The 57671-nt window shown below is 48.6% G+C and carries 37 protein-coding genes (2 of these 37 cut by a window edge); 30 read left to right on the top strand and 7 right to left on the bottom strand.

Features of this window, described 5'->3' with window-relative positions:
- Positions 1–836 carry the 3' portion of an AraC family transcriptional regulator gene (locus tag C1N53_RS08590; RefSeq protein ID WP_137758912.1) on the top strand. It extends 61 nt beyond the left edge of the window, so the window shows 836 of its 897 coding nt (coding positions 62–897); its start codon lies beyond the left edge, outside the window; the stop codon is at positions 834–836.
- Positions 837–955: 119 nt separating this feature from the next.
- A complete protein-coding gene (locus C1N53_RS08585; protein ID WP_137758911.1) occupies positions 956–1636 on the top strand; it encodes a site-2 protease family protein in 681 nt (226 codons plus the stop codon).
- A 430-nt stretch (positions 1637–2066) separates the two neighbouring features.
- Here C1N53_RS08585 and C1N53_RS08580 read toward each other — a convergent pair whose 3' ends face one another.
- The 3 genes from C1N53_RS08580 to C1N53_RS08570 are packed head-to-tail and all read right to left on the bottom strand — an operon-like array spanning position 2067 to position 5770.
- Positions 2067–2942, bottom strand: coding sequence for a universal stress protein (locus C1N53_RS08580; RefSeq protein ID WP_137758910.1), 876 nt, complete (start codon positions 2940–2942; stop codon positions 2067–2069).
- A complete protein-coding gene (locus C1N53_RS08575) occupies positions 2939–4603 on the bottom strand; it encodes a BCCT family transporter (protein WP_137758909.1) in 1665 nt (554 codons plus the stop codon). The genes C1N53_RS08580 and C1N53_RS08575 overlap by 4 nt, the downstream gene beginning before the upstream one ends.
- Before the next feature lie 18 nt (positions 4604–4621).
- On the bottom strand, positions 4622–5770 hold the full coding sequence (locus tag C1N53_RS08570) for a hypothetical protein (RefSeq protein WP_137758908.1): 1149 nt from the start codon (positions 5768–5770) through the stop codon (positions 4622–4624).
- 1257 nt (positions 5771–7027) lie between these two features.
- On the opposite strand from C1N53_RS08570, the gene C1N53_RS08565 reads away from it, so the two are divergent.
- The 9 genes from C1N53_RS08565 (at position 7028) to C1N53_RS08525 (ending at position 21973) form a co-directional block, all read left to right on the top strand.
- Complete coding sequence (locus C1N53_RS08565) at positions 7028–10069, top strand: TonB-dependent receptor (RefSeq protein ID WP_137758907.1); 3042 nt, start codon at positions 7028–7030, stop codon at positions 10067–10069.
- A 19-nt stretch (positions 10070–10088) separates the two neighbouring features.
- Entirely contained in the window at positions 10089–11729 is a 1641-nt protein-coding gene (locus C1N53_RS08560) for a RagB/SusD family nutrient uptake outer membrane protein (protein ID WP_137758906.1), read from the top strand.
- Positions 11730–11840: 111 nt separating this feature from the next.
- The gene (locus tag C1N53_RS08555) at positions 11841–13253 is read left to right on the top strand and encodes a DUF1080 domain-containing protein (RefSeq protein ID WP_137758905.1); all 1413 of its coding nucleotides are present in this window, start codon (positions 11841–11843) and stop codon (positions 13251–13253) included.
- Positions 13254–13522: 269 nt separating this feature from the next.
- Positions 13523–14545 (top strand): LacI family DNA-binding transcriptional regulator, encoded by a 1023-nt coding sequence (locus C1N53_RS08550; RefSeq protein ID WP_137761445.1) that lies wholly within the window; start codon positions 13523–13525, stop codon positions 14543–14545.
- Positions 14546–14805: 260 nt separating this feature from the next.
- Positions 14806–15627, top strand: a complete 822-nt coding sequence (locus C1N53_RS08545) for an SDR family oxidoreductase (protein ID WP_137758904.1) — start codon at positions 14806–14808, stop codon at positions 15625–15627.
- A gap of 22 nt (positions 15628–15649) precedes the next feature.
- Complete coding sequence (gene uxuA, locus C1N53_RS08540) at positions 15650–16822, top strand: mannonate dehydratase (RefSeq protein WP_137758903.1); 1173 nt, start codon at positions 15650–15652, stop codon at positions 16820–16822.
- A 119-nt stretch (positions 16823–16941) separates the two neighbouring features.
- Positions 16942–18123 carry a Gfo/Idh/MocA family protein gene (locus tag C1N53_RS08535; RefSeq protein ID WP_137758902.1) on the top strand — a complete coding sequence of 394 codons (1182 nt, stop codon included), beginning with the start codon at positions 16942–16944 and terminating at the stop codon, positions 18121–18123.
- 120 nt (positions 18124–18243) lie between these two features.
- The gene (locus C1N53_RS08530) at positions 18244–19563 is read left to right on the top strand and encodes an MFS transporter (protein WP_137758901.1); all 1320 of its coding nucleotides are present in this window, start codon (positions 18244–18246) and stop codon (positions 19561–19563) included.
- A gap of 88 nt (positions 19564–19651) precedes the next feature.
- Positions 19652–21973: a c-type cytochrome gene (locus C1N53_RS08525; protein WP_137758900.1), complete on the top strand. Its 2322-nt coding sequence runs from the start codon at positions 19652–19654 to the stop codon at positions 21971–21973.
- A 231-nt stretch (positions 21974–22204) separates the two neighbouring features.
- Here the strand turns inward: C1N53_RS08525 and C1N53_RS08520 are convergent, their stop codons facing one another.
- Positions 22205–22636, bottom strand: a complete 432-nt coding sequence (locus tag C1N53_RS08520) for a DoxX family protein (RefSeq protein ID WP_137758899.1) — start codon at positions 22634–22636, stop codon at positions 22205–22207.
- Between the two features lie 253 nt (positions 22637–22889).
- On the opposite strand from C1N53_RS08520, the gene C1N53_RS08515 reads away from it, so the two are divergent.
- The gene (locus C1N53_RS08515) at positions 22890–23867 is read left to right on the top strand and encodes a GlxA family transcriptional regulator (protein WP_137758898.1); all 978 of its coding nucleotides are present in this window, start codon (positions 22890–22892) and stop codon (positions 23865–23867) included.
- Positions 23868–23997: 130 nt separating this feature from the next.
- Here the strand turns inward: C1N53_RS08515 and C1N53_RS08510 are convergent, their stop codons facing one another.
- Positions 23998–24570, bottom strand: coding sequence for a heme NO-binding domain-containing protein (locus C1N53_RS08510; RefSeq protein ID WP_137758897.1), 573 nt, complete (start codon positions 24568–24570; stop codon positions 23998–24000).
- 624 nt (positions 24571–25194) lie between these two features.
- Between C1N53_RS08510 and C1N53_RS08505 the strand changes: the two genes are divergently transcribed.
- From C1N53_RS08505 to C1N53_RS08460, 10 genes are all read left to right on the top strand, one after another.
- Complete coding sequence (locus C1N53_RS08505) at positions 25195–26151, top strand: calcium/sodium antiporter (protein ID WP_137758896.1); 957 nt, start codon at positions 25195–25197, stop codon at positions 26149–26151.
- 119 nt (positions 26152–26270) lie between these two features.
- Positions 26271–27134, top strand: coding sequence for a DUF4184 family protein (locus C1N53_RS08500; protein WP_137758895.1), 864 nt, complete (start codon positions 26271–26273; stop codon positions 27132–27134).
- A gap of 382 nt (positions 27135–27516) precedes the next feature.
- Positions 27517–27876, top strand: a complete 360-nt coding sequence (locus C1N53_RS08495) for a hypothetical protein (protein ID WP_137758894.1) — start codon at positions 27517–27519, stop codon at positions 27874–27876.
- Positions 27877–27982: 106 nt separating this feature from the next.
- Positions 27983–28636 (top strand): DedA family protein, encoded by a 654-nt coding sequence (locus C1N53_RS08490; RefSeq protein ID WP_137758893.1) that lies wholly within the window; start codon positions 27983–27985, stop codon positions 28634–28636.
- Between the two features lie 22 nt (positions 28637–28658).
- Positions 28659–29735, top strand: a complete 1077-nt coding sequence (locus tag C1N53_RS08485; protein ID WP_137758892.1) for a lysylphosphatidylglycerol synthase transmembrane domain-containing protein — start codon at positions 28659–28661, stop codon at positions 29733–29735.
- 32 nt (positions 29736–29767) lie between these two features.
- Positions 29768–31534 carry an amino acid permease gene (locus tag C1N53_RS08480; RefSeq protein WP_137758891.1) on the top strand — a complete coding sequence of 589 codons (1767 nt, stop codon included), beginning with the start codon at positions 29768–29770 and terminating at the stop codon, positions 31532–31534.
- Positions 31535–31549: 15 nt separating this feature from the next.
- On the top strand, positions 31550–31894 hold the full coding sequence (locus tag C1N53_RS08475) for a hypothetical protein (protein ID WP_137758890.1): 345 nt from the start codon (positions 31550–31552) through the stop codon (positions 31892–31894).
- A gap of 232 nt (positions 31895–32126) precedes the next feature.
- The gene (locus tag C1N53_RS08470; protein ID WP_137758889.1) at positions 32127–33614 is read left to right on the top strand and encodes an amino acid permease; all 1488 of its coding nucleotides are present in this window, start codon (positions 32127–32129) and stop codon (positions 33612–33614) included.
- 83 nt (positions 33615–33697) lie between these two features.
- Positions 33698–35167, top strand: coding sequence for an MBOAT family protein (locus tag C1N53_RS08465; RefSeq protein ID WP_137758888.1), 1470 nt, complete (start codon positions 33698–33700; stop codon positions 35165–35167).
- A gap of 32 nt (positions 35168–35199) precedes the next feature.
- Complete coding sequence (locus tag C1N53_RS08460) at positions 35200–37140, top strand: KUP/HAK/KT family potassium transporter (RefSeq protein WP_137758887.1); 1941 nt, start codon at positions 35200–35202, stop codon at positions 37138–37140.
- Between the two features lie 82 nt (positions 37141–37222).
- On the opposite strand, the gene C1N53_RS08455 is transcribed toward C1N53_RS08460, so the two are convergent.
- Together C1N53_RS08455 and C1N53_RS08450 are read right to left on the bottom strand one after the other, a co-directional pair.
- Positions 37223–37951, bottom strand: coding sequence for a LytTR family DNA-binding domain-containing protein (locus C1N53_RS08455; RefSeq protein WP_137758886.1), 729 nt, complete (start codon positions 37949–37951; stop codon positions 37223–37225).
- Positions 37952–37955: 4 nt separating this feature from the next.
- Positions 37956–38960, bottom strand: coding sequence for a sensor histidine kinase (locus C1N53_RS08450; RefSeq protein ID WP_137758885.1), 1005 nt, complete (start codon positions 38958–38960; stop codon positions 37956–37958).
- A 259-nt stretch (positions 38961–39219) separates the two neighbouring features.
- Here C1N53_RS08450 and C1N53_RS08445 point away from each other — a divergent pair, with 259 nt between their 5' ends.
- From C1N53_RS08445 to C1N53_RS08410, 8 genes are all read left to right on the top strand, one after another.
- On the top strand, positions 39220–40146 hold the full coding sequence (locus C1N53_RS08445; protein ID WP_240773434.1) for an ABC transporter ATP-binding protein: 927 nt from the start codon (positions 39220–39222) through the stop codon (positions 40144–40146).
- Positions 40143–43736: a M1 family metallopeptidase gene (locus C1N53_RS08440; RefSeq protein WP_137758884.1), complete on the top strand. Its 3594-nt coding sequence runs from the start codon at positions 40143–40145 to the stop codon at positions 43734–43736. The genes C1N53_RS08445 and C1N53_RS08440 overlap by 4 nt, the downstream gene beginning before the upstream one ends.
- Before the next feature lie 1152 nt (positions 43737–44888).
- Entirely contained in the window at positions 44889–45689 is an 801-nt protein-coding gene (locus C1N53_RS08435) for an alpha/beta fold hydrolase (RefSeq protein ID WP_137758883.1), read from the top strand.
- Between the two features lie 9 nt (positions 45690–45698).
- Positions 45699–46340 (top strand): PAS domain-containing protein, encoded by a 642-nt coding sequence (locus tag C1N53_RS08430; RefSeq protein ID WP_137758882.1) that lies wholly within the window; start codon positions 45699–45701, stop codon positions 46338–46340.
- 541 nt (positions 46341–46881) lie between these two features.
- Positions 46882–50790, top strand: a complete 3909-nt coding sequence (locus C1N53_RS08425; protein WP_137758881.1) for a PAS domain S-box protein — start codon at positions 46882–46884, stop codon at positions 50788–50790.
- A 488-nt stretch (positions 50791–51278) separates the two neighbouring features.
- Positions 51279–54269 carry a PA14 domain-containing protein gene (locus C1N53_RS08420; RefSeq protein ID WP_137758880.1) on the top strand — a complete coding sequence of 997 codons (2991 nt, stop codon included), beginning with the start codon at positions 51279–51281 and terminating at the stop codon, positions 54267–54269.
- A 486-nt stretch (positions 54270–54755) separates the two neighbouring features.
- The gene (locus C1N53_RS08415; RefSeq protein WP_206077632.1) at positions 54756–56645 is read left to right on the top strand and encodes a class I mannose-6-phosphate isomerase; all 1890 of its coding nucleotides are present in this window, start codon (positions 54756–54758) and stop codon (positions 56643–56645) included.
- Positions 56646–56702: 57 nt separating this feature from the next.
- Positions 56703–57671: the 5' portion of a sugar porter family MFS transporter gene (locus tag C1N53_RS08410; protein ID WP_137758879.1), read on the top strand. Its footprint extends 438 nt past the window's final position; 969 of the gene's 1407 nt are visible here — the first part of the coding sequence; the start codon lies at positions 56703–56705; its stop codon lies off the right edge, out of view.

The following is a 57671-nucleotide window of genomic DNA, read 5'->3' as shown; positions in this document are numbered from 1 at the left end:
ATCCGCTGGTGAGTGTCATTAATTTGGCAGAAAGTGTTTTCCTGGAAGACAAGGTTTGGGAAGGTTTCGTTAACCGCTTCTACTGCGTAGCTCTAAAAAGAGAAGCCAAGGGTAAAATAAGGTATGGTCAGCAACACTACGATTACGATAACGGTGTTTTGAGTTTTACGGCACCCAATCAGGTGCAGTATCTGGATCTGCAGCATATGGAATGCGGATCGGGCTATCTGCTCATCTTCCATCCGGATTTTTTGCTTACCCATCCCTTAGCAAGCACTATCAACAACTACGGCTTTTTTTCTTATGCGGTACACGAGGCGCTGCATCTTTCCGCTGAAGAAGAAGAGGATCTTATCACTATACTCCGCAAGATCGACAAAGAATGCCAGCATATTGATAAACACACACAGGAAATCATTCTATCACAAATTGAATTGCTGCTTAACTATTCCAATCGCTTTTACGAGCGGCAGTTCATTACCCGCAAAAACAACAATCATCAACTGCTTACGAAATTTGAACTTCTTGTTGAGGAGTATTTTAATACTGATACTACCATGCAACAGGGACTGTTAACGGTACAACATATTGCGGAACGGATGAATCTATCGCCAAACTATCTCAGCGACTTCTTGCGCCTGCATACCGGGCAAAACACCCAGCAACATATCCACGAGAAGTTGATCGAAAAAGCAAAAGAAAAATTATCCACTACCAACTTATCGGTGAGCGAAATCGCTTATGCCTTAGGCTTTGAATACGCCCAGTCATTTAGTACGCTTTTTAAAAAGAAAACCAAAATGTCACCTCTGGAGTTTCGACAGTCATTTAACTGACAGCTCCAGGCCACCGCGGCAATCCCCATACACCTATAAGTTACGGTACCTTAGCGTGCCCTAAAAAAAACAGAAAAAAAGCACCAAGTTACTCCTTCGTTACCGTAACAGGTAATGTCATGTTTGGAGTAAATGATATACCGAAGTTCTTTCTTGCCTTTTTCCTTGTGCTTCCCATCATTTCGCTTGTGCACGAGGCAGGGCATGTTTTCTTTGCCTGGCTGATGGGGGGGAGGAACATCAAAGTCACCGTCGGCAGCGGTGAGGTGCTGTTCCGTGCCGGCCTGCTGGAGGTGCGCAAATATTATTTCTGGTACGGCCTCTGCTCCTTCGACAACCTGAAGCGCAATCACCGTTTTGCCAATATTCTCATCTTCTCAGGCGGTGCGCTGTTTAACGCTGTAACGACGGTCGTTGTGATTTACCTGATTGAGAATAAGACCCTTGAGCCGACTATGGCGACTTACCAGTTCACCTACTTCTCACTTTACTACATCTTTTTCGCGCTTCTGCCCATGGCCTACCCCGGTGGAAGCTATAGCGACGGCAAGATTATTCTGGACCTGATCCGTCACAGGAAGCAGTTGGGGGAGCGAACATACCGTATACAGTGGAACGAGGAAAAGAGGCAGTGGTGTGTGCTGAACCATGAAGGAGAACTGGTACAATCTTTTGATGAGGAGGATAAGGCACTTGCCAAAGCACATGAAGTGGCACAAAATAACCGTCCCAGCCGCTTAATCAACAGCAAAGACGATAAAGAGGTGGAGGTGCAGAACTACCCGCGGATTCCGCTGTAGCGGTTCACCTGGTAAAAAAGGTCTACGCAGCTGCTTTACTTCAATCTTTTACACTCTTGGCGATAAGAGCTTTGCCTATCCTGTCAAAGCCTGGTCTTCACCGTACAGTCTCACAAAGCAAGGATAGCAAGCCTGTCCTTGCTTTGTGATGGCAGCCGATTTTTGTCTCCTGGTCTAGCGGGATCCTTTTGCGCTTTTCCTGTTCCCCAGGTATGTGATGATCTATAGGCATGTGGTGAACGATCTGTCTGGCAAAGATTTACGGTAGGTGTTAGTGAACAGTCATCATGCGCCTCAACGGCGCCTTTCTTAGAGCTATAGGCGTCGATAGGCTGGTGCCAGAGATCCCACTCCTGGTGTCAGCAGGAGTGGGATAAAATCTCCTTGTTATCTTCTTTTCAAGCATTTCCTGTCACCACCACACTTTAGCCTACTGAATAACATCCTCGGAGTACACCAGCCAAAGCGGCACTTGGATATCGGTGTTATACAGCTCGGTAGGCACGCTGCCCAGACTCAGCGAAGGCAGCGGGTTGTTACCCTTCAGGCCCAGTACCAGCAAGTTGTGACGGCCTTTTTCTAAGTGCAGGGCAATACGCTCTGCGATGCTCTTGTTGGCAGCTCTTACCAAGGCATAAGGAACAGTGCTTATCTCCTGGTGCCGTTTCTGCAGTTGAGCAAATTTTTCTTTGACCGATTCTTCCGCTTTTTTAACGGCTTTCTCTTCTGAGATGAGTGGGAAGAACTGGCTTGGGAGGCGGTATACGTGCATAATTTCCAGCTGAAGACGCAATTGATCAGATAAGTTTTTACTTAGCCTGAGTGCGTGAACAGAGGCATCTGAAAAGTCTATCGGGACCAACACTTTTTGTATGTTAAAAGGAGCCTTTTCGGGGAACACCAGCACGCTGCACGGAAGTATGCGCAACAGCTTTGTACCCAAGGCTCCCGTGCTTTTGTCGCTCGTCTTCTTCCCAAGAACGGTTAGCTTTACCTTGTAGCGCTTTACCAGGTCGGCGAGTATAACCTCTGTGTTCGGCTCCTCGCTGACGAGTATCTCGTAATCAGTAACGTTACCAAACTGCTCGGCCACAATATCCTGCATGTTGCCCTCGATCTCGCGGCCAAGGTCTATATCTCCGAACCATTCTCTAAATTCGTCGCTAAGCTCGTATAGTTTGATGTTATGCACAAAGTATACTTTGCGTACCTCCAGGCGCTCACAGATGGAGCGGGCAAAGGCAACCAGTTTTTCGTCTATGTCGCTTAGGTCGAGGCAGACCATCATGGCGTCAATCGTAATCATAATGCATCAGGATTTGGTGGTGTAGGATGATCTTTTTTGAGTTCCGGAGTTCCAGTACCCAGCTTTTGGGCACGCTTGGCAAGCATTTCGCCGACAAGCTGCTGGTATGCTTTTCGTTGTTGTGCCTTGCCCAGTTTAGTTTCTTCCGCGGCTTCCTCGTCAAGGCCCCGGTAAAGGCTGTAACACATCAGCAAAAGGATAATGGCAAAAGGGAGCCCCGTAATAATAACGGCCGTTTGCAAGGCCTGCAGGCCCCCGCCAAGCAAGAGCACTGCGGCCACAGCGCCACCAGCCAGTGCCCAAAAAACACGCAGTCCCACCGAAGGGTTCGGGTTACCGCCGGATGTAAGGCTTACGACCACTAGCGAACCGGAGTCGGAAGAGGTCACAAAAAAACCTGCCACCAGCAGTACCCCAATCACGGAAAGTACAGTAGAGAAGGGCAGTTGCTCGAAGAATACAAACAGGGCGGTAGACATATCTGCAGCTACAGCATTCGCGATGGTCGCGTCACCGGCCAGCGCTTCGCGTAGCGCCGTGCTGCCGAAGGCGGTCATCCATAGGAAAGAGAGCAGGGTTGGAGCGATCAACACGCCCAGTACAAACTCCTTAATGGTCCTGCCCTTAGACACCCGCGCAATAAAAATACCCACGAACGGTGCCCATGAAATCCACCAGGCCCAGTAGAAAACCGTCCAGGAGCCCTGCCAGTTCCTGGTAGAGTAGGCCTCGTTCCAGAACGAGAGCTGCATGAAGTTACCGATGTAGGAGCCGGTGTTCTGCACATAGGAGCCAAGTATAAAAACGGTTGGCCCCAGCACCAGCACCGCCACCAGTATAAACAGGGCAATGCGTATATTCCACTCGCTCAGGATGCGTACGCCCTTGTCTACACCGGTTACAACAGAAATCGTTGCGATACCAGTGATGACCATGATAAGTATAATTTGAGTAGTGATATTGTTCACAATGGCTGGGAATACATGATTTAGCCCCGCAGCCACCTGTTGCACCCCTAGCCCCAGCGAGGTTGCCAGGCCGAAAAGCGTGGCAATCACAGCCAATGTATCGATGATGTGCCCCACCATGCCATGAATCCGCTCACCTAAAAAAGGATAGAAGGCAGAGCGCACGGTCAGGGGCAGCTGCCGGTTATAGGTAAAGAACGCCAGCGCCAGCGCAACCAGTGCGTAGATGGCCCAGGCGTGCAGTCCCCAATGCAGGAAAGTGAAGTTCATAGCCTGCCTCGCCGCGGCGGGTGTGCCGGGCTCCCCGAGAGGGGGTGTCTGAAAGTGGTTGATGGGCTCGGCTATGCTCCAGAAAAGTAGGCCTATGCCCATACCCGCGCTGAAAAGCATGGCAAACCAGGCCGAGGTGGTGAATTCAGGCTTGGCGTCTTTGCCGCCCAGCCTTATCGCACCAAATCGGCTGAAGGCTACATACAGGCAGAACGCTACAAAGAGATTTACGCTGAGTATAAAGAGCCAGCCCATACTGGAGGTGACGGCCACTTGCACCTCACTGAAAAATGCCTCGGCACTCTCCCGGAAGACAAGCACCAGCGCGATGCTGACTACCAGAAAAGCGATGGACGACCAGAATACCGGACCGTTTACCTCCAGCCCCAAAGACCTGTGTGTGTTACTTTTTACTTTACCCATGCATGTCGTGTTAAAGAATCAGAAATAGTATCCCATATTAATGTTAAAACGCAGGTGCCAATCCGTGTCTGCGGGCGTGCCGGAGGCAAGGGCGTTTACCCACTCCGGTCCAAGCCAGGGCTGGTTGTAGCCAAAGGCCGCATCGGTGTAGATGTACATAGCCCCGGCGGTCCATAAAGCGCCCAGTACGTTCATATGGGTGTCCTCAAAACCACTGAATCGCTTGTTATAGTAGCCGTAGTTGTTGTAGAAGGTGATGCCCTGCAGCAGGCGCCTGTCGATGGGAAGGTGATAGGCCAGGCTGGCGGTATACATCTCCCCCTTGGTGGCCACGTTGTAATTGGCTCCGTAGGCACCCATCTCTACAAAGCCAGTGTCGTCCCCGGATGCGTATTCCGGGTGTAAGCGGTAGAGCATCGCCTGCAGCTTCACGTTCCAGGGACTATAGGCTGCCGCGTACTCGTAGTGTACGGCAGCGGCGTACCTGTTGCCGTTGCGCTCAGTGTCCAGGTTGTAGAGAAGCCCTCCCTGCAGGGAGAAGCCCAGTTCATGGGCAAGACTGTCGCCCAGGCGACGAACCAGCTTAAAGTCCATTTGATTGTTTTCTTTGTTGCGCCCGGTAATGTCGTAGGAGTAGCGGTTGGGGCTGGCCTCTGCCGAGCTGATCACAAACTCCTCGGCGCTTTTATAATAGGCGGCCTGCCATTGCCAAAGGCCGTTGTCGTGTATATACTTTACTCCCATGTCGTGGTCGTCCTCGAAACCAGCGTAATAGGTGATGTTAAAAAACCAGTTGTTGGAGTTATATTGCTGAATGCCAAAAGGCACCTGGTTCAGGCCGACCTGGATTTGAGACTTTTCGGAGAAGTCGTGCTGGAACCAACCCTGCTTCAGGAAAGCGCCGCCAAATGCCTGTGCGTAATGCCTGAACTCTGCGTTTAGTTTAATACCCTTGTACTCAGATTCCACATTAATACGAAACAGATCAAAGCCAAAGTCACCGCCTCGTTTCAGTTGGTCGTCCTTCCAGGTGGAAAGGTTGTAGTTGAAGCGCAAAGCCCCGCCTATCTTCAAGCTGGGTTTCTCCTCTGCTTTCTCTTCCGGATACTGTGCTTGACTAAAGGTACTGATGAGGCAGGTGATAAACAGTAAAAGTGTTCTTCTCATTTAGAATTATGTAGTAAAACATCCTGAACTCCTTTATTAGTGGACGGTTTTAATTCAGAAACGTTGTTCAGATGATGATTTTAGGTGTCACTGACATCTGGTTAAGCAATAAACGGTACGACCGTTTTAGAAAGAGAAAATAAGAAATGATCATAGCTGGCATTATAGGAAAGCATGGCCTCCAGAGCTGAAAGCATATGAAAGCTTAGGGCATAACCAGACGAGGCGGAAGCGAGGGAATGAATGGAGGCTATATGGCCCACATTTTTGAAGCATCAAACATCCGCTGGTAGGGGATGGTGTAAACAGGTTAACAAAATAAAGACATGAAGATAGTATACACCAGGGTGAGTTATGACACCTCCTTCAGACGAATGTACAGCGACTCTCCCATGCAAGCGTGTTGGCTACCCTGCTCTGAACTGTTTCGGCATTGAAAATTCAACAAATTTAAACTTCCTTCTGTTGCAACCATTGTGGTTTAATCTTGAAACTCACTCATGCGGTTGCTGAAATTTTTCCGATTGCTTAACCGGTTTCTAGCTGGTTGCAATTCAAAATAACCTAACATTTTTTTTGAACTGGTTGTACTGCCTCACATGCGGCACAGAAAAGAATTCAGTTTTATGTTATCATCATCACAGACCTACATAACAATTCACAAATCCATTTATTTTTTAAGTAGGGCACGGTTTTAAGTTATGCGGGATTTGCTTTAATAAATTTTTTCAGGAAAAGAACAATTCCTTTTAGGAAAAGTAAAAATGAATAAATACATTTAGAAAATAATGATTGATTAATCACTTTTATAAAGTATGCAATTGGTGAGCGAATGCTTTTTTTTTGATTATGCCTGCAATCGATCTCAGATGCAAGTACTTGTTTAACCAAGATAGTAAGTTGAAAGGGAGTCATTATTGCTCAGTATTAACAATTCCAATGTTTTTTAATTGCTGGGTTGCTTTAGAAGGTGGAAAACTATAAAGGAAGCAAAGCTTATCTATAGTTTTTTATGATGAACGCCTATGCTTTTTTAATCTAAAACAATGCCTGTGCCATCAGGTAAAAGATATACTTATTGAAGTTAGGGTGCAGAAGAAGTAATTCATTTTATTTCATTATCTGCAATCGATTGCGAAAACTTGACACTGCTGTGTTACCATAGAAGTAATCTGCTCTACATGATTTGAGATTTGCCTGTCTGCAAAAGCAGGTATTGAGTTTTAGTATTTTTTATTCCACAAAAAAGCATCACTTATGACGATTTTTACAAAATTTTCATGTGCTGTGCTGCTGGTTTGCCTTACAGGGTTATCTGTAAAAGCACAACTTGTAGCCTCAGCAGAGGGCGTTAGACCGCCACTCAACGTTAATCCTAAAGTGGCGGATGTTGTCATTCAGGGAAGAGTCACGTCAGGGAAAGGTGAACCACTGCCTGGGGTTACGGTTGTCGTAAAAGGAACCTCTACCGGGGCAACTACGGGTGTGGAAGGTACTTATTCGCTGCGCCTTTCAGAAGCATCCGGTACATTGGTGTTTTCTTTTATAGGGTTTATTGCCAAAGAGGTGCCTATAAACGGAAAAACAACCATTAATGTCATTTTACAAGAAGATACCAAAACACTGGAAGAAGTGGTCGTTGTAGGGTATGGTACACAGAAGAAAAGTGATGTAACAGGTGCTGTTAGTTCAGTTAAGGCAGAAGAAATAAAAGAACTGCCCGTAACAAACGCAGCCCAGGCGCTGCAGGGGCGGGTAGCAGGTGTGAATGTGGTCATGTCGGGTACAAAGCCTGGTGCAGGTGTGGAGGTAAGGGTGCGTGGAAACCGTTCTTTCTCAGCTAATAATGACCCTTTATATGTAGTAGACGGTATTCCGATAACTGGCGGAATCAATGATATTGCACCTCAGGATATTGCCTCCTTAGAAGTATTAAAAGACGCCTCGGCAACTGCTATTTATGGGTCTCGGGGTGCCAATGGAGTTGTGCTTGTCACTACCCGGAGAGGAACCGTTGGTAAACCTCAGATAACCTATGATACTTTTGTCGGCTTCTCAAAAGCTTTAGGCAAAGTAGATATGATGAACGGAGCTGAGTTCGCAGAATATAAGCGGGAGTCGAGAAGAGCGAGCGATAATTACGACGATAACGACCCGCAGGCTGCAGATGTGGAATTGTTTGAACCTGTTGAACTGGAGTCTATTCGTTTAGGTCGCTCTACAGATTATCAGGAGCTCATGCTGCGAAGAGGATTGATCCAGAACCACCAGCTCGGTGTAAACGGTGGCACCGAAGACACCCGATACTCGATTTCACTAAACTATTTTGAAGATAACGGCATCATCAAGATTCAGGACATGTCCCGCTTTACCCTGCGCGTTAACCTTGATCAGCAAATAGGAAAACGTATTAAGCTCGGCGTATCTACATTGGCAAGTAAAAGTGTGTTAAATGGACTGGATCTAAATCCATATGATGATGCGCTACTGGAAAATCCACTCGGTGTTCCTTATGATGAAGCCGGCAACATTATCTTTCTACCAACAAACGATGGATTGCGTTCTAACCCGATAAGTGAAATACAAGAGGGCGCTAATATCAATAAAGAAGATCGCTTCCGCCTTTTTAGCAGTCTTTACGGTGAGTTAACACTTGCCGAAGGGCTCACTTACAGGCTTAACTTTGGCCCGGATATTATCCAGAGCCGAAAGGGTAATTTCAGGGGGCGTTTAACAAATGAACGACGTAATAACGATCCTACTGCCAGTACTGATGAAAACCAGGTGTTCAATTACACGCTCGAGAATATCCTGAATTATAACAAAACCTTTGCTGAAAAACATAGCCTGAACTTTACAGGCTTATACAGTGTGCAGCAGCGTAAGCAGGAAGGCTCTAATGTAAATGTACTGGGGGTGCCTGCTGAAGGCATGGAGTACTACAACCTAGGGGCAGCTGCAAAGGTAACGGGTGTCGGATCATTTTACGAAAAATGGAATATTTTATCCTATATGGCGCGCGTAAACTATGGATATGATAGCCGCTATCTATTAACATTAACAGGTCGTGCCGATGGCTCTTCACGATTTGCCAAAGGGCAGAAATGGGGATTCTTTCCTTCTGTTGCACTAGGTTGGAATGTTTCTAATGAAGCATTCATGCAAGGTATCTCATGGTTAACAACTTTACGTCTGCGTGCCAGTTATGGTGAAACAGGAAATACAGGTATAAACCCTTATCAGACACAGGGATCTTTATCCCGTACAACCTACTCCTTTGGCAATACCGGCTTGTTTGGGTTTAGGCCTGGAGCTATCAGGAACGATGCTTTGCAGTGGGAATCAACCAGTTCATACAATATAGGCACTGATTTTGGCTTCTGGAATAACCGTGTTTCAGGTAGTCTGGAATTCTATCGCCAGAGCACCAGGGACTTGCTCTTGCAGCGCCAGCTCCCCCTAACCAGTGGTTTTAGCAATGTGCTGGAGAATATAGGCAGTACCCAGAATACAGGTGTAGAAATGACTTTATCTGCCGTGCTTATTGCTGGCAATGATTTTAACTGGTCGGTAGACTTAAATGCCTTTGCTAACAGAGAAAAAATAATAGAGCTATATGGGGGCAAGGTAGATGATATCGGTAGTCAATGGTTTATAGGTCAACCGATAAACGTGTACTATGACTATGAAAAAATCGGGATCTGGCAAACAGAAGAGGCGGAGCTTGCAAAGGTGTACGGGCAGAAGCCCGGCGAAATAAGAGTTAGAGATGTAAACAATGATAACAAAATTACGGCTGACGACAGGATAATACTAGGAACTCCAAGGCCAACCTGGCAAGGAGGTATGACACACCGTTTTTCTTATAAAAACTTTGACCTTTCGTTTTTTGTATTCGGGCAATTCGGCAACACCATCATCAGTAATCTCCATGAAGGGCAGACAGTTAACTTGTTCGGCCGCTACAACAGCTTAGACGTAGACTACTGGACTCCTGCTAATCCTACCAATGCTTATCCAAGGCCAAATCAGAACCAGGAGAGCCCCATTTATGTGAGTACCCTGCGCTATTTCGATGGATCATTTATCAAGATAAGGAACATCAACTTTGGGTATAACCTGCCCCAGTCGCTTACTGAAAAGATAGGCATTGGCTCAATAAGGGTTTATGCTACGGCACAGCAACCACTCATCTTTTCATCTTATGTAAGAGATCACAAAGGTATAGATCCTGAATTTCCGCGTCAGGATACGCCGTCCTATTCTCAGTACCTGTTAGGGTTAAATGTTAGATTCTAAAAGTTAAAATTTAAGATTTATGAAACGATATATAATTAGCCTTTTAATATTGGGAAGCCTTGCCACATCGTGTAATGGCCTGCTGGATGAGGATCTTCGCTCTGGACTTACCAGTGAATTTATAAGCACCGGCGAGGGGCTGGAGGCTGCAGTAGTAGCTGCGTACCAACCATTGCGACAGTATTATGGAGTGGAAAGAGGCATGACAACTACTGTGTTCGGTACTGATACTTACATGCAGGGGTCTGATGGCGGGTTTAAATACTTCGACGCTTATTCTGCTCAACTAGATGCCCGTAATACTTACTGTAGAGAGATATGGAACAATTTTTATATCGGTATAAATACCACAAATGCCATTATTGAGCGGGCACCGGCAATTTCAAGTATGAACAATGTTACCCGGGATATCAGAATAGGAGAAGCTAAATTCCTGAGGGCGCATCATTATTTTGTACTGGTACAGATGTTTGGGCCGGTACATATCACCCTCAGCGAAACACAAGCTGTTGAGACAGCATCAGCTCGCTCCAGTGTAGCGGATGTTTATGACGTAATTGTAAAAGACCTGGAAGATGCTATTGCAAAACTTCCTTCCACCACAAATGACTGGGGCCGTGCCACCAAGCCTGCCGCTGAACACCTGCTTGCCAGGGTATTGCTGACGAGAGCATCGTCTGTAGCTGCGCAGCAAACAGACTATCAGCGTGCAGCAGACCTTGCAAAGGGAGTGATAAGTAATTACAACTATGTGCTGCTGCCAAATATATCAGATGTATTTGCTCAGGGCAATGAGAACAACTCAGAGACAATTTTTGCAGCGCAGTATATCAACGACCAGATTTATAACGGAGATGGGGCTAACAATGCCAGCCGTTTTGTGTTAATGGAATACGATGTGCAGCCAGGCATGAAGCGGGATCTGCCAAACGGAACACCCTGGAAGAGGTTTCGCCCGACAGACTTCCTTTTAAACAATGTTTATGCTGACAGAACCCATGATGTACGCTATGAAAAGTTTTTCAAAAGTGTCTTCTACGCAAACAATGCAGCCTCAATACCTAAAATTAACGGCGTACCGGCCTACAGTGTAGGAGATACTGCCATTTGGCTTCCAGGCAAAGAGCTTCCTGCCAATGTTATTGCAAGTAAGCCTTATCAGGTGCTTACACCAAGCAAATATACACCAAAGCTTTATCCCTCTTTAACTAAATTTGAGGATGCTCAACGACCTGATAACCAGGCGGCAGGTGTGCGCGATTTTCCAATGATGCGGCTGGCCGAAACGTACCTGATAGCTGCGGAAGCACTTTTGATGAGTGGCAAAGCTGAGGAAGCCGCAGATTATATCAACACCCTTAGGCTCAGGTCTGCCAGAGTAGGAGCTACTCCTGAAGAAACAGCACAGCACCAACAAGCCATGATGGTAACGGCCGGGGATTTGGACATAGATTTTATCCTGGATGAACGCGCACGTGAGCTGATCGGAGAGATGTTCCGCTGGTTTGACCTGGTAAGAACAGGAAAACTTGTTGAGCGCGTAAAAGCCCATAATCCTTATGGGGGGCAAAACATTAGAAGTTTCCATGTCTTGCGTCCCATCCCGCAGGAACAGATTGACCGTACTACCTCTGAATTTGCACAAAACGAAGGTTATTAGTATAATTCTGCTCAGCCTTGTCCAAAGGCTGAGCAGAATGCCTCTTTTAACTAAACGCAGTGGACACCAACTGCAGTACTGGAATATGATTTAATCACATACTTGATAAAAATGAAAAAACATCATTTGCCCCTTTTACTAATGCTGCTTCCCGCCACGTTTAGCCAGTACGGATGCGCTTCAAAAAGTAATGAATCGGTGCAGCTTTCGGAGTCATCACAGGAAAACGGTTGGGTTGAGTTGTTCAATGGAAAAGACCTGACCGGATGGACGCAAATAAACGGCAAGGCCAGCTACAAAGTAGAGGATGGTGCCATTGTGGGCACCACCGTCATGAATTCGCCTAACAGCTTTCTGGCTACAGATAAAGAATATAGCGACTATATCCTTGAGTTTGAAGTTATGCTGGATAACGACATTAACAGTGGTGTGCAGTTTCGCAGTATCTCTGATCCGGCCGTCATGGAAGGACGGGTGCATGGTTACCAGTTTGAAATTGATCCCTCTGATCGGAAGTGGACTGGAGGCATTTACGATGAGGCAAGACGGGGATGGCTTTACCCGCTTTCGCTAAACCCCGATGCCCAATCGGCTTTTAAGAAAGGAGCTTGGAACAAAGCACGAATCGAAGCCATAGGTAACCGTATCACCACCTGGATGAATGATGTGCCAGTTGCTTCGGTGGTAGATGATATGACACCTAAAGGAATTATAGCGCTCCAGGTGCATTCTATTGGCAATGCCGAAGATGCTGGAAAAGAAATCAGGTGGCGGCATATCCGTATCAAGACTACTGATCTGAAACAACGGGAAGGGCATAGTGCCTTTGTTGTAAACCTTGTGCCAAACAATCTGACAGAAGAGGAAAAGGCACAGGGCTGGCGCTTGCTGTGGGATGGCAAAACAACAAAGGGCTGGAGGGGAGCTTATAAAGATGCTTTTCCGGCAGGTGGATGGAAGATTGACGCAGGAGAACTGCAGGTGCTTGAATCCGGAGGAGGCGAATCGGTGAACGGTGGCGATATTGTAACGGAGCAGGAGTTTGATGCATTTGACTTACAGGTTCAGTTTAAACTCACAGCGGGTGCTAACAGTGGTATCAAATATTTTGTTACGGAAAAAGAGAACGTTAAGAATGCTTCTGCTATCGGACTCGAATATCAATTACTGGATGATGCAAGACACCCGGACGCTAAAATGGGACGAGATGGTAACCGTACACTTGCATCGCTGTATGATCTGAAGACATCGGAGAAGAACCAGCGGTTTCTGAAACCAATCGGCGAGTGGAACCAGGCCCGTTTAATTGTTAAACCTGATAACACCGTGGAGCATTGGCTGAATGGTATAAAGGTGCTGGAATATAAAAGAGGATCTGAAGAATTCAAGGAATTAGTAAGTAAAAGCAAATACAAGAACTGGGAAAACTTTGGTGAGGCGGCTAAAGGACATATCTTACTCCAGGACCATGGCAATAGTGTAGCCTTTAGAAGTATTAAAATAAAGGAATTGAAAGCCATTTAAACGATTATCCGGCAAGCTGGTGCGGTCAGTCTGGTTTGCCGGATTTTCCATTGTTTGCGTCTTAGGGGCTCATATTATCCTCATAAGAAAGGCATACTATGACGATTGCTTTAAACAGTTAAACTATAGCTAGGGTGCTGGCGCTGGTTTTCTGCCATTCCTTCAGTTAGTATATATAAATAGCGTCACCAAAGTAACATACCTGCTGAGAAATAAAAATCCATTATATTTAAAAAAATATGTTTCGCACGGAAAGTGACAGCCTACAAATGAGTAAAAAGCCTCAGTATAGATTGAAAGACATTGCTTTTGAGCTAGGTTTGTCTACTTCTACCGTTTCAAGGGCTTTAAGCGATCATCCGCACGTAAGCGAGGATACAAAAGAACGCGTAAAGGAGGCTGTAAACAAGGCAGGGTACCAGTTAAATGCAATGGCATCCAGCCTTCGGAAAAGCAAATCAAATATCATCGGGCTTATCGTTCCGCGTATATCCATGTACTTCCAGTCTTCGGTGATAACAGCTATTCAGAACGTACTGCAAAAGCGCGACTATAACCTGATGATTTTCCAGTCGAATGAATCGCCGGCTCTGGAAAAACAGCTTGTGAATGTGCTGCTTGCCCTGCGGGTGGAGGGACTGATTGTTTCTTCTACCTTGTATACGGAAGACTTTTCCCATTTTGATGCTTTTGCAAAAGCGAATGTACCTCTGGTATTCTATGATAGGGTGCCTAAAGGGTATTCGGCTCATAAAATTCAGGGGGAGGATTACCAGGGAGCCTATAAAACAACACTTCACCTGCTGGAGAAGGGGTGTCGGCGAATTGCACATATCAGTGGCCCGCTAAGTTGTAGTCTTTACAGAGAACGCCTGGCAGGCTACCAGGATGCCCTGAAGAAATTCAATGTTCCTTTCGACGAAAGCATCGTATCTTTTCAGGAGTTAACCTATGAAAATGCCTATAGAACCTGTGAGTCTTTGTTTGCTGCGCTGCCTTATCCTGATGCGGTTTTCACCTGTAACGATACAACAGCCATTGCAGTGCTGGATTACGCCAACACCATAAAACTCCGTATTCCACAGGATTTTAGACTGGCCGGCTATTCCAATGATCCCCGGGTGCAGATCATACGACCCTCCATTACGTCTGTTGAGCAATTTCCTTACGAAATGGGGGAACAGGCAGCAGCATTAATCATGGACTTAATTCATCAGAAAATAGAACCAGGCAGAAGCTTTATTTCACTTACATCGCCGGTAGAACTTATCGTTCGGGAATCTACAAAATGAAAACTAACCTGTTAAAGCTTAAATTTATTTTACTAAAATTATATAGAAATAAAGCCATTCTAATTTGGAATCTGCAATCGATTGCGGTAGATTAGTTGAAATTAAATATAATAGATCATTTAACTTCTTTAGTTACTTGGTTTAATGATAGTATTCGAGGTAAGAGATTACTCGCTTAATGGTTTATTATTTAGAACAGCAGAAGCTATTACTTGTGGCTAATGCCTCAGCGCATTTGCCATTGCATCATAAAACATAACATGAACGGAATAGAACAGTTTTCATTGAAAGGAAAAGTAGTCGTGATGACAGGGGCTACGGGTATATTGGGAGAAGCGATGTCTCTTGCTATAGCAAAGGCTGGTGCAAAGGTGGCTATACTTGGGCGTAATCAGGAACGTGCAGCAGAGAGAGTAGCTGCGATTAAAGCCGCAGGCGGTGAAGCTATAGCCATACTTGGCGATGTGCTGAAGGAAGAGCAAATGCAGGTGGCCAAAGATGAAGTACTGGCGAATTGGGGCACCATTGACGGCCTGGTGAATGCTGCCGGAGGTAATATACCGGGTGCCACTGTTATGCCTGACCAGGATCTGTTCAATATTAAAATAGCGGACACACAGAAAGCAGTGGATCTGAACCTGTTCGGTACCATTATTCCCACCCACGTTTTCGGAAGGGTGATTGCCGAAAAAGGCAAAGGAGCTATAGTTAATATTTCTTCCCTGACGGCGCAACGCCCTCTAACCCGGGTGCTTGGCTACACCATGGCAAAAAAAGCAGTAGAGGCTTATACCCAGTGGATGGCAGTGGAGCTGGCCCTCCGCTATGGAGATGGTGTACGGGTAAATGCTATTGCGCCCGGCGTGTTCTTAACAGAGCAAAATCGCACACTGCTGCTTAACAGCGACGGAAGCTATACAGAAAGAGCACAGAAGTTTATTTCGAACACACCATTCCGGAGACTGGGCAATCCGGAAGAACTGACCGGAACGCTTATCTACCTGTTGAGCGATGCTTCCCGGTTCGTAAGCGGGGAAACGCTGCTGGTGGATGGAGGATTTAATGCCTTCAGTGGTGTCTAATTAAAAAAGCAACAACTTACATATGCCTCTATTACAAAGCTGGAGATGGTACGGGCCTAACGACCCGGTTTCCTTACAAGATATTAAACAAGCCGGTGCAACCGATATTGTAACGGCACTGCACCATATACCTAATGGACAGGTATGGACTGTGGAGGAAATACAGAAGCGAAAAGATGAAATAGAACAGGCCGGGCTGGTATGGAGCGTGGTGGAGAGTGTGCCTGTTCATGAAGCTATTAAAACCCAAAGCCAGGGCTTTGAAACCTACATCGATAACTACAGGCAATCCATCCGGAATCTGGCAGCCTGTGGCATCTATATCGTTACCTATAATTTTATGCCGGTGCTGGACTGGACACGCACTGATCTGAGCTATGAAGTGGAGGATGGTTCGAAGGCACTACGCTTTGAAAGAGCCGCCTTTATAGCTTTTGATGTGTTCATGCTTCAGCGGCAGGGTGCAAAGGGCGACTATACAAAACAGGAGTTGGAAAGGGCACAGCAGCGGTTCAGCAGCATGCAAGCTAACGAGAGGCTCCTGCTGCAGCGAAACATCATCGCTGGTTTGCCTGGCAGTGAAGAGAGCTTTACGCTGGAGCAGTTCCAGGAGGCGCTGGATGCTTATGCAGGCATTGATGCAGAAAAGTTGCAGCGGCACCTGATATACTTTCTGCAGAAAGTGGTACCTGTTGCCGAGGAGGCAGGCGTGAAATTGGCGATCCACCCCGACGATCCACCCTATAGTATTCTGGGGCTGCCGAGGGTGGTAAGTACTGCGGCCGATGTGGAGGCATTGATACAAGCGGTTCCTTCCCCGAGCAACGGCCTATGCTTCTGCACCGGCTCTTTTGGCGTGAGGGAAGACAATAACCTACCCGGTATGGTGCAGCAGTTCGCTGACCGCATTTACTTTGTGCATCTGCGGAGTACACAGCGCGATGCAGAAGGCAACTTTTATGAAGCCAATCATTTAGAGGGCGATGTCGATATGTATGCCGTGATGAAGGAGCTCATCTCAATTAACAGAGAGCGGGAGCAACCTATACCATTCCGGCCAGACCATGGCCATCAGATGCTTGATGACTTGCGCAAGGTCACCAATCCGGGCTATTCTGCTATCGGCAGGCTGCGCGGGCTGGCAGAGCTGCGCGGGCTGGAAATGGGCATTGAAAAAACAGTTTATGCTGATTAAGAAAAGATAAGTTGAATCTGACAGGTAGTTCAGGAAGCAATCAGAAGGGACAAGATATTCTCCTTTCCAGGCTTCGAAGCGGACACTAAAACAGATCAAGAAGATTAAAAGAACAGTGAATGGAAAAGAAAGTTTTACGGGCTGGGATCGTTGGTTCCGGCTTTGCTGCAAAATTTCATTATGAGGCGCTGCAGCGGGTTTTCAGTGCCAAAGTAGACATAGCCGGTGCTTATTCTCCCTCTTCGGAAAACCTGCAGGCTTATACAAGCGAGCGAAGCCTGAAAGCATTTAGCAGTTTGGAGGAGTTACTGCAGAACTCCGATGTAATCCATGTCTGCACGCCACCCGTCACACACGAGCCCATTGTAATAGCCGCGCTCCAACTGAACAAGCACGTGATTGTGGAGAAACCATTCACCGGGTATTTTGGTGATGGCAGCGAAGATTTCAACGGCGATACCTTTTCACGTGAAAAAGGACTGGAAGCTACATTGGAGAGTCTAAAAAGGATGCTTCAGGCCGAGAGAGAAAGTAAAGGACTTATTATGTATGCGGAGAATTGGGTATATGCGCCGGCCATACAGAAAGAGCGCGAAGTACTGGAGAAAACCGGGGCCCAGATTATCTGGATGCATGGTGAGGAGTCCCATTCGGGCTCGCATTCACTGGCCTATGGGCAATGGAAGCTTTCCGGAGGAGGCTCCATGATCGGGAAAGGGTGTCACCCTTTGTCGGCAGCCATCTACCTGAAACATGTGGAGGGCAGAGCCCGCAACGGTAAACCTATTCGTCCTCAAACTATCTCAGCCCGGACCCACGCCATTACACGCATGCCCGGCTTCAGGGATGAAGGGCATTTACGCACAACTTACAAGGACATTGAAGATTTTGCCATGCTGCACGTGGTGTTCGAAGATGGTACTATTGCCGATGTGTTTGCCAGTGAACTGGTGCTGGGAGGAGTGCATAATTGGATTGAAGTAAACACAAATAACCATAGAACGATCTGCAACATACATCCTAACAATGCCATGCAAGCCTATACTCCAGCCGAGCGTTATTTCAAAGACGTGTATGTAGTGGAGAAAACAGAGACGAAGCAGGGCTGGTCTTCCATGTCACCTGATGAAGCATGGTTTGCCGGGTACCAGCATGAAATGGATGCCTTTTACAGGTCGGCTGCCTTAGGAGAACCGGTGGAAAGCAACAGTAGCCTGGCGGCGGATGTGATTTCTACCATTTATGCCGGGTATGTTTCCTCTGAAAGGAAGGGAGCTGAAACACCGATCACCATTTTGTGATCTTCCCATCAGGAGAATTATCTGAAGGAATGTATAAAAATTAAGTGTTGTATAGCAAAAGAGAAGGCAGGTATCCATGAAGATGTAGTGCCTTAACCAGTAATCAGAGTTAAATCAATTATGGGAAATACTAAAATAAGCGAAAGAGGCACTGTAGAAAGAGCCAAAACAGGTAATTATCGCTGGATCGTCTGTATCTTACTTTTCTTTGCAACAACCATTAACTACATCGACAGACAGGTTATTGGCTTGTTGAAGCCCACGCTCGAGAATGAGTTTAACTGGACGGAGCTTGACTATGGGTACATCATCATGTTCTTCTCTGCCTCATATGCTCTGGGATATGTCATTTTTGGCAGCATCATCGACAGGGTAGGCTCTAAACTAGGTTACTCCATATCGGTAGCCGTCTGGAGTATTGCTGCTATGCTGCATGCAGCAGTAAGAACAACGCTTGGCTTTGGACTTGTAAGAGGTTTATTGGGTTTGTCGGAAGCGGGTAATTTTCCTGCAGCGGTTAAAGCGGTGGCAGAATGGTTCCCGAAAAGAGAACGTGCCCTGGCAACTGGTATCTTTAACTCCGGGACCAGCATTGGGGCCGTGGCTGCACCTCTCCTGGTTCCGTGGATATTAGGTGCTTACGGCTGGCAGGAAGCCTTTCTGATAACGGGTGCTTTAGGCTTTGTATGGCTGGTTCTTTGGTGGTTCTTCTATGAGGTGCCTTCCCGGCAGAAGCGACTATCTGCTGCTGAATATGAATTCATACACAGCGACAATGAAGCTGCCTCGGAGGAAAATAAAAGCGCTATAAAGTGGAGCCGCCTGTTAGGCATCAGGCAGACGTGGGTCTTTATTATCGGGAAAGTTTTAACCGATCCTATTTGGTGGTTCTTCCTGTTCTGGCTTCCTTCTTATTTTGCTACCACCTTTAAATTAGACTTGACTAAACCAAGCCTGCCTTTAGCTGTTGTTTATACAGCCACAACGTTCGGCAGTATTGGCGGAGGCTACCTGTCATCTTATCTGATAAAGCGGGGCTGGCCAGTGCTTAAAGCTAGAAAGACGACTTTACTGATCGTAGCTTTTGTGGTGCTGCCTATTCTGCTGGCAAGGTACGCAACCGACATATGGGTGGCAGTGGGGATTATCAGTTTAGCAGCTGCTGCACACCAAGCCTGGAGCACGAATATCTTCACGATTGTCTCGGATATAGTACCTAAAAGAGCCGTAAGTTCTGTTGTGGGGATTGGTGGTATGTCGGGTTCTATTGCTTCAACTGTTTTCCCTTTGTTTGTAGGTTCGCTGTTGCAGCACTACGAGAACTTAGGAAATACCAGCGCTGGCTACAATGTATTGTTCATCATCTGTGGCCTTGCTTATCTGACTGCCTGGCTCATCATACATTGGCTTACCAGGCGCATGAAACCAGTAGATTTATAATATCTGAATGTTAGCATCAGTAAACATGATCAAGCCAAATATTTTATACCCTAAGGGAATGGCTGGCGTCTTTAAATTAAATTTAAATATGAAAAAATGCCTTTATCAACTCTGTATACTCGTAACTGCAGGTGCCTTGTGCTGCTGTCAGCACAGTGGCTCCAAAGATGCACAACGAGCTTCGGGTACACCCGGAGAAGTAACACAGGCCGAAGCTGCAAGAGTTAGCCTGGAGTCGTCTCCTGTTGTAGCTCCTGAGAAATCAATAGACCTGATGCAGGTGGCAGAGGGGTTTGAGGTAAAACTGGTTGCGGCAGAGCCACTGGTGAGTACACCTGTTGCTTTAACGTTCGATCATAACGGGCGCATGTGGGTGGTGGAAATGGAAGGCTATATGCCAGATACTGTTGGCACCGGTGAAGAGGTGCCAACTGGAAAAGTGGTGATACTGGAAGACAGTAACCAGGACGGCGTGGCAGATAAACGGAAGGTCTTCCTGGATTCGCTGGTGTTGCCCCGGGCTATATGCCTGATTGAGCAGGGTATTTTGGTTGCAGAACCGCCCAGCTTGTGGTACTATGAAATAATGAATGATAAGCCAGGGAAAAAGACGTTGGTTGATGCCGCTTATGCAGAGGGTGGTAATGTAGAGCATCAGCCTAACGGCCTGCTCCGCGCGATGGATAACTGGATATATAACGCCAAATCCGATAAAAGATACAGAAAGGTAGGAGACAAGTGGGTGATTGAGAAGACACACTTTCGGGGGCAGTGGGGTATAGCACAGGATAACTATGGGAGGCTGTACTATAACAACAACTCCGAAAATGTATTGGGAGACTACTTCGCACCCGGCTTAGGGGCCACCAATAAAAACCAGCGGGGCGTAGCCGGTTATAATGAAAAGGTAATTGCCGATAAGCGGGTCTATCCCATCAGACCCACACCTGGTGTAAACAGGGGGTATATGGAAGATATTTTAGATGATAGTCTGCGCTTGATAAACTTCACTGCCGCCAGCAGCCCGCTCGTTTACAGGGGGGACTTGTTTGGCAAAGCGTATGCGTCGAACGTTTTTGTGGCTGAGCCGGCGGCAAACCTCATTAAACGGAACATACTTGATGAGAAAGGGTATGTCATCAATGGAAAGCAGGCTTATGAGGGCAAGGAGTTCCTGGCAAGTATCGACGAACGTTTTCGTCCTGTAAGCCTTTACAATGCACCGGACGGTTCACTTTATGTTGTGGATATGTACCGTGGAATAATTCAGCATAAAACCTACTTGACCACCTATCTTAAAAAGGAGATTGGGCGCCGCGATCTGACGCAGCCGTTGAGCTATGGCCGTATTTACAGAATAGCTCCTAAAAAGAAAGAGGCAGAGCCGGTGAAGCTCAGTGAGAAGCCGGCAGAACTGGTGAAGCACTTAGCACATACAAATGGCTGGGTACGGGATAAGGCCCAGCAAATGCTCGTTGATGGCCATTATACCCAAGCTATACCAGCCTTGCGCGAGGTTATAGCAAAGCAAGGCAATTCTTTACAGGCTATGCACGCACTTTGGACTTTGGAAGGGTTGGGGGCATTACAGCCGGAAGAGGTGGTTGCCTTGCTGAAACAGCCAAACTGGCCAATCCGTATGCAGGCCCTCAGTGTTTTACCTTCTGTTCTCACCAAGAGTTCTGCTCCATATTATGTGCCCGTATTAGAGCAAATGGTGGCTGGTAACGATACACTGGCAGCACCTTATGTTGCTTTCCTGGCAAACCACATACAGCGCTTTAACCAGGTAGCAGCTCGTGGCTTGTTACAGCAGCTTGTTAAAAAGTATCCTGAAAATGTTTATGTGGCAGATGCGGTAATTAGCAACCAGCAAGGCCGTGAAAAGGCATTTCAGACAGAGGTGCTGGCTTTTGCTCCGGATACTGCGCTTGCCGTTAACAAGCGTTTGCAACGTGTACTAGCTAATATTGATCGCTCAAGAGAAAAAAATGATGCACAAGCGCTCGTAAAAGAATTTCCGAAAGGAGCCGCTTTATTTGCGGCCTCCTGCCAGACATGCCACGGAGCCGATGGTAACGGTGTCAAGTCGTTGGCACCACCGCTTAATCAGTCGGAGTGGGTAACGGGTAAAAGAGAGCAACTTATATCTATTGTTTTGTTTGGGCTAACGGGGCCGGTGCGGGTGAACGGGCATTTATACCGGGCCCCAGAAATTAACGGAGATATGCCTGGTATTGGTTACGATAAGGATCTGTCGAATGAAGATGTGGCGCAACTGCTCAGCTTTATCCGCAAGTCGTGGCGCAATGATGCTGATAAAATTATTCCCGAAGAAGTAGGAGAGGTGCGGCAAAAACTGAAGGACAGGCAAAAGGCCTTCACTGTAGAAGAGCTAGAAAAAATGTAACTGCCTTCATGCCCAGAATTGTCTCCTCCTGCAGCGCAGAAGCCTTGTGGTGAAAGGGTTACAGAAGTTTCTCTGGCTATAAGAGGAGCGAGAGGGGGGGACGAGCTATCTGATAACTAATCACCCTGCGTAACAGTGCTCGAAAAGCGTGAAGCATAGTAACTAATTACTATGCTTCACGCTTTTTCTCTTGGCTACCTTTCTACCTGCAGTTATCTGCCGATGCGCTACTTAACCTTTCACCATTTGATGCTTCGCTGCAGGCATGCGATGGTGCGATAGTTCACCTGAGCCCTTCTGCTGAATCTTATTGTTTGCCATATAGGAAACGGCAAGAATGCCCAGTACCACGAGTGGCATCAGCATAAACCCGATGTTCCTATCTACACAGGCATGGCTGATGAAGGCGAAGATCAAATTAAACGTGAGCCCTGCGTATGCCCATTCCTTTAGCCTGGCGGGTGTTTTAGGGTAAGAAATGGCTAACACTCCGAGTACTTTACAGATGATGAGCGTATAGGCAAAGTAATCGGGGTAGCCCAAAGGCTTTGTTCCTGCATTTACATACTCCGGTGCAAATAGTATGGTGCTTAGCGGCATTACACCTTCCCATAGCACTAGTATGCCCGTTGCCACCCAAAAGATTATTCTCTGCTTTTTCATATGCATTGATTGTTAAGTTGTTTCTTCATTTATTTAATACTTCCGACAGAGTTGTTTAAGACGTTTATTTAGGGTGACCCTACCGAAAGTATTCCTGCTTGTGCCATATGGTTGCTCGTCCTGACGGTTGTGAAATTACTACATTCAAAAGTACAACAGACATGGAAATGAGACCCGGTGCGAAAACGACAACTTTGGGGGCTAATTATGACAAAACTATGTTTATCTTTATTACACTTAATGTGTGTTGATTATGCAAATTTCAGTTTTTGTGCCGCAGCATGGGGTAATAGAAGCAATTACGCCACCTTACAGAGCCTTTCATACTGCCAATGAGTTTTTAAGAGCATTTGGGGAAGAGCCCGTTTTCGAAGTAGAGTATGTGGGCTTACACGAGTATGTGCCTGCCAGCAACGGCGAGTATACCATAAGAACAAACAGGCTGCTCCAGGAGGTGGCTCAGACTGACTTACTTTTTATACCGCCTGCCTTTGGCGATACTGACAAGGGCATACAGGCCAATGCGGAAGCAATCCCTTATTTTAAAAAGCTACATAAGGAAGGAGCAAGTCTTGCCAGCTTGTGTGTCGGTGCCTTTCTTTTAGCTGAAACAGGCTTGCTCAATGGCAGAAAGTGCTCTACCCACTGGGCCCATGTAAATGAGTTTAAAAAAAGGTATCCCGACGTAGAAGTAGAAGACGGAGCCATTATTACGGAACACGACAATATATACAGCAGTGGTGGGGCAAACAGTTTGTGGAATTTAATTCTGTACCTGATCGAAAAATTTGCCGATAGACGAACAGCTGTCATGTTAGCAAAATATTTCGCCTTGGATATCGGCAGAGACAGTCAATCTCAGTTTACTATCTTCAGAGGTCAAAGAAATCACGGTGACGGAGGCATTCAGAAAGTTCAGGACTATATTGAAAAGCACTATGAAGATAAAATAACGATAGAAACGCTGGCAAATTTAATCAACACCGGTCGCAGGACTTTTGAAAGAAGGTTTAAAGAGGCTACCAGCAACACACCTATGGAGTACATGCAGCGAGTAAGAATAGAGGCCGCCAAAATCTCTTTCGAAGCATCCATTAAGAATGTGACGGAGATCATGTTTGAAGTTGGCTATACTGATACCAAAGCCTTCAGAGATATTTTTAAGAAGCTGACGGGACTTACTCCGATCGAATACAGGAATAAGTTTGCAAGGGTGGCGCATGAGGTGTAGCAGGAGCTTTGGTTACATTGTTTAAAATGTTGGGTACTCCTGCTGGCGAAGGGAAGCCCGTTTCATTTCCTTCTAACAAAAATACGGGGTCCTGTTGATTGCCTCAGCAGGACCCGCTTTCCCGGCTGCTCTACAGGAACTCCACCCGTATTTGCACCCGCTCGGCATGGGGCTCTGTGGTAGGTTGCACCCGAACCAGGTCCCCCTCCTGAAAATACACGGCGAGGCCCCTGATGATGCCGATGGCAAAGCCAGCCATCCTGCGCTTGGAGTGATAGTCGATGATCAGGAGCTTCTGGCCGACAGCCGTTACGTGCAGCGGGGGTGGGTTGGTTTTATCGTTCTCTCGCTTGATTCCCCCGTGCATGTGGGAGCCGATGTTCAGAAGCGTGTCGTAGGTTTTCCAGGAAGGATTTACGAAACGCTTGAAGACCAGCAGCAGGTCAGGCACCAGAAATTCTCCGAAATCTGTTAGGAACTTGTCGTAGGCAGCGCCCTGATGGCGGGCTGCAGCTGTAATGATGGCAAACAATTCGCTGATCGGGTACACCTGGTTCATCTGGTAGGGTTCGTCTGCTCTCTGAGACAGCCCCTCGCTGTGCAGTATGTTAAGCCAGGCACTGAAGTCCATACTGCTCTCTACGTACCGTTTCAGGAACAAGAAGATGGACCCGTGCATGCTGTCGTTGGTAAGCGTATGCATCTTAGTCTAAAAGTAAATAGCGAGTCACTAAGTAATCTCGAAGATAAGAAAAAAGATCCTTGTTGCAAGCAATGCTGTGACATTGCCCGCTGACTGTTTTAATTAAACATAATAGTTGGCTACAAGTAAAGAACCTCCATACCGAAGTACCACCCTTTGCTGGTAAGTCAAAAACTTGTTTAGCTTTTTACCGGGCGTTTATACGAATGGAGCAACGGGACAGTTTCTTGTGAAAGGCCATGGTGTTCTGGCCATAGTGGCCGTCGATGCGGGTACATGTAGGGAACTGAAGTACTGGTAAAGGCCTGTAATAGCCTTATAATTAACCCATAAAGCTGAAATAGCACAAAACGGAGCACCCATAGCTTATTACACCTGCTTTACAGCGATTCTCTGTTCGGGGAGGTCACCTGTCATGGGTACTTGTTTTATCTTTCACGTACTCTACAGCAAGCTTTTGCAGCCAAAGGAGCTGCAAGCGGTTGCGGCGTCAGCCTGGTAATTCACCGGTAGTGCCTCTTTCTTCCGATTATCCGCGAAAGAAGTATATTTGCAAATTCATGCCTGATACTGCTCCATGATCATTCACCACTGGTTTTACAACTGGACAAGACAACAGAAGAAATGTTAGACATAGCAATCCTTGCGGCAGGGTTTATCTGCCTTATACTTGGTGCAGACAAGCTTGTCGATGCCTCCTCCAGCCTGGCCGCCAGGCTGGGTATTCCCAACATTGTTATAGGGCTAACGATCGTTGCCTTCGGCACATCGGCCCCCGAGCTGGTGGTAAACCTCTTCGCAGCCGTTGAGAACAATACCGAGATGGTGCTGGGCAATGTTTTGGGGAGCAATATCTTCAATGTGCTGGCCATCCTGGGAATATCTTCCCTCATATACCCGCTAACGGTGAAAACCAATACAACCTGGCTGGAGATCCCGCTGAGCCTGCTTGCTGCTGTCGCCGTGCTGGTTACAGCAGGTGATGTGTATTTGGACAGTTCGGAGGCAGGCTACATCTCCAGGGCAGAGGGACTGCTGTTGCTGCTGTTCTTCGCCATTTTCCTCGTGTACAACCTGAAGATAGCCCAGGGCAACCCAACCGACGAGGGGACGGATACGAAGGACTATACCTACCTGCAGGCCGCGTTGTACATTGGGCTCGGGCTGGCGGGACTGGTACTGGGCGGCAGGCTGATCGTGACAAGCGCCGTAGGCATTGCCCAGGCTTTCGGACTCTCGGAGAGGGTCATCGGGCTGACCGTGGTATCCATTGGAACCTCTTTGCCCGAGCTGGCTACCTCCGTAGTTGCGGTTAGGAAAAGGAAAGTGGACATCGCCATCGGCAATGTGGTGGGCTCCAACATCTTCAATATTTTCCTGATTCTGGGTGTCTCGACCGTGGTCACACCCTTGCAGGTCAACTCCGGCTCATTCGTGGACATCGTCGTGAACATCGCCGCCAGTCTGTTGCTGTTTGCCTTTGTCTTCACGGGTAAAGGAAGGCAGCTGGCCAGGTGGGAAGGTGCGGTGCTGCTGGCGCTCTATCTCACTTACCTGGCGCTGCTGATCACCCAAGGCTAGGGCAGCGCATTGTGCGGGACAGTTTTATTCCATTCCCGCCGTATATTGGGGGCTTGAACGATCTGTAATCTATTATAAGGTTCGGAGTCGAAGCCGGAAACTTAAACTTGCTCCTGTTAATGGCTGTTGCTGGTAATTTTTTGCAGCCATTGGAACGATCTTGCTTTAGCTCGCAATCCTGCCGGGCGACTAATCCGGCAGGGCAAATACTAACCTCAAACTCAAACGAAATGCCGTTCACCTTCGCTCACCCCGCCGCTATCTTACCTTTCAAGGTCTTCCCGGCAAGGTGGCGGTCTATGACTGGACTGGTTATAGGAAGCATAGCTCCCGACTTTGAAAAGTTCCTTTGGCTACGGTCTTTCCCCTTTGACGCCTATAGCCATACCTGGCAGAGCATCTTTTACTTTAACCTGCCACTGGGGCTGTTGCTTGCCTTTTTGTTTCATAGGGTGGTGCGGGATGTGCTGGTCGAAAACCTGCCTGCTTTCCTGCGGGTCAGGCTGAGAGGGCTTGGACCAGGAAGCTGGCATACCTACTTTCGGCAACGCTATGCTATTGTAGTGGGATCAGTGCTCGTAGGTAGCGCCACCCATATCGCCTGGGACGCTTTTACACACCTGGACGGAAGAGGGACGAAGCTTTTTCCTGTCCTCTTAAAAAAAGTTACTATCGGGGGGCACGGCTGGGAGTTGTTTAACCTATTGCAGCTCGGTTCTTCTGTGGCGGGCTTGCTGCTTGTGTTCCTGGCCTTGGTGAGGCTTCCCAAAGCGGAGGGGAGGAAGGGGGTAAAGAATGGCAGCATCCTGTACTGGAGCATGTTCACGTTCGTCGCAGCCCTCGCTGCGTCCCTCAGGGTCTGCAGCGGATACCCGCTGCAGACCCTGTCGAACCTGGCTATTTTGCTTATAGCTGCAGGGCTTTTCAGCCTCCTCGTAACTTCCTTCCTGTTCAGTAGGAGAAAAACGACACCCGTGGTATAGCCGACAGAACATCTGCCAACAGGTAATAAGGTGCTATAGTCCACCTTCCTGTGCTCCCGAACAGGAAGGAAGTTACGTTGAATATCCGGGAGGTTATGCTAACATACATGAAAGGGCATGAATAGCAGGTCTTTTTGTGGGCGTTGAACCTTTGTACTTGCGCTGTGGTCCTGAGATTGAATCACAGACAAGGCAGTTGTTCTTCTGAAGACGCCACAGCGGGGCGACTGGAGAGGTAACGGTGGTAGCGGGCTCAGCCCGGAGCCGCCTTGCCTAGTAGGAAACTGCCCTATAGAGTGGCTTTTCCCAAAAAGATTGGGTTATAAAAATTAATATGGCGGTATCAGTTGTTTTATTTCCATTTACCTGTCACCTTTGCTATATGGCTGCAAAGTGTAAAGGTAAGGGTATACATCCATGGGGGCTTTTGGCCCTTGTTATCTGTTTGCTTTTGCAGGTGATGACACCTGGTATGGCTGCCGCCGATGTGCCACCTGTTTCTTCTGCAGCAGCTTCTGTTAGCGAGGCAGATCCTGTTCCGCAACGGATGGTTGTGCAGGAAATGAACCAGGTGGGAGCTCCGAAAGGCTGCCAGGCGGACAAGGCGTTTAAAGCCAGGTTGATGGTTTTTATGCTGAGGCAGCTCTTTGCCCCGCTTTGCCCGGAAAGTGCTCCGCTCCCTGCGGCGCCTGTTCATTACCGCTTCTCCCCATCTGACCCTATCCTCTCAAAAGGCCCATAGCCTCTTTTCCCCCTCCCGATGCCCGGCCTGATGCTCATCGCTGGTCTGCGGGCGTTACAGGCCGACACTGGCCTTTGTCTCTTTTTCTTGCTTCATAGTGTCCCGTATGGAATCTATTCAATACGTGCTGGATCTTATCCTGCACATAGACCGGCATCTGGTAGAAATTGCCGGAGCCTACCAGGGTTGGCTTTACCTGGTGCTATTTCTAATCATTTTCTGCGAAACAGGTTTGGTGGTGACGCCCTTTCTGCCCGGTGATTCCTTACTCTTTGCGGTTGGGGCACTGGCCGCAAATCCTGCCTCGGGCCTACACCTGGCTTTGCTACTGTTGCTGCTGTGTATTGCCGCCATTCTGGGCGACTCCGTCAATTACTATCTGGGTACCAGGCTAGGCAGCCGGTTCTACCTGCGTGATTTTTGGTTTCTGAAAAGATCTCACATAGTACAAACACAACAGTTCTATGTGAAATACGGGGGGCGTACCATCATCTATGCCCGTTTTGTACCTATTGTCCGAACGTTTGCCCCGTTTGTGGCCGGTATTGGTAAAATGGATTTCAGGCGCTTTTTCATTTTCAATGTAACGGGTGCCCTGGTCTGGGTGCTGTTTTTTACCATTGCAGGGTACCTGTTTGGCAACATCCCGGCCATCAAAAACAACTTCTCACTGCTTATTTTGGCTATGATCGGGCTATCGATGCTACCGCCGGTGCTGGGTTTCCTGAAGTCGCGATTAGGAGTTAAGAAGAGCCTTTAAAGTAACCGACACGAATACAATAATGGCTTTAAACGAACAAAAGCTACAGGAGCAATTCTCCCTGAGGAAGGTGTTGTTGCCTATGCTGCTGGGTTTGGGCATAGTCGCTTACATGCTGTACCGCAACTACGAGCCTGCTCAGTTGCAGATCCTCCGGCAGGCCAGCCCGTTATGGCTTGCTATCACCTTACTTGTTCTCTTCATACGGGATTTTGGTTACGTATACCGCATCCGCTCCGTAACGGATCAGGCGCTTTCCTGGAGACAGAGTTTCAGCGTAATCATGCTCTGGGAGTTCGCCTCCTGTGCACTGCCTTCGGTGGTGGGTGGTTCCACGGTAGCCGCTTTTATGCTAATGAAGGAACGTATCCCGCTTGGCAAATCCATTGCCCAGGTTATGGTGACAGCCATGCTTGATAACCTGTATTTCGTCGTTTCGGTGCCGGTGGTACTCGTGATGGTGGGACATCGGGTGGTACCTGCTGCCGATGCGGTAGGGGAAGCCATACAGGCAGGCTTAACTACTGCCTTTGCGGTTAGTTACCTGCTGGTGACCGTATATGCCTTTCTGATGGCTTACGCGCTGCTCCTGAACCCGCGTGCCGTAAAAAGGTTGCTGTTGCGGCTAAGCAGGTCAGGGTGGCTGCGGCGGTGGCGGCTCATACTTTTTAACCAGGCAAACGAACTGCTGATCGCTTCGCAGCACCTGCGCCGTAAAGGAGCTGGTTATTGGTGGCGTGCCGGTATATCCACCGCCTTTGTATGGACTGCCCGCTATGCCATTATCGGTTGCCTTATAGCGGCCTTTACCCACCTTGATCTGCAGGAGCATATCCTGCTGTTTTCCCGAAACCTGATTTATAAAATAGTGCTCATGATGTCAGTAACACCGGGGGCAGCCGGTGTGGCAGAAATAGCCTTTCCAGCATTTTTCGGCATGTTCCTGGGAGGTTTTACCACCATTATTGTACTGCTATACCGGCTGCTTACCTATTACCTCTACCTCTTGATGGGGGCGCTGGTTTTCCCCCGGTGGGCGAGCCGTGTTTTCAGCCAAAGCAGAACCAAAGCAGATCAGGCGGTAGTGCCTGTCGATTAATAAAATACAAATAAGCTCTGTAATTCAACAAAATGCGACATATACTCCACAATATCAGGAGAAGGAAATCGGTAGTGGCTGTCTTAGCCAGTATAAGCGCTGAGGAAGCTACTGGTGGAAATGAACTGATACGTACGCTGCGCCTCAGGGACCTGCTGGCCTTTGGTGTGGCCGCGATTATAGGCGCGGGTATTTTTAGTACGATTGGTAACGCCAGTGCGGCCGGGGGACCGGGTGTTTCGCTGCTGTTTATTTTTACAGCCGTTGCCTGTGGTTTCTCTGCCCTGTGCTATGCCCAGTTCGCCTCCACTATACCGGTGGCGGGCAGCGCCTATACCTATGCGTATGCCTCTTTTGGCGAGCTTGTTGCCTGGATTATTGGCTGGGACCTGCTCATGGAGTATGCCATCGGGAACATTGCCGTAGCCATTTCCTGGTCCGATTATTTTACCGCGCTGCTGGATGGAGTTGGGCTGCCTGTTCCGGCTTACCTGACAATGGATTACCTGAGTGCCTCCCGCGGTTATACCGAAGTAACGGCCCTGCTGGCAGGCGGACAGCCATTAACAGACATCCCGGCCGCTGCCCGTATGGCATACGAGGCCTGGCAAACTGCTCCTGCTTTGGCTGGTGTAAAACTTATTGCCGATATACCTGCTCTGGGCATTACCGCCCTGATTACGTACCTGGTATATGTGGGAGTAAAGGAATCGAAGCGGGCGGCTAACCTGCTGGTTTTGCTGAAACTCATTGTCATTCTGCTGGTTATTGCCGTAGGGGCTTTTTATGTACAACCTGCCAACTGGCATCCTTTCGCACCCAATGGCCTATCGGGGATTCTGAAAGGTGTTTCGGCTGTTTTCTTTGCCTATATCGGGTTTGATGCCATCTCTACTACTGCGGAAGAATGCCGGAACCCGAAGCGTGACCTGCCGCTGGCCATGGTGCTGACGCTGGTGGTGTGTACAATACTGTATGTGCTGCTGGCCCTTGTGCTAACCGGCATGGTGCCTTACCACGAACTGGCTGTAGGCGATCCGCTGGCTTTTGTATTTGCAAGGGTAAACATGCCTGCCATGGCCGGGATGATAGCTGTAAGTGCGGTAGTGGCGATGGCCAGTGTGCTGCTGGTGTTCCAATATGGGCAGCCACGTATCTGGATGAGCATGAGCCGCGATGGCTTGTTGCCAAGAGCCTTCTCGCGCATTCACCCCAAACATAAAACTCCTTCTTTTGCTACGGTAGTAACCGGCTTTGTGGTAGCAGTACCTGCCCTGTTCATGAACCTGACGGAAGTAACGGACTTAACCAGTATTGGTACGCTGTTCGCCTTTGTGCTGGTGTGTGGAGGCATTCTGTTACAGGATTCAAAGCAGGAGAGCCCGGTTGCCGGTAAAGGATTTCGGGTGCCTTATATCAACGGTAAATATGTATTGCCTTTGTTGCTGCTCCTGCTCCTGGTACTGTTACAGACTTTCTATCCGGTGGGAATCGCTGGTTTTCTGAATTTGACCGGAGAAGCTGGTGGAGTAAGCTCTCGGGAAGGATGGACACATAAACTTCCCCTGGCAGGTTTTATTTTAGTAACCCTGGTGATGACGGTACTCACCTACAGGCACCGGCTATCGCTGATTCCGGTTTTAGGGTTGCTTACCAACCTGTACCTGATGACCGAACTCGGAATAACTAACTGGAGCCGCTTCCTGATCTGGCTGGTGCTGGGAATACTCGTGTACGGCTGTTACGGCTACCGGAACAGCAAACTTGCCCAGTCGGGTTCAAACGTAAACGAAGCCTGATAAAAACGCTGCCACATGCGAACCTGTTGGAATATCGTGCTATGGGCGTTCGGGATGCTGCTTACGGCAGCCCTATATACTTGCGCTGATGCAGCAGCAACATCACTGGAAATCGTGGCAGATGGACAGGAATCCGAGTGTCTCTATGAAGTTACGCCTTCCTTGCCGGTGCCCTGGCTGAGCGAAAAGCCGGAGCAACAGGTACTGGACCATACGCTTCACGATAAGCTGTTCCTTCCTTTTCAGCACCCTCACAGTTCATATTCCATCGCTATAACAGCCTGTGCTGCCCTTGTTCCCAAAGGTGCGCTGTGCCCTGTGTGCACGCTGCGTTACAGGCTCCAGCCGAATGGCCCCTGACATAGTGCTTTTTACGCTGATGGGTACCAGGACAAAAGTACATGCACAGTAGCGTCTGAATGGGAACATGACAGCTGTTTATCAAGCTGCAGTTCATAGAAACGCCTCTGTCTGGTGTCTTAAGGCTTGTACCCTTTTGCTTCTTATTAGATTTCTGCAGGATTGAATGGGCTGTTAAAGGCCTTACCGGTTGCTGCTGCCTTTCCTTTCTTTTTATTTTTTTAGAACAACCATGTCAAAAAACATATTCGCGACAAAGTCGGTCGCAAACCTTATCCGTGAGTCAGAAAGCGGAGAGAATGGGTTGAAGCGTACGCTCTCGGCCACCAACCTGACCATGCTGGGCATCGGTGCCATCATAGGTGCCGGTATTTTTGTGCTTACAGGTACGGCAGCTGCCAATGCAGCCGGGCCTGCCATTGTTTTCTCATTTATAGTAGCCGGTTTAGGCTGCCTGTTTGCCGGCTTATGCTATGCCGAGTTTGCCTCCATGATTCCGATTGCCGGTAGTGCCTACACGTATGGCTACGCTACCTTGGGAGAGTTCATTGCCTGGATCATTGGATGGGACCTTATCCTGGAATATCTGTTTGGTGCTGCTACGGTAGCAGTCGGCTGGAGCGGAAACTTCGTGAGCCTGCTCAACTCCCTTGGCATATCGGTTCCGGCCACTATTGCCAGTGCGCCGCTGGCTTACGATGGCAGCTCCTTTACCTTTACCGGCTCCTACATAAACCTGCCGGCTGTACTGCTCATCCTGGTGATGACCTGGTTGCTGGTAGTGGGTATACAGGAGTCGGCACGATTCAACAACCTGGTAGTTGTAATTAAAATCGTTATCGTATTACTGGTTATCGCCTTTGGGTTCCGTTATGTGGATGCCGCAAACTGGGAGCCGTTTATACCTGCCCGTGAAGTCTTACCTGACGGAGGTGCCCGTTATGGCTGGCAGGGCATCATTCAGGGGGCAGCGGTCGTTTTCTTCTCTTACATTGGTTTCGATGCGGTGAGCACGGCCGCGCAGGAGGCCAAGAATCCGCAACGCGATATGCCTGTTGGCATGCTGTTGTCGCTTGGTGTTTGTACGCTGCTCTATGTGCTGATGTCGCTGGTGCTGACGGGCCTGACCTCTTACAGCAATCTGAATGTGCCCGACCCGGTACTGGTGGCCCTGGAGGCAGCGGGCCCGGCCCTGAAATGGCTCTACTTTTTTACGGGGATAGGAGCTGTGGCCGGCTTGGCCTCTGTGGTACTGGTCATGCTGATGGGGCAGCCGCGTATTTTCTTCGCCATGTCGCGCGACGGGCTGTTGCCGCCTCTTTTTGGAAAAGTACATCCTAAGTATAAAACTCCTTATGTGACCACCGTGGTGTCAGGTGTTACAGCTGCCCTGGTGGCCGGCATCTTCCCGATTGGCCTTTTAGGGGAACTGGTCAGCATCGGCACCTTACTGGCTTTCGTGATTGTATGTGGTGGCATCATCCTGCTCCGCTACCGTAGTCCGCACCTGCACCGCCCGTTCCGGACACCTTTTGTACCGCTTGTGCCCCTGCTCGGCATCCTGATCTGTGGTTATATGATGCTGAACCTCGGCTTGGATACCTGGCTTCGCCTGATTATCTGGATGGCCATAGGTGTATTGGTTTACTTCCTTTACGGCCGTCGCCACAGCAAACTGCAGCAAGCAACAGGGGCAAAAGAACCGGCTTCGCTTCCCTAGCGCAAAGGCTTCTGCTGTTATACCTCGAGCCTGTTTTTACACGCTGTCTGTTTTAGACTAAACCTTCTTCTAGAATTAGCATCATGTTATTCAATTCGTTTGAATTCCTGCTCTTTTTCCCGGTGGTGACGCTGCTGTATTTTCTGCTGCCCCACCGATACCGCTGGATGCTCCTGCTGGCTGCCAGCTGCGTGTTTTACATGTTCTTTAAAGCTGTGTATATCCTGATCCTGTTCTTTACCATAGTGGTAGATTACGCTGCAGGCATTTGTATAGAAGACAGCAAAACTCCTGAAAGGAAAAAGGTGTTTCTGCTCGCAAGTCTCGTGGCTAATATCGGGGTGCTGGCGGTGTTCAAGTATTTCAACTTTTTAAATGACAACATTACCTCCCTCAGTCAGTGGCTGGGGTACGAAAACCACATCCCGTACCTGCACATCCTGCTGCCCATCGGGCTTTCCTTTCACACGTTCCAGGCCATGAGTTACACGTTTGAGGTGTACCGGGGGCACCAGCAGGCAGAGCGGCACTTCGGCATCTATGCTTTGTATGTTATGTTCTACCCGCAGCTGGTGGCAGGACCCATCGAAAGGCCCCAGAACATTCTGCACCAGTTTTACGAGAAGCACTACGTTGACTACCACCGCATCGTGAGCGGGTTGCAGCTGATGGCCTGGGGACTTTTTAAGAAAGTGGTGGTGGCTGATAACCTGGCCCTCATGGTAGATAATGTGTACAACAAACCGACGGCTTACACCGGTATTTCGCTGGTGCTGGCTACATGTTTCTTTGCCTTTCAGGTTTTCTGCGACTTTTCGGGTTACTCCGACATGGCCATCGGTTCGGCGCAGGTAATGGGTTTTACGCTGATGAAAAACTTTAACCGCCCGTACCTGGCTACGTCGATACCGGAGTTCTGGAGCCGCTGGCATATTTCGCTTTCTACCTGGTTCCGAGATTACCTGTACATCCCGCTGGGCGGGAACCGGGTGCCCAAATGGCGCTGGTATTTCAACCTGCTGGTGGTGTTCCTGGTGAGCGGCCTTTGGCATGGTGCCAGCTGGACGTTTATCGTGTGGGGAGCCCTGCACGGGTTTTACCAGGTTTCGGGTTTCATGACGAAGAAGTTGCGGGAAAAGGTGGCTGACCAAATCGGGTTAACTGCTTTCCCCCGCCTGCACCATACCCTGCAACTGCTGAGTGTGTTTGTGCTGGTAAGCTTTGCCTGGATCTTTTTTCGGGCCACCAGCCTGCAGGATGCCGTGTATATTGCCTACCATGCAGTAGCTGGGCTGGGTAACATAAAAGAACTGGCAGAAGGAGATTGGCAACACCTGGTGTTTTTAGACACTTCGCCCAAAATTTTTGCAGTTGGGCTTGGCTCCGTAATCCTGATGTCAGTTATTCACCGGCAACAGAACCACTTAAGCATCCGGCAACTGATTGCCACCCGTCCTGTCTGGCAGCGTTGGGGGCTGTACTACCTGTTCCTGCTGGTGGTGCTTATTTTTGGACAGTTTGGGGCAGGGGAGTTTATATATTTTCAATTTTAAATTGCAGGGCACTACCTCATAAAGACTTTTACATGAACCATGTTGACGAAAAGGCACATCCCGTTACGACGGCTGGCCTGTTGATTTCCCTCGGCATTATTTACGGTGATATAGGCACCTCGCCGCTCTATGTGATGAAAGCCATTATCGGGGCCAACCGTATTTCAGAAATATTAGTCTATGGCGGTATTTCCTGTGTTTTCTGGACCCTGACCCTGCAGACAAGCCTTAAGTATGTGCTGCTGACACTACAGGCCGATAACAAAGGAGAAGGGGGCATTTTTTCTCTCTACACCCTGATTCGCAGGAGGGCAGGCTGGCTGATTGTTCCGGCCATGCTGGGCGGGGCTTCTTTACTGGCCGACGGTATTATTACGCCGCCTATTTCGGTTGCCTCGGCCGTGGAAGGCCTGCGGATACTGTATCCCACTATCCCGACCGTACCGCTGGTGCTGGCTATTTTAACCTTTCTGTTCCTGTTGCAGCGTTTCGGAACAGAGATAGTGGGCAAAGCTTTCGGACCGCTGATGCTTCTTTGGTTCATCATGCTGGGTGTGTTGGGAGGCTACGGTGTTATGAGGCATCCGGAAATACTGAAAGCGCTCAACCCTGCGTATGCTTACGACCTGTTGGTGAACCAGCCGGGTGGTTTCTGGCTTCTGGGAGCTGTATTCCTGTGTACCACCGGGGCAGAGGCCCTTTATTCAGACTTGGGGCATTGCGGCCGACCAAACATACGGGTGAGCTGGGGCTTCGTTAAACTGTGCCTGGTGTTGAACTACATGGGGCAGGGGGGATGGCTGATGGAGCATAGCGGGGCTGCTTTAGAAGGAAACCCTTTTTTCAGACTCATGCCCTCCTGGTTTCTGTTGCCCGGCATCGCCATTGCAACACTGGCGGCCATCATTGCCAGCCAGGCGCTGATTTCCGGATCCTTTACCCTTATCAGCGAGGCCATCCGGCTGAATCTGTGGCCCAGGGTCAGGCTTATTTATCCGACCAACCACAAAGGCCAGTTGTATGTGCCGAGTGTGAACGGCCTGCTCTGGTTGGGTTGTATGGGAGTAGTGCTTTACTTCCGCGAGTCAGGGAACATGGAGGCAGCCTATGGGCTTGCCATTACGCTTGCCATGCTCTCCACTACTGCGCTTATGAGCTTTTATTTATATGTCCGGTATAAATCGTGGGTGGTGGGTCTTGTGTTTATTGTCCTGTACGGAGCTATAGAATCGGCCTTTCTGCTGGCTAACCTGAGCAAGTTTCCGCACGGTGGCTGGGTTTCCCTGCTCCTGGCCGGGCTACTGCTTGCCGTGATGTACATCTGGATAAAAGCCTTCCAGATCAAAGGCAGTTTAACCGAGTATGTGCGGATGAAGGAGTACCTGCCTGCGCTGAAGGAGCTAAGCGAGGACGAGTCCATTCCCAAATATACAACGCACCTGGTGTTTATGACGGGAGCGACTCATCCTAAAAAAATTGAGTCGAAAGTGATTTATTCCATCTTCCAGAAGCGCCCCAAGCGGGCCGATGTTTACTGGTTTGTTCATGTGGCGACCACAGACGAACCCTACACAACCGATTATATGGTCCGGATACTGGCGCCTGGCGATGTGATCCGAATCGATTTCCGGCTGGGTTTCCGGGTGGAACAGCGCATTAACCTGTTCTTTAAAAAGGTAGTGGAAGAGCTGGTGCGGAACGGGGAGGTAGATATTACCAGCCGGTACCAGTCGCTAAGCAGGCAACAACTGATCGGAGACTTCCGCTTTGTAGTGCTGGAGAAATTTTTATCCTACGAGAACAGCCTGCCTTTACGGCAGCGCATCATCATGAACTGGTATTTCAGCATCAAGGAATTCACCAGTTCGGAAAGCAGGTGGTTCGGCCTGGATACCAGTTCTGTTAAGGTGGAGAAGGTGCCGCTGGTCATACAACCGGTGCAGGCGCCGGTGCTTCGTCGGGTATTCTCCTGACGAAGCACCGGCCTGCAGGGGTCCCTGTGGCAGGGCTGCCAGAGAAGCTTTATACAAGCATCCATAGCCACAGCAATCAGCCTTATGCCAGTCCCTTCAGTTTTTTATAGAAGCTATCGCTATAGGTATCGCTGATCGGAATGACCTGGTTTCCCATCCAGATCCTGTTTTTCTCGATGTGGTCAATCTTATCCAGGGCTACCAGATAGGAGCGGTGTACGCGGGCAAACCTGGCAGCGGGCAGTAAGTCTTCTAATTGCGCGAAGCTGAGTAGCGTCATGACCTTGTCGTGTGCTGTGTTTATGCGCAGGTAATCTTTCATGCCCTCAACGTAGCGTATGTCCTGCACTGCGAGCTTCTGGATGCGATGGCCCACCTTCAGGAAGATGTAATCGACTTCTTCCGGTGCGTCCGGCTTTGTTGCTTTCTGCGCCGGCAACTGTCGGCTGCTTTGCTCCTGGTAGAGCCGTAACACCCCTTGATAAAACCGTTCAAAAGAGAAGGGTTTCACTAAATAGTCTCTCACTTCCAGGTCAAAGGCCTGAAGGGCATACTGGTCGTAGGCAGTCGTCAGGATGATCATAGGCTTGGGGTTCAGCATTGGTATAAAACTGAGCCCGTTCAGGCCTGGCATGTTGATGTCCAGGAAGAGCAGGTCGGGTTGGTCTTCTTTTAGTTGCGAAGCTGCTTCCAGCGGGCTCATAAAGGTGCCTTTCAGCTCCAGAAAAGGTACTTTGGAAACATACTCTTCCAGAATCTCCTGTGCCAGGTGCTCGTCGTCAATAATATAGCAGGTTAATTTCTCTTTCATAAGGCTATGACTGAAGGGCGTGGATCTTTAAGATGACTGAAAACAGGTCGCCTTCGTTGTTAATCTCGAGCTGATGCCGCTCGGGGTACAACAATTGAAGTCTTTTCCGGACGTTTGGCAAACCAACACCGCCCGGTTCTTCCAGTGGCGATTCGTCCGTTTGGGAGGCGATAGGGTTTTGCGTGCTGAAGGTAAGGGTGTTTTCTTTTACCGCAACCCTGACCTTTACATCGCCTGGCTCCAGTCGGGCAGGGCTGTGTTTGTATGCATTCTCCAGAAGATGTATGAAAAGTAGTGGGGCAATGCGGCTGGATTCTATGTCTCCTTCTACTATCATATCTACAACCGGGCTCTTTTTATACCGGAGCTGTTGCAAACCTACGTAATCCTGCAGGTAGTTCATTTCCCTGGAAAGGGGCACTGTCGGCGCATTAGATTCATAGATCATGTAGCGCATCAGAGAAGAGAGGCGGAGCACTGCTTCGGGAGCGGTTGCAGCCTGCTTGTATACCAGCGTGTGAATGTTATGGAGCGTATTGAACAGAAAGTGCGGATTGATCTGTGATTTAAGATAATATAGTTCAGACTCTACGGCCTGTTTTTCCAGCTGTTCTTTCTTGATTGTATTCAGCATCAGGTTCTCAGTAACCCTGGCCAGCCAACTGAGAAAGAAAAAAAGGGGCACAGCAGTGAAAAGTGTCATGACGTAGTAGTCATTGGAAAGCGGCCAGTCATCTAACCCTTTGGGGTGGAAAAACAAAAAGGGGAGAGGACCGGTGAACATGATTCCAGCCAGCCGGAGAAAATAAGCACCCTTCTTTTTTTTACCTAAGTACAGGGTCAGGAGATAAAAATGGCTGTAAAAAACATACAAACATGTCAGAACGAATCCCACGGTTAAGGTAAGCCAGTAGGTATTATCCTGGCTGAGTTGAAAAGCCACCAGCAGGCTAAACAGAACCCAGAGAACGACGTGGACCAGTACAAATATCCTTTTAATTCGATTCATAAAACAAAGATATTTTTTCCTGCCATTTCCTTATTACCTACTCGACCGTTGCCTTCGGCTAATCTACGAAACAGGCATTCAGACCTGCAAGTACGTTGGCGGAAGCAAAGCAGCCATTGGTCGATTACTTTACAGCGGTAGCATATTGCTTTTTGCCTTCCTGGCTCCTACTGTTTCCTTTATTCTGAAAATAAGTGGGAAAGGTCTGTCAGGATGCTTCTCCTGCTTCATGATATAAGATCAAAGACAAATCAGAACTATGGAAAATCACCAGATCAGCCTGTCTATCCGCAATGTCACTAAAACCTACGCCAATGGCGTACAGGCATTAAATAACATTAACCTGAGCATTCCTACGGGCATGTACGGTCTGCTTGGTCCTAACGGTGCGGGCAAATCTACGCTCATGCGCACGCTGGCTACCTTGCAGGAGCCGGATGAGGGAAGTATACACCTGGGCAAAATTGATGTGTTGAAGCAGAAAGATGATGTGCGCGAGACGCTGGGGTACCTGCCGCAGGAGTTCGGGCTTTACCCTAAAGCAAAAGCAGAAGACCTGCTCGATTACTTTGCCGTGCTCAAAGGGATCACCAACCGGTCTTCCAGAAGAGAAGTGGTAGCGGCCTTGTTAAAACAAACCAACCTCTGGGAGGTGCGCCGGCAGAAATTGGGTGGCTTTTCGGGTGGGATGAAGCAGCGTTTTGGCGTGGCCGTGGCACTGTTAGGTAACCCCAAACTGATGATTGTGGACGAACCGACGGCGGGGCTGGACCCGGCAGAACGGGTGCGTTTCCTAAACCTGCTGAGCGAGTTGGGCGAGAGCAGCGCAGTGCTTCTATCAACTCATATAGTAGAGGATGTGCGTGAACTGTGTACCCGAATGGCGATCATCAACAAAGGACAGATTCTGCTGGAAGCGGAGCCATTAAAAGCTGTGGACGGACTTCAGGGAAGAATCTGGCGCCTCGTTGTGGAGAAAACGGTGCTGCCGGCATTGGAACGGGAACATAAGGTAGTTTCTACCAAATTGCTTAGCGGACAAACAGTAGTCCATATCTACAGCGAAGAGAACCCCGGTAATGGCTTTGAGCCGGTGGCTCCTGATCTGGAAGATGTATATTTCAGCACTATGGCAGGGTATAACCAAAAGCAGGGGATGCCACAGGAGCGGGAGGTGCAGTTATGATACTCTGGAAGATCTTTCGCTCTGAGTTCGCCTATTTGGGAGGCCGCATCACCACCTGGCTCTATGTAGCCTTTCTTCTGATTTTTACATTTGTCATGAACCTGGTCACTACACCTGGCGATGGCGTTTACCCGAACAACACTTTCCACATCACGGCTATTACTGTCATGGGCGGCTTTATCTGGCTTGTTATGGGTGCGAACGTAGCTGGCGAAGCAGCAGCGCGTGACGTGCAGCAACGTATACACTCCCTTATTTATACAACTCCGGTTAAGAAGTTGAACTACCTGGGTGGAAAATTTCTCGCAGCCTTTGCAGTAAATGCATTGCTGCTGCTTGCTTTGCCGGTAGGAGTGCTGCTCTCCTTCTACCTGCCAGTCATGGATCAGGGTGAACTATTACCACTCAGGCCATTGGCTTATGGAAATGTATACTTCCTGATAGCTTTACCGAATGCTTTTGTAGCAACTGCTTTGCAGTTTGCCTTTGCAGCGCTTAGCCGCCAGGTGCTGGCCAGCTATATGGCCAGCCTGTTGTTAGCCTTTTTTGCCCAGATTTTAGCGATAGCAACTGCAAAGCTCTTCGGGAACTGGGATCTGGTAAAACTGCTGGATCCGGTAGGTGTGGCCGGTATCATAGGAAACGAACTGCAAACATGGACGGCAACAGAGAAAAATACACGACTCGTGACGCTGGAAGGAATGTTTCTTCTGAATCGCGTCTTGTGGGCTGGTGTTGCCGCAGGCTTGTTATGGTTTGCCTACCTCCGCTACAAATTTGCTAACCCTGCTACCGGCAGCTGGAAGGCTCGCTTTGTACGGCACTCTGAAGTACAGGCAAAGACGTCTGCTGAAACCGCAATAAATAGAGCTACTGCCATTAAAGTTCCGCAGGTTACGCCAAGTTTTGGTTATGCAAGCCATGTTAGCCAGGTCTTTACAATTGCGTGGGCATCTTTTAAGAAAATAGCCGGACACCCTTTAGGACTTACCCTGGTAGGTGCTATGGCGCTGGCCTCTGCTATATTGGGTTCCAGCATCATGGCTGAGTTTGGCATTCCGCTACTCCCAACGACACAGCAGGTAACAGGCTACCTGGCCGCTCCTGTCAGCAGTGTCAACTCTCCATGGGTTGTGCTGCCATTACTCATCCTGTACTTCGTGGGTGAGCTTGTATGGCGTGAGCGGGATGCAGGCCTGGGTGATATTGCTGATGCAGCACCGGTACCGGATTGGGTACTCTTCATGGGTAAGTTCCTTGGCTTAGGGGGCATCATCCTGGTATGGATGGCTTTGCTCATGGCAGGAGGTATAGGGATGCAGTTAGGCCTGGGCTACGATAAGTTGGAGATAAGTTTGTATTTGCAGGTGCTCTTCGGGCTGCAGCTCCTGGAGTACATGCTCTTCGCCTTGCTTGCCCTTGTAGTACACGTCGTGGTGAATCAAAAATATGGAGGGCATCTGGCAATGTTGTTGGTTTTTAGCTTTATGGCCTTCCCTTCCAGGTATGGCATTGAGCACCCTATGCTCATCTTTGGGGCAGACACGGGGTGGTGGTACACCGATATGCGGGGCTTTGGACCTACCCTGGGGCCGTGGCTGTGGTTTAAACTATACTGGATTGCCTGGGCTTTGCTATTGGCAGTGGGAGGGCGGTTACTTTGGCCACGGGGAAGAGCACATAGTTTGAAGCACCGTATTCAGCTGGCGCATCGCCGCTTTACACGCTCAACAGCCTGGGTTGCCATACTCGGTGCAGGGCTTCTCCTTACCATGGGGAGCTTCGTGTTCTATAATACGAATGTGCTGAACGAGTACCTGACAAGCTCTGACATAGTGGAAAGGAAAGCGGCATACGAACGGCGCTACGGCCGTTACCGGAACAGCCCGCAACCCCAGCTGACGGCTACCAAGCTGCACATTTATATTTATCCAGACCGGCAGCAAGTCGTGATTCGGGGAACCTACACACTGGTGAATAAAGATTTAGTACCCATAGACTCCATACATATAGGAAGTGTTTCGGGCACAGAGTTTCGTGAAGTTAATTTTAATCGGGTGGCTGCCGGCGTGGTGACAGACCACGAACTCAGCCACCACATCTATGCACTGGAGAAACCATTACAGCCGGGAGATTCAGTACAACTGAATTTTGTGGTGCTCCATAAGCAGAATGGCTTCCGTCACGGCGGCGCAAAACCATTGGTGGTGGAGAACGGCACTTATTTCACAAACTCAGATTTGCTTCCGGGCATTGGCTACCAGCGCTACCGAGAAATAAAGGGTGGGGTTCTCCGGAAAAAGTATAGGCTTGCAGCGCGTCCTGCCGTACCCTCTCTTTATGATCGGGAGGCGCGTAATAAATCGCTCAGTACAGATCAGACCATTTTTGAAGCCACTATAGGTACAGCGGTGGATGAAGTTGCCCTTGCCCCAGGCATTTTGAAGAAAACCTGGATTGCAGGTGACCGGCGTTACTTCCACTACAAAACAGATGCTCCTATTGGAGGTGAGTATGCCATCCTGTCGGCTGATTACAAGGTGCAGGAAAGCGAGTGGAACAATGTGGCGATCAGGATCTATTATCATCCAGACCATGCCCATAACATAGGCCGCATGTTACGGAGCGTAAAAGCTTCGCTGTCGTACTATACAGAGCAGTTTGGCCCTTACCCCTATCCGTATATGACGGTAGTAGAGCGTGCTGGTTCAGGAGGCGGAGCTACAGCGGATGCGGGAATTATCTACTACGGAGAGCAGTACCCCCTTCTGCATCCCGATGACAGCCCCGGGGGCTTTGACCTGCCGTATTACATACTGGCTCATGAAGTGGCGCACCAGTGGTGGGGAATAGCCAGGTTAACACCTGCCAATGTTGAAGGAGCCGGTGTTTTAATTGAGGGGCTTGCTGTATACTCCGGCATGCAGGTGCTGGAAAAGAACTATGGGGAGGGCCATTTGCGGCAATACCTGGACTTTCTGCATACTTCCTACGAAATGCCACGCTCACTCGCAACGCCTTCCTTGCTGCAGGCAAATGAAGAGTTTTTATACTATCGAAAAGGTGGCCTTGCCATGTATGCCCTGAGTAAGTACATCGGTCAAGGAAAGGTTAACGGTGCGCTTCGGAGCCTGCTTCAGAAACGTACATCAGGAGAAATTACCTTGCCTACTACCCTTGATCTTTACCAGGAGTTGGAAGAGCTTACCCCGGATTCCTTGCAGTACCTGTTACACGACCTGTTTAAGGAGAACACGTATTGGCGCCTTAAAACAAAGCAATTGTCTGCGGTGCAAGCAAAGGCAGGCGCGTGGGAGGTAACGCTAAAGGTGCAGGCGCAAAAAGTGGTGGTGGACAGTACAGGTTCTGAAAACGATGTGCCGATGAATGATTGGCTGGAAGTGGGCCTCTATGAGGAAGGCAAAGGTGTCGACGAGCCACTCTACCTCAAGATGCACCGCATCCGGTCTGGTGAGCAGACCATTAAAATGATAGTACCGCGAAAGCCAGGAAGCGGCGGTATTGATCCACACCACCTGTTGATCGACCTGAGGCGTGATGATAACATGATGCTATGGAGCGGGAAATAGCCCACAAGTGAAACAGGCTTACCAGCCACGGCCTGAAATGTGTCACCAGGCCACTTGATGATTTATAGGAATTTTTTATATTTAGCTTTACATAAATAGAAGTGAATCGGAAACCGAGTTCATTCTGATTAAAATGTAAGATTTACAAGTACGCTTCAAGCACTCAGGCTAAAGGGTTAATAACTGGAACAACTTCTTATAGAGAACCAGGTTTCGTGCTGTCCTAAAGACAGAATACACAATGTCATAAAAATGAAGTAGTAATGAGCTTTATACTTATAATGATATTGCCAATGTTTTTAATCTTTCTTCCAATGATTATTCTGGTCATGGTTGGGAAGAGAAAGAACAAAACAGAGCGCAGGAACTTTGGATTGGCTTTTTTAGGCTGTTTCTTATTAGGTTTAGCTGTTCCTATACTTGCAACCTAACTTTCAGCTCAGGGGTTGATGTACAACTTCGGCCCGGATGACCCAAAATGTGTAATGGAAGCCGGAATATTTTTATTCTATGGCTATCTAATGAATGTAATAGGATTACCAATTTTAGGCATAGCTTTGAACTTTACCCTTAGATAAAGGAGTAATCATCAATATTTGCAGTTTAAACAAAACTGCCCTATATAAATCTAATCCTTAATTAAAAGGTGGCAACCACAGGGCAGCTTATTCAGGACCAGCTAGAGTAGCTTTTGGAACCGGGTTAGCAGCAACTTTTACTCCTGTTTCTAACAATTTATCAGATAAGTTGAAATGCGGAACGTTTCGTGATTCATTAGCGTCATGCTTTTAGATTCAGCACGTATGCGAGGTCCGGTAATCCTGGCGCGCCCGGATGCGGCTACCAGTGTTGAAATGAAGGTGCCTGGTTACAGCTTTCACTAAATACAAAAGCATGCAAACGTTTAATCCTGCTTATCCGGTAGAATATCGAGGAGGCAAAAGCTTTATTTGTACCTTTGCACAGCTAAGCTCCTGCCATAGCTTTATGCCAGGTGTAAAGGGCTTTGAATATAAGGAAGTTAAAGATATGTTCGTCTAAAGCGAAAGCTGGATTGCCGCAGAAATTGCTCAGGTAGGCTCACGATTAAGCCAATACAAAGCAATACAAGATTGGAGTGCGGGCATATTAACTTCATTAACCTTTAATGGAATGACAGACGTTATTAAACGAAATAATGTTCGCACAATCGGCGAAGGAGATCAGGCAATTATTTTGGCACATGGGTTTGGGTGCAGCCAAAATGTGTGGCGGCATTTAGTTGCCGCCTATAAGACGAAATTTAAACTGATTCTTTTTGATTTTGTAGGATCAGGACAATCCGACTTAAGTGCTTACGACTCTAAAAGATACAATTCTTTAGACGGATATGCGAAAGATGTTCTGGAAATTTTAGAAGCACTCAATGTGAAAGATGCTCTTTTTATAGGACATTCTGTGAGTTGTATGATAGGAGTAAAAGCAGCAATAGCACAATCTTCTTATTTCAGTAAATTAATATTTGTATCACCTTCTCCATGTTACATAAATGATGAGGAATATACGGGTGGTTTTGATAAAGAAGATTTAAACAGTCTGCTGGAATTAATGGATAGCAACTACCTGGGCTGGTCTAGCTTTTTAGCGCCGCAGGTTATGGGGAATATGGACAGACCAGAGTTAGGAGAAGAACTGGTGGAGAATTTTTGTGCTACTGATCCGGACATTGCTAAGGAATTTGCCCGTGTAACGTTTCTTTCTGATAATCGGGATGACCTGGAGAATCTCCAAACTGAAAGCCTTACCCTACAATGTTCTGAAGATATTTTAGCTCCTTTAGCAGTAGGATATTACCTGGAAAAGAAAGCGAAAGGAAATACCCTGAAAATTCTGAAAGCTACCGATCATTGCCCCCATTTAAGTGCCCCGGAAGAAGTAATTGCAGCTATCAATGCTTACATTAATTTGGAATAATAACCCTTTATGGAAAAAGAGCCCGGAGACGATCCTATAGATTTTAAATTCTTATATAATACTGCCCCCTGCGGTTTATTAACTTTTAAAATAAATGGCCCCATTGTTTATGTAAACCAGACTTTACTGGAATGGCTTGGTGTCAGTGATAAAGAAATAGTGCATAAAAAGTTTACGGATATCCTGGATAAAGCAGGTGTCATGTACTATGAAATTTTTGTGCACCCAATCCTGAAAATGCACCAGGCAGTAAAGGAGATTAATTTAAATATTCAGACTTCAAAAGGTGCTTTCTCCTGTCTGTTCAACGGAGTAGTGGTAAATCATAGAGAGGGTGAAGGGGAGATGATTAACGCCATTATTTTTAAAGTTGAAGATCGAAAGAAGTATGAAAAAGAGCTTCTGTCAAAAAGAAACAAGGCAGAAGAAGAGAATCAATTTAAATCGAAGGTTTTACAAGAACTATCTTTTAATCAGGCTCATTTGGTTCGGGCTCCATTAGCGAACGTTCTCGGTCTTATTCCAATGTTAGAAAAAATGATTCAAAACGATAGCGAAGCTCATCGCATCATCTCTATGCTGCAACAGAGTGCTTCCCAATTGGATCAGCAAATCAGGTCAATTGTAAATAAAGCAGATCTTAATACCTAGCTTTTTCTGAATAAAGCTTTGCGTGCTCCGTTCTTTTCCACCCTTTCATCTGCTCACTCTTACCTATTTTCCTGCAAGGAAACATCCCCTGCAAAATCTTTGGTTAACTTTCACCCACACAATAGGTATAGCGGGGGGGAGTAGTTCAGCTAAATACCTCGGGGCATACTTTTTCCTGGCTTTCTATAACAGTGGTTGGATCAGCAGAAAACAATTTACAGTCTACCAATCCAAAGGCAGGGATAGTACATGTATTTTACTAATGAAGGTCAGGAAACTTATCTAACTCCGGGAACTCATGCGGAAGCTTTGTTGTGCATTCAGCCATTACCACAGGAATCTTATAGCATTGATAGTCACATTTTAAATCACTCCAGGCATCCATATAGGTTGATCAGCGTTAGTGCATCCAGGTAGACAAAAAATTATCTGAAAGCTGATTTATTTGGTTAACCTAATGTTGTAAGTGGAGGATATAAAGTATAAAATTTGTACTTTAGTTTAAATTTATAAAACTATAGCTGGAAATAAGCTTCATCTTATGAATCATCCTGTTTCCCTGCCGGCGCAAGTGCTGAAAGCTTATGAAAAAGTGCCGGATTGTTACCTGATTCTTTCGCCGGAACTTGTCATTCTCACAGCTTCTGATGCTTACCTGGAGGCTACTTTTGCGCAACGAGAGGCCATTGTGGGGAAGTGTTTATTTGATGTTTTCCCCAGGACATCTTCGGCTTCGGAGGAAAGGGTGCTGGATGCATTGTTTGCTTCACTGCAACAGGTACTGAAAACAAAAAAGCCACACCACCTGTCCCGGCACCGCTACGACCTGGTGCATCCGAAAGAAGGCAAGGTAGAGCGGTACAGGCGCATATCCAATACGCCTGTAGAGGAAGGTAGAACTGTTCTTTACCTTATTCATAAAGTAGAAGATATTACCAGGCAGGTAACGGCAGAACAAAGGTTAGCTGGAAATGAAGCCTTGCTGCGTTCTACCGAAGCAGCGGCCGACATTGGTAGTTATGAAGTCGATTTGAAAACGAACAAATTCCATTTTTCCGACGGTTTGTACCGGTTGTTTGGAGAAGAGCCAGGGAATTTTGAACCTTCGCTGGAATGGATTGACAGTCGGTCGCATCCGGATGATCGTTTGCCGGTGAGAAAAGCTTTGAAAGAGGCCGCTGCCAGCAATAAGCCTTATTGCTATACCCGCCGCGTCTACCGGAAAGACGGAGAATTGCGCCTGCTGGAAACTCACGGTAAGGTGATGGCTGATGCGAAGGGTCATGCCATTAAATTTATAGGTGTGGTGCAGGATGTTACCAAACGCAAAAAAGCGGAGAAGGAAATACTCAGCCTGAAAGATGAGATAGCACAAACAGCAACAGATAAATATTATTCCCTCTTCAATTCTATTGATGAAGGGCTTTCTGTATTGGAATTGATCTACGACGATGGAGGCAAACCTGTAGATCTGCGACTGCTGGAAGTGAATCCGGCATACGAAAGAATTACGGGCTTAAAAAACGTTTCAGGTAAGTTAGGCAGCGAAATTGTGCCATCCGAACAATACTGGCTGGATGCGTACGATAGTGTCTTAAAAACAGGAGAGTCACTCCGGTTCGAGAATTATCATGCGGGTACCAAACAATGGTATCGCACCCATACCTCACGCATAGGTGGCCCAGGTAGTCGGATGGTTGCCAACGTATTTGAAGATATAACGGATCGCAAGCAACAGGAGCAACAGCAGGAGTATCTGTTAAAGCTAAGCGATGTGCTCCGGCCGCTTATGAAACCAGTTGAGATACAGGCTGTGGCAGCCCGGATACTGGGAGAGCGCCTGCATACTGACCGTGCCTACTATGTAGATATAAATGAACCTGCCAGTGAACTTATCGTGGCCCATGATTGGCATCGACCAGATGCACCAAGTCATGCCAGACGGTACCCGTTAGGTGATTGGCCGATGCCCTGGCTGATTGATGGGAAAACATGGGTGGTGTGCGACATGAATACTGACTCTGCCATGCCAGCAGACCAGCGTGAATTGTACCTGGGAAACGATATAGGAGCGGCGGTGGTTGTACCTCTTATCAAACAAGGGAAGCTGGTGGCTACCTTTGTCATCAACCAGCGGGATCCAAGATCCTGGACACAAGCCGAAGTCTCTCTTGTAGAAGAAACCGCTGAGCGCACTTGGGCAGCCGTAGAAAGGGCCAAAGCTGAGGAAGCCCTACTCAAACGAGAGGAACAGCTCCGGCTGATCACCAACGCTATGCCGGCTTTGATTGCATATATCGATACCGGGTTTCGCTATCGTTTCGCCAACAAATATTACGAGAACTGGTTCGGGTACTCACCTGAGGAAGTTATCGGCAAGCATATGCGGGAGTTCCTGGGCGATACGGCGTTCGAGCGCCTCCGCCCTCACGTTGAGGCTGCGCTTGCGGGCCAGCGGCATTCGTTCGAGGAGGAGGTTACCTTCAAGTATGGTGGCACACGATACGTTCATTCCGAATTCGTTCCCGAGTTCAGGTCCGACGGCACCGTGGCAGGCTACCATGCCCTCGTTACCGACATCACCGCCAGCAAGCAGGCCGCAGAAGCGCTGAAAAAATCAGAAGAGCAGTTCCGCCAGGCTATTCAGGCTGCTCCCATACCTATTATTATGCACGCCGAAGACGGAGAAGTGCTCCAGATTAGCCGCACCTGGACAGCACTTACGGGTTATCGGCAAGAAGAAGTACCAACCTTCGACCACTGGCTTACCCAGGCCTATGGCGAAGGCGCGGATGTGGTGCGTGGGCACATGCAACAATTATTCAAAGGCAATAAAGTCAGCTTAAACATTGATTTTCCGGTGAGAACCCGCGTCCAAGGCCTGCGGTACTGGAGCTTCAGCGCCTCCTCGCCCGGCACGTTAGCCGACGGACGCCGCTACATTGTAGGCATGGCCGTGGATATTACGGAGCGTAAGCTATCGGAGGAAAAGCTTAGGAATTTTAATAAAACACTGGAGCAACAAGTAGCCGAACGCACCCAGGATTTACGCCAGAGTCGGGATATACTGCAATCTCTTTTCGATACTACGCTGCTTAGTTTGTCCATTCTGAAAGCCGTCCGGGATGAAAAAGGCACTATCATTGATTTTATGATTCTCATCATAAACAAAGAGTTGGAGCGGGTGACAGGCCGGACGGACCTGGTTGGTAAGTTGTATTTGCAAGAATTTCCCGGCATTAAGCAGGCGGGCTTATTTGACCTCATGCTCCGAGTAATGGAAACTGGAGAGCCGGAACAGGTGGAATACTATTACCCGCACGAAAATTTCAATAAATGGTACTCGGCCATGTTCGTAAAGATGGATGACGGGGTGGTGGCCAGCAACTTGGATATTACCGACCGGAAGTTAGCTGAAGCAGAGCTTACCCGCAACTTTGCCATTTTAAATCAGGCCGAAGAAGTAGCCCGGATGGGTAGTTGGGAGTACGACATTGCCAGCGGTGAAATGAGCTGGGGAGCAGGCATGTACCGCCTGTTTGGTTTGCCTGCAGGAAGTCCTGTTAAACCGGAAACTTATCTGCGATACGTTATAGCAGAAGATAAGCCCCTGGCGCAGCGGCTGGTAGAAAAATTGCGGGAAAAGCACGAAGATATAGAAGAAACCCTGCGCCTGCGGGTAGGCGACCAAACACTTACCTGCCGGATGAAGGCCGTGGTGCTGCGCGATGAGCTAGGGGCGCCGACCAAAATACTGGGCACCGATTTAGATATTTCGGAAGTAAAGCGGCTGGAAGAAGAAAACCTGCAAATGCGTTTAAACCAGCAAAAAGAGCTGTTGCTGGCTATTCTGGAAGCGCAGGAAGAAGAGCGCCGGCGCATATCCGAGTCCCTGCACAATGGAGTAGGGCAAATTTTATATGCCACTAAACTAAACCTGGACCAGGTGGCGCAAAAGGTACCCAAAGAGCTGATCCAGCAAACTGAAAACCTGTTAAAAGAGGCTATTGCGGAAACCAGAAGAGTTTCGCACGAGTTGGTTCCTATTATTCTAAACGATTTTGGCCTGGAAAAAGCCATGGAATCTTTATGTCAGCAGTACGACCAGAGTTTATTCCAAGTTAACTGTGAGGTAGATCTGGAAGAGCGGCTCGCTTCTTACCTGGAAATAGCTCTTTATCGCATTAGCCAGGAGCTATTGAATAATGTTGTGAAACATGCCCAGGCTACCCAGGCGGATATATTGCTGGTGCAGGAAGATGGCGAAATCATCCTCAAAGTGCGGGATAACGGCCAGGGAATGAAGCAGGAATCTGGTAAAAAGAAAGGCATCGGGCTTAGAAGTATTGCTGACCGGGTTAAACTGCTGAACGGAACCTTCCTCATCACCGAGTCCAAAACTGGCCGGGGAACCCTGGCTACAGTTAGAATTCCTGTTACTGAAATGTAAGCTACTTCAGTACCTGTTAAATTATATAGTATTCAGTACAAGCAGGGTGCAAAAAGAAGACAGCCAATTAATTAAGTAGATCTGAAATATGGTACGAGAAAGTATCTAGTACTAACTTGTCTGTAATAAAAGTATGGGATCTTCCATGCCTTTGTTACTAGTTCATCAATAACTATCTTTATAACTCTCGTTTACTGCTTACAAATATTTGATTTCAGACTCTTGTTTACTGAATTATCTAAACGAATCTTTAAAGCATTTATTTTATTATTTGATTCAATAAATTTATACTTTTCTGCTAAAAGGATTTACTAATTTAAGCCTATTATTTTTCGTTTAATTTTCTAAAATTGCGCCTCCTCTAATGAAAAGTAGCGGATGCTAAAGCAAGCAGTAATTACTGCTGTAACTGTTAAAGTTACATAAGCATTGGTAAGGCCTAGGAGGGTTGAGCAAAGAATTACACACAACACCTAAACATAATTTGAATGAAGCTTTTCAAGTTCTTACCGATACTACTTGTTAGTGTGGGTATCGCCTTTTTGGATTCCTGCAGCCCCAGGCAAACCGATGACATGACTGCCAGCACTGTCGAAAGGCCCCGGGAAGCCTGGGTACTACGCTCTGTCTTAGATGGAAGGACCCGGGCTTTAAGCATTGCCCTACACCAGAAGCTTTGGGTTGCTTACAGCACAGAAAACGGGGCTTTGTACAAAGCCTGGAATGGGAGGGTTGACTTCAACGGTCCTGTCTATACCTCTGCCCACGGGCCCCAGCCAGTTTCAACCGGTACAACCTATATGGAAGAAGAGGAGGCGAACCCCTGGCGGATCATAGCCGGGGACAAAGAGACCACACCGGAAGTCAACTACCGAGGCCACCGCATCCTGCGAAACCGTGTCACGCTGATGTACGACCTGGTCTACCAGGGAAAGAGCATCAGCATAGAAGAAACCCCGGAGTTCTTCGAGTTGGAAGGCAACAGGGCGGGCTTCGAACGGAGCTTCAGGACAGCCAATGTTCCTGCCGGCGTACAGGTAGGGCTAAAAATGAACCTCAGCTCTCTCCTCTCGGAGAATGACTTCGAAACCGACGGGCAGTTTGTTGCCGGGGAAAAGAAAACAACGAGCCTGGAGAACCAGCAGTTTATTCAGCTGCCGGGCATGCTGAAATTGAACGCCAATGACAGAACGCGTTTCTCAATCAACCTGGCCCTTAAGCCTGAGGCAAAGCAGGTAGAAGCGGAAGTGAACCAGGAAGAACTTGTGGCCGCGCTGTTTGCCCAGAGCGACTGCAACACCTGCCATAACCGTGACGTGAAAACGGTAGGGCCGGCCTATATGGCCATTGCCGAACGCTACGACAACAGCGACAAGAACCGAGACGCCCTGGTTACCAAAGTCATAAAAGGAGGTGCCGGTAACTGGGGGCAAGTGCCCATGACCCCGCACCCTGACCTAAAGGAAGAGGATGCAGCCACTATGGTCTCCTATATTCTGGGCCTGGATGCCGATAAGGAACAAGCCGAGGCCGCAAACAAACTGATGCCCAAGCCTGCTTATGCTATAGCGTTACAGCCACTCAATCCCGCTGAAATGAGCGCCAAAAAGGAAAACTCCGGTATGGCCGTGAATGTCTACCAGTTTAGCAGCGACATTGTAAACCTACCCGAGATCAACGGAGAGATGCTGCCGGTTATGTCAGGCTCTATCAATGCCCTGCATCTGGACGACCAGGACTTTGGCTCTTTCCAGGAAAACTTTGCTATCCACGCCAGCGGCTACCTGAACATTAAGAAGACGACCAACATCGTCTTCCGGTTGGTGTGCGACGATGGCGCCCGCCTGTTCATCGATGACAAACTGGTTGTGGATAATGGCGGCAACCATGGCTTGGAGCCTAAAGACGGGGAGATAATTCTGAAAGCCGGCAGGCACCCTTTCAAAGTAGAGTATTACCAAGGCAAATTTGGCAAAGGCGTCTCCTTGCAGTGGCGGCCGTATGGTAGCGAGGAGTTTGTAGTTGTGCCGCCTTCAGTGTTCACCTTCAATGGTGCTGATATAAAAAGAACGCAGCAAGCGCCCATTGCCGTGAAGAAGGAGGAAGTGCCCGGCGACAAGTCGCCTCTGGAAGCGGTGCACCCAAGTTTTACGTTGGCCCAGGCCAGACCGGACGATTTCCAACCAAGAGTAGGAGGCATGGATTTCCTTCCGGACGGACGCCTGGTGGTGAGCACCTGGGACTCCCTGGGCTCAGTCTTCATCGTGGACAGCCGGCAGGCGAAAAGCGCCCGGGACATCAACGTGAAGCGCATCGCTTACGGTTTAGCGGAGCCTTTGGGCTTGAAAGTGGTTGACGGCGAAATATATGTGCTGCAGAAGCAGGAACTGACGAAGCTGGTGGACTTGGATGAAGACGAAGTGATCGATGAGTACCAGACGGTTTGCAACGGTTGGCGGGTGTCGGCGAATTTCCATGAGTTTGCCTTCGGCCTGGTTTACAAAGACGGCTATTTCTACGGCACCCTGGCCACGGCCATAAATCCCGGCGGTGCCAGCACCAATCCCCAGATCCCCGACAGAGGCAAGGTGGTGAAGATATCCAGGAAAGATGGTTCTTTTGCGTTGGTCGCCAAAGGCCTGCGAACGCCCAACGGCATAGGTCTGGGGGTTGATAATGAGATATTCATCGCTGACAACCAGGGCGACTGGCTTCCGGCCAACAAGATCGTTCACCTGCAGGAAGGGGCCTGGTACGGCTCGCGGTCGGTGGATTTCGAGGGAACCGCTAATGCCACGGAAACGCCTCCGGTGGTATGGCTGACCCAGGATGAAATAGGAAACTCTCCCAGCCAGCCGGCCAAGCTAAACGTTGGCCCTTACAAAAACCAGATGATTCACGGCGACGTCACCCATGGCGGCATCAAGCGGGTCTTTGCCGAAAAAGTGAACGGCGCCTACCAGGGGGTGGTGTTCCGGTTTACCCAAGGCCTGGAAGCGGGCGTAAACCGCCTGGCTTGGGGGCCTGATGGGTCGCTCTACCTCGGCGGCGTTGGCTCTACCGGTAACTGGGGCCATGCAGGGAAGCTGGGCTACGGGTTGCAGAAGTTAACCTTTAACAATTCGACTACTTTCGAAATGCTGGCGGTGAGGGCAAAACCAAACGGCGTGGAAATTGAGTTTACCGAACCGTTAAAGCCAGGGGCAGGAGAAACAGCGGCTGATTATGAAATCCGTCAGTGGTGGTTCAAGCCAACTGCTGACTATGGCGGGCCCAAACTGGACGACCAAAGCCTGAAGATTAAAGCTGTAAAGGTGTCAGCGGACAGGAAAAAGGTGTTCCTGGAGCTGCCCGACATGAAGGCGAAACACGTTGTGTACATCCATCTAAACAAGGAGAGCATTACCAGTAACACCGGAAGGCAGCTTTGGAGCACGGAGGCCTGGTACACTATGAATAGTATACCCGCGAAGCAATAGCCTCTTGGCTGGAGGAAATTACCTTTCAGACATTAAGCGGAATAGCACACGTTCATGTTGTCTACTAATTAGATAGTAGATATAATTTGATAGATAAAAGGTCGCTATAAAAGGCGGTGGCTTAGCACAATAGTCACTCTTTTTTATCAGAAAACTACTTTTAATGCAGCAGCGGATTCCCAGGTAACTCCTGAATAGTTACCTGGGAATCCGCTGCTTTTTAGCTTAAATATAAGCAGCTTCAATTGAGGCGTCATAGCACATAAACTGTTGCTAGAGGGAAGCATGCTTCCGTTCTGATAGACTAATCATATTAAAGTAGCTGAGACTTGTCCTGAAATTATCTCTAAAACAGGTCACGCCACAATTTTCAAATAATAAGTAATCCACTTGCAATCCTGACAATTAAATCTATATTTGTAACTATGTATGTACATAGTGAGAAGCATCGGCTTACTCATCGGTTACTAAAATACCTTTATAGCCATGGATGATAAACCAGACAAAGAGAACTTATATGGAATGATTGGAGCGGCAGCTGCATCTCACGAAGTGAAGGGTAGCGCTACAGTTCCCCCTGCTGTAGCGTTCCGGAAAACGACGCAGTATGTGTTGCCGGTAGAGAAGGCGGAGGCCGTAGAGGGGTATGATGTTTTTCCTTCCTTCAGGATCGGGGAAGGCAAAATAGGAGCAGGCTTTGATTCCTTCGCGGGCTGGTTGAAAAACTATAACCAGGTTGTCCTGGACGGTGATCCGGGGGTTTACTGGGAGAGCTTTATGGGCCAGCTTCACCCGGTTCTGCAAAACGAAAACGTGCCGGTGACCCTGATGCCTGTAAACGGGGCCTTGAAAGGCGAAGACCGGGTTAACGCCATGGTAGCGCCTTACCTGGGCGGGGACGATCCGATTTTCGGGCGCGTGTATGACGGGAGCTTAGCGGACTTTTTCGACCGGGAGAAACTCAACGGCCTGCATCCGGCAAAAGAGGGCCTGACGATACTTTACGGTACGGGTGCCGCCCTGGCAGACTGGGACTGCCCGGTTGTATTTTTGGAGGTGCCTAAAAACGAGGTACAGTATCGTTCCAGGGCAGGGGTGGTGTGTAACATAGGCGAGTCCACTCCTGCCTCGCCCAAGCAACAGTACAAGCGCTTCTACTTTGTGGACTGGGTGGTGATGAATAAGCATAAAAAAGCGTGGCTGCCCAGGGTCTCTGCTGTTGTTGATGAGCAAAGAGGAACAGCCATTACCTGGATGCTGGGGGATGACCTGAGAGGTGCCTTAAAGCAAATGTCCGAGAGTGCCTTTCGGGCACGGCCTTGGTTCGAAGCCGGTGCATGGGGAGGAAACTGGATCAAAGAAAACATCCGGGGGGTGTCGCCGGATGTGCCGAACTACGCCTGGTCTTTCGAGCTTATCACACCTGAAAACGGGGTCGTGTTTGAAAGCGACAGGAAGCTGCTTGAAGTAAGCTTTGCCAACCTGATGCATTACGATAACCGGGCCATACTGGGAAAGGCGGCTTCCTGCTTCGGAGATGAGTTCCCCATTCGGTTCGACTTTTTAGATACGTTCGACGGCGGGAACTTATCGGTGCAGTGCCACCCGACAAAGGCCTACATCAAAGATAACTTTGGAGAGAATTTCACGCAGGATGAAACCTACTATATTTTAGACGCCAGGCAGGATGCAAAAGTATACCTGGGCTTTCAGGAGGACGTGAAAAAGGAGGAGTTCAGGGCCTTGCTTGAGAAAAGCGCGGCTGAAAAAGAAGCCATCCAGGTGGAGGACTTCATTCAGGTCTTTCCTGCAAAAAAGCACGACCTGTTCCTGATTCCGAATGGCACGGTTCATTGCTCCGGGATAAACAACATGGTGCTGGAGATCAGCAGCACCCCCTACATTTACACCTTCAAAATGTACGACTGGCTGCGCCTTGACCTGGACGGGAACCCACGGCCCCTGAACATCGACAGAGCGTTTGAAAACCTGGACTTTGACAGGAGAGGGGAAGCGGCTGCCAGAGAACTGATCTCAGCACAAAGCATTATCCGAAAAGGCGCAGACTGGCAGTTGGTGAATCTTTCTACCCATCCGGAGCACTTTTACGCGGTTCACCGGTTCGAGTTTGATACAGAGGTACAGGCAGAAACAGAGGAACAGTGCCACATCCTAAGCTTAGTAGAAGGAAGCAGCATTGTTGTTAGAACAGGTGACGTGGAGCAGGAGGTGAGTTACGCGGAAACGTTCGTTGTTCCCGCTGCTGCCAGGGCCTATACCCTTGTTAACCGCGGGCCGTCAAGGGCAAAAGTGGTGAAGGCATTTGTGAAAGACGCGTATTGTGGAGGAACGGGTGACAACCAGGCGAGGCGTTGACCTTTATTCGCCTCAGGACACATGGCAGACAGTCTTTCACAAGCTCATTCAAACAAAATGCATCAAAACAGATCCTTTTTCTTATTTGCGATCACTATCGTGGCGACGATGGGGGGGCTGCTGTTCGGGTTCGATATGGCTGTCATCTCTGGCGTGCTGCCTTTCGTTAAAGAGCAGTTTCTCTTATCGGCGGCAGAAGAGGGCTGGTTCGTGTCATCTGCGCTTGTAGGCGCCATTGGCGGAGTTGGCTTTTCGGGAGAGCTAAGCGACCGGTGGGGGCGTAAGAACCTACTCCTACTGGCCGCTATCCTGTTCCTGGTTTCTGCCGTAGGCACAGCTGGAGCACCGTCTTTCATCGTATTGGTCATAGCGCGTATGCTGGGCGGCATCGGGGTAGGTGTGGCGTCTATCGTGGCGCCGCTGTATATATCGGAGATTGCCCCTGCGGCCGTGCGCGGTCGTTTGGTTACCTTTTATCAGCTGGCTATCACGCTTGGCATTGTCGTGGCATACCTCACAAACGCCGGATTGCTGAACATTTCGCTGGCAGGCGGAGAGAGTAGCCGCAGCGAAGGCTTGTTTGAGTACCTGGTAATGGATGAGGTATGGCGCAGCATGTTTGGCCTGGAGGCACTCCCGGCTGTGCTCTTCCTCATAGGGCTGTTGTTTGTGCCGGAGAGTCCGCGCTGGTTAATACAGAAAGGGCGGGTTGCAGAAGGGATCGGGATCCTTTCCAGAATCAGCAGCCGTCCGGAGGCTGAAAAAGATGCTTTGAGCATACAGCACACCCTGAAGCAGGAAACAGGTTCTTATAAAGAGCTGTTTGCGCCCGGCATGCGAAAGGCATTGTGGATAGGCCTGCTTTTGCCTCTCTTTTCGCAGTTCAGCGGTGTGAACGCAGTTATCTACTACGGTCCCCGTATTCTGAACGATGCCGGTATCGACATGAGCAATGCCCTGATGGGGCAGGTGATTTTCGGGCTCGCCAATTTCCTGTTTACCCTGATCGCTGTCTGGAAGGTAGAC

It is taken from the genome of Pontibacter sp. SGAir0037, assembly GCF_005491705.1.
In the GTDB taxonomy this organism is placed as follows: domain Bacteria; phylum Bacteroidota; class Bacteroidia; order Cytophagales; family Hymenobacteraceae; genus Pontibacter.
Note: the sequence above shows the minus strand (reverse complement) of the source record. Positions and strands in the feature narration are given on the sequence as shown.

Excerpts from the sequence above, each read along its gene's own strand:
- C1N53_RS08420 (WP_137758880.1), top strand. The coding sequence starts at position 51,279 with ATGAAGCTTTTCAAGTTCTTACCGATACTACTTGTTAGTGTGGGTATC.
- C1N53_RS08440 (WP_137758884.1), top strand. The coding sequence starts at position 40,143 with ATGATACTCTGGAAGATCTTTCGCTCTGAGTTCGCCTATTTGGGAGGC.
- C1N53_RS08500 (WP_137758895.1), top strand. The coding sequence starts at position 26,271 with ATGGCTGTTGCTGGTAATTTTTTGCAGCCATTGGAACGATCTTGCTTT.
- C1N53_RS08490 (WP_137758893.1), top strand. The coding sequence starts at position 27,983 with ATGGAATCTATTCAATACGTGCTGGATCTTATCCTGCACATAGACCGG.
- C1N53_RS08505 (WP_137758896.1), top strand. The coding sequence starts at position 25,195 with ATGTTAGACATAGCAATCCTTGCGGCAGGGTTTATCTGCCTTATACTT.
- C1N53_RS08425 (WP_137758881.1), top strand. The coding sequence starts at position 46,882 with ATGAATCATCCTGTTTCCCTGCCGGCGCAAGTGCTGAAAGCTTATGAA.
- C1N53_RS08455 (WP_137758886.1), bottom strand. The coding sequence starts at position 37,951 with ATGAAAGAGAAATTAACCTGCTATATTATTGACGACGAGCACCTGGCA.
- C1N53_RS08510 (WP_137758897.1), bottom strand. The coding sequence starts at position 24,570 with ATGCATACGCTTACCAACGACAGCATGCACGGGTCCATCTTCTTGTTC.
- C1N53_RS08460 (WP_137758887.1), top strand. The coding sequence starts at position 35,200 with ATGAACCATGTTGACGAAAAGGCACATCCCGTTACGACGGCTGGCCTG.
- C1N53_RS08470 (WP_137758889.1), top strand. The coding sequence starts at position 32,127 with ATGTCAAAAAACATATTCGCGACAAAGTCGGTCGCAAACCTTATCCGT.
- C1N53_RS08585 (WP_137758911.1), top strand. The coding sequence starts at position 956 with ATGTTTGGAGTAAATGATATACCGAAGTTCTTTCTTGCCTTTTTCCTT.
- C1N53_RS08415 (WP_206077632.1), top strand. The coding sequence starts at position 54,756 with ATGGATGATAAACCAGACAAAGAGAACTTATATGGAATGATTGGAGCG.
- C1N53_RS08480 (WP_137758891.1), top strand. The coding sequence starts at position 29,768 with ATGCGACATATACTCCACAATATCAGGAGAAGGAAATCGGTAGTGGCT.
- C1N53_RS08550 (WP_137761445.1), top strand. The coding sequence starts at position 13,523 with ATGAGTAAAAAGCCTCAGTATAGATTGAAAGACATTGCTTTTGAGCTA.
- C1N53_RS08565 (WP_137758907.1), top strand. The coding sequence starts at position 7,028 with ATGACGATTTTTACAAAATTTTCATGTGCTGTGCTGCTGGTTTGCCTT.
- C1N53_RS08570 (WP_137758908.1), bottom strand. The coding sequence starts at position 5,770 with ATGAGAAGAACACTTTTACTGTTTATCACCTGCCTCATCAGTACCTTT.
- C1N53_RS08530 (WP_137758901.1), top strand. The coding sequence starts at position 18,244 with ATGGGAAATACTAAAATAAGCGAAAGAGGCACTGTAGAAAGAGCCAAA.
- C1N53_RS08555 (WP_137758905.1), top strand. The coding sequence starts at position 11,841 with ATGAAAAAACATCATTTGCCCCTTTTACTAATGCTGCTTCCCGCCACG.
- C1N53_RS08520 (WP_137758899.1), bottom strand. The coding sequence starts at position 22,636 with ATGAAAAAGCAGAGAATAATCTTTTGGGTGGCAACGGGCATACTAGTG.
- C1N53_RS08525 (WP_137758900.1), top strand. The coding sequence starts at position 19,652 with ATGAAAAAATGCCTTTATCAACTCTGTATACTCGTAACTGCAGGTGCC.
- C1N53_RS08495 (WP_137758894.1), top strand. The coding sequence starts at position 27,517 with ATGGCTGCAAAGTGTAAAGGTAAGGGTATACATCCATGGGGGCTTTTG.
- C1N53_RS08545 (WP_137758904.1), top strand. The coding sequence starts at position 14,806 with ATGAACGGAATAGAACAGTTTTCATTGAAAGGAAAAGTAGTCGTGATG.
- C1N53_RS08485 (WP_137758892.1), top strand. The coding sequence starts at position 28,659 with ATGGCTTTAAACGAACAAAAGCTACAGGAGCAATTCTCCCTGAGGAAG.
- C1N53_RS08450 (WP_137758885.1), bottom strand. The coding sequence starts at position 38,960 with ATGAATCGAATTAAAAGGATATTTGTACTGGTCCACGTCGTTCTCTGG.
- C1N53_RS08465 (WP_137758888.1), top strand. The coding sequence starts at position 33,698 with ATGTTATTCAATTCGTTTGAATTCCTGCTCTTTTTCCCGGTGGTGACG.
- C1N53_RS08445 (WP_240773434.1), top strand. The coding sequence starts at position 39,220 with ATGGAAAATCACCAGATCAGCCTGTCTATCCGCAATGTCACTAAAACC.
- C1N53_RS08435 (WP_137758883.1), top strand. The coding sequence starts at position 44,889 with ATGACAGACGTTATTAAACGAAATAATGTTCGCACAATCGGCGAAGGA.
- C1N53_RS08560 (WP_137758906.1), top strand. The coding sequence starts at position 10,089 with ATGAAACGATATATAATTAGCCTTTTAATATTGGGAAGCCTTGCCACA.
- C1N53_RS08430 (WP_137758882.1), top strand. The coding sequence starts at position 45,699 with ATGGAAAAAGAGCCCGGAGACGATCCTATAGATTTTAAATTCTTATAT.
- C1N53_RS08475 (WP_137758890.1), top strand. The coding sequence starts at position 31,550 with ATGCGAACCTGTTGGAATATCGTGCTATGGGCGTTCGGGATGCTGCTT.
- C1N53_RS08575 (WP_137758909.1), bottom strand. The coding sequence starts at position 4,603 with ATGGGTAAAGTAAAAAGTAACACACACAGGTCTTTGGGGCTGGAGGTA.
- uxuA (WP_137758903.1), top strand. The coding sequence starts at position 15,650 with ATGCCTCTATTACAAAGCTGGAGATGGTACGGGCCTAACGACCCGGTT.
- C1N53_RS08515 (WP_137758898.1), top strand. The coding sequence starts at position 22,890 with ATGCAAATTTCAGTTTTTGTGCCGCAGCATGGGGTAATAGAAGCAATT.
- C1N53_RS08535 (WP_137758902.1), top strand. The coding sequence starts at position 16,942 with ATGGAAAAGAAAGTTTTACGGGCTGGGATCGTTGGTTCCGGCTTTGCT.
- C1N53_RS08580 (WP_137758910.1), bottom strand. The coding sequence starts at position 2,942 with ATGATTACGATTGACGCCATGATGGTCTGCCTCGACCTAAGCGACATA.